Origin of the sequence: Ureibacillus sinduriensis BLB-1 = JCM 15800, from assembly GCF_000772955.1 — a bacterium.
GTDB classification, from domain to species: Bacteria; Bacillota; Bacilli; order Bacillales_A; family Planococcaceae; genus Ureibacillus; species Ureibacillus sinduriensis.
Genome location: NZ_JPVO01000047.1, coordinates 57672 through 115342 on the forward strand (window position 1 = coordinate 57672; position 57671 = coordinate 115342).

The 57671-nt window shown below is 40.0% G+C and carries 54 protein-coding genes, 1 pseudogene and 1 riboswitch (2 of these 56 cut by a window edge); of the genes and pseudogenes, 36 read left to right on the forward strand and 19 right to left on the reverse strand.

Annotation, left to right across the window (positions count from 1 at the left end):
• Both CD33_RS07545 and CD33_RS07550 read right to left on the reverse strand, forming a co-directional pair.
• Positions 1-209, reverse strand: the 5' portion of a protein-coding gene (locus CD33_RS07545) for a hypothetical protein (RefSeq protein WP_036199710.1). 103 nt of this gene lie to the left of the window's left edge; 209 of the gene's 312 nt are visible here — the first part of the coding sequence; it begins with the start codon at positions 207-209; its stop codon lies beyond the left edge, outside the window.
• A gap of 100 nt (positions 210-309) precedes the next feature.
• Positions 310-864: a TVP38/TMEM64 family protein gene (locus CD33_RS07550; protein ID WP_052130091.1), complete on the reverse strand. Its 555-nt coding sequence runs from the start codon at positions 862-864 to the stop codon at positions 310-312.
• A gap of 1041 nt (positions 865-1905) precedes the next feature.
• On the opposite strand from CD33_RS07550, the gene CD33_RS07555 reads away from it, so the two are divergent.
• Both CD33_RS07555 and CD33_RS07560 read left to right on the forward strand, forming a co-directional pair.
• Positions 1906-2493, forward strand: a complete 588-nt coding sequence (locus CD33_RS07555) for a TetR/AcrR family transcriptional regulator (RefSeq protein WP_036199713.1) — start codon at positions 1906-1908, stop codon at positions 2491-2493.
• The gene (locus tag CD33_RS07560; protein ID WP_036199715.1) at positions 2486-3571 is read left to right on the forward strand and encodes a DUF418 domain-containing protein; all 1086 of its coding nucleotides are present in this window, start codon (positions 2486-2488) and stop codon (positions 3569-3571) included. The genes CD33_RS07555 and CD33_RS07560 overlap by 8 nt, the downstream gene beginning before the upstream one ends.
• 332 nt (positions 3572-3903) lie before the next feature.
• On the opposite strand, the gene CD33_RS07565 is transcribed toward CD33_RS07560, so the two are convergent.
• On the reverse strand, positions 3904-4533 hold the full coding sequence (locus tag CD33_RS07565; RefSeq protein WP_036199717.1) for a DUF3885 domain-containing protein: 630 nt from the start codon (positions 4531-4533) through the stop codon (positions 3904-3906).
• Positions 4534-4892: 359 nt separating this feature from the next.
• On the opposite strand from CD33_RS07565, the gene CD33_RS07570 reads away from it, so the two are divergent.
• Positions 4893-5471, forward strand: a complete 579-nt coding sequence (locus tag CD33_RS07570) for a hypothetical protein (RefSeq protein WP_036199719.1) — start codon at positions 4893-4895, stop codon at positions 5469-5471.
• Between the two features lie 477 nt (positions 5472-5948).
• Here CD33_RS07570 and CD33_RS20165 read toward each other — a convergent pair whose 3' ends face one another.
• Positions 5949-6932 carry a BtrH N-terminal domain-containing protein gene (locus tag CD33_RS20165; protein ID WP_036199721.1) on the reverse strand — a complete coding sequence of 328 codons (984 nt, stop codon included), beginning with the start codon at positions 6930-6932 and terminating at the stop codon, positions 5949-5951.
• Positions 6933-7502, reverse strand: a complete 570-nt coding sequence (locus CD33_RS20170; protein ID WP_036199723.1) for a PadR family transcriptional regulator — start codon at positions 7500-7502, stop codon at positions 6933-6935.
• Positions 7503-8488: 986 nt separating this feature from the next.
• Between CD33_RS20170 and CD33_RS07585 the strand changes: the two genes are divergently transcribed.
• Both CD33_RS07585 and CD33_RS07590 read left to right on the forward strand, forming a co-directional pair.
• Positions 8489-9400: a 1,4-dihydroxy-2-naphthoate polyprenyltransferase gene (locus CD33_RS07585; protein WP_036199726.1), complete on the forward strand. Its 912-nt coding sequence runs from the start codon at positions 8489-8491 to the stop codon at positions 9398-9400.
• A gap of 152 nt (positions 9401-9552) precedes the next feature.
• Positions 9553-10494 (forward strand): ring-cleaving dioxygenase, encoded by a 942-nt coding sequence (locus CD33_RS07590; protein WP_036199727.1) that lies wholly within the window; start codon positions 9553-9555, stop codon positions 10492-10494.
• A gap of 135 nt (positions 10495-10629) precedes the next feature.
• On the opposite strand, the gene CD33_RS07595 is transcribed toward CD33_RS07590, so the two are convergent.
• A complete protein-coding gene (locus CD33_RS07595) occupies positions 10630-11565 on the reverse strand; it encodes an aldo/keto reductase (RefSeq protein ID WP_036199729.1) in 936 nt (311 codons plus the stop codon).
• Positions 11566-12557: 992 nt separating this feature from the next.
• Between CD33_RS07595 and CD33_RS07600 the strand changes: the two genes are divergently transcribed.
• A complete protein-coding gene (locus tag CD33_RS07600) occupies positions 12558-13553 on the forward strand; it encodes an LLM class flavin-dependent oxidoreductase (RefSeq protein ID WP_036199731.1) in 996 nt (331 codons plus the stop codon).
• A 761-nt stretch (positions 13554-14314) separates the two neighbouring features.
• Positions 14315-16240, forward strand: coding sequence for a threonine--tRNA ligase (gene thrS / locus CD33_RS07605; protein ID WP_036199733.1), 1926 nt, complete (start codon positions 14315-14317; stop codon positions 16238-16240).
• A 49-nt stretch (positions 16241-16289) separates the two neighbouring features.
• Here the strand turns inward: thrS and CD33_RS07610 are convergent, their stop codons facing one another.
• Both CD33_RS07610 and CD33_RS07615 read right to left on the reverse strand, forming a co-directional pair.
• Positions 16290-17315 (reverse strand): FecCD family ABC transporter permease, encoded by a 1026-nt coding sequence (locus tag CD33_RS07610; protein ID WP_373906685.1) that lies wholly within the window; start codon positions 17313-17315, stop codon positions 16290-16292.
• Positions 17312-18346, reverse strand: coding sequence for a FecCD family ABC transporter permease (locus tag CD33_RS07615; protein WP_036199735.1), 1035 nt, complete (start codon positions 18344-18346; stop codon positions 17312-17314). The genes CD33_RS07610 and CD33_RS07615 overlap by 4 nt, the downstream gene beginning before the upstream one ends.
• Positions 18347-18458: 112 nt before the next feature.
• Here CD33_RS07615 and CD33_RS07620 point away from each other — a divergent pair, with 112 nt between their 5' ends.
• Positions 18459-19448, forward strand: a complete 990-nt coding sequence (locus CD33_RS07620; protein WP_036199737.1) for an ABC transporter substrate-binding protein — start codon at positions 18459-18461, stop codon at positions 19446-19448.
• Positions 19449-19621: 173 nt separating this feature from the next.
• Here the strand turns inward: CD33_RS07620 and CD33_RS07625 are convergent, their stop codons facing one another.
• Positions 19622-20434 carry a S1C family serine protease gene (locus CD33_RS07625; RefSeq protein ID WP_036199738.1) on the reverse strand — a complete coding sequence of 271 codons (813 nt, stop codon included), beginning with the start codon at positions 20432-20434 and terminating at the stop codon, positions 19622-19624.
• A 164-nt stretch (positions 20435-20598) separates the two neighbouring features.
• A riboswitch (guanidine-I (ykkC/yxkD leader) is annotated at positions 20599-20694 on the forward strand.
• 62 nt (positions 20695-20756) lie between these two features.
• Here CD33_RS07625 and CD33_RS07630 point away from each other — a divergent pair.
• Together CD33_RS07630 and CD33_RS07635 are read left to right on the forward strand one after the other, a co-directional pair.
• On the forward strand, positions 20757-21089 hold the full coding sequence (locus CD33_RS07630) for a DMT family transporter (RefSeq protein ID WP_036199740.1): 333 nt from the start codon (positions 20757-20759) through the stop codon (positions 21087-21089).
• The gene (locus CD33_RS07635) at positions 21089-21403 is read left to right on the forward strand and encodes a DMT family transporter (RefSeq protein ID WP_036199742.1); all 315 of its coding nucleotides are present in this window, start codon (positions 21089-21091) and stop codon (positions 21401-21403) included. Before CD33_RS07630 ends, CD33_RS07635 begins: the two co-directional genes overlap by 1 nt.
• 906 nt (positions 21404-22309) lie before the next feature.
• Here CD33_RS07635 and CD33_RS07640 read toward each other — a convergent pair.
• The gene (locus CD33_RS07640; RefSeq protein ID WP_036199744.1) at positions 22310-23278 is read right to left on the reverse strand and encodes a hypothetical protein; all 969 of its coding nucleotides are present in this window, start codon (positions 23276-23278) and stop codon (positions 22310-22312) included.
• A 682-nt stretch (positions 23279-23960) separates the two neighbouring features.
• On the opposite strand from CD33_RS07640, the gene thpR reads away from it, so the two are divergent.
• The 3 genes from thpR to CD33_RS07660 all read left to right on the forward strand — a co-directional run bounded on the left by thpR (position 23961) and on the right by CD33_RS07660 (position 25338).
• The gene (gene thpR / locus CD33_RS07650; RefSeq protein ID WP_036199749.1) at positions 23961-24521 is read left to right on the forward strand and encodes an RNA 2',3'-cyclic phosphodiesterase; all 561 of its coding nucleotides are present in this window, start codon (positions 23961-23963) and stop codon (positions 24519-24521) included.
• Between the two features lie 159 nt (positions 24522-24680).
• Complete coding sequence (locus tag CD33_RS07655; RefSeq protein ID WP_088291757.1) at positions 24681-25040, forward strand: rhodanese-like domain-containing protein; 360 nt, start codon at positions 24681-24683, stop codon at positions 25038-25040.
• A 1-nt stretch (position 25041) separates the two neighbouring features.
• Positions 25042-25338 (forward strand): rhodanese-like domain-containing protein, encoded by a 297-nt coding sequence (locus tag CD33_RS07660; RefSeq protein ID WP_036199751.1) that lies wholly within the window; start codon positions 25042-25044, stop codon positions 25336-25338.
• A gap of 339 nt (positions 25339-25677) precedes the next feature.
• On the opposite strand, the gene helD is transcribed toward CD33_RS07660, so the two are convergent.
• The 4 genes from helD to CD33_RS07680 form a co-directional block, all read right to left on the reverse strand.
• Positions 25678-27936 carry an RNA polymerase recycling motor HelD gene (helD, locus tag CD33_RS07665; protein WP_052130094.1) on the reverse strand — a complete coding sequence of 753 codons (2259 nt, stop codon included), beginning with the start codon at positions 27934-27936 and terminating at the stop codon, positions 25678-25680.
• A gap of 182 nt (positions 27937-28118) precedes the next feature.
• Positions 28119-29204: a CopD family protein gene (locus CD33_RS07670; protein WP_036199753.1), complete on the reverse strand. Its 1086-nt coding sequence runs from the start codon at positions 29202-29204 to the stop codon at positions 28119-28121.
• Positions 29205-29207: 3 nt separating this feature from the next.
• Positions 29208-29771: a copper resistance CopC family protein gene (locus tag CD33_RS07675; protein ID WP_036199754.1), complete on the reverse strand. Its 564-nt coding sequence runs from the start codon at positions 29769-29771 to the stop codon at positions 29208-29210.
• 155 nt (positions 29772-29926) lie between these two features.
• Positions 29927-30457: a hypothetical protein gene (locus CD33_RS07680; protein ID WP_036199756.1), complete on the reverse strand. Its 531-nt coding sequence runs from the start codon at positions 30455-30457 to the stop codon at positions 29927-29929.
• Between the two features lie 104 nt (positions 30458-30561).
• Here CD33_RS07680 and CD33_RS07685 point away from each other — a divergent pair, with 104 nt between their 5' ends.
• Both CD33_RS07685 and CD33_RS07690 read left to right on the forward strand, forming a co-directional pair.
• Positions 30562-31134, forward strand: coding sequence for a TetR/AcrR family transcriptional regulator (locus CD33_RS07685; RefSeq protein WP_036199758.1), 573 nt, complete (start codon positions 30562-30564; stop codon positions 31132-31134).
• A 109-nt stretch (positions 31135-31243) separates the two neighbouring features.
• Positions 31244-31984, forward strand: a complete 741-nt coding sequence (locus CD33_RS07690; protein ID WP_036199760.1) for a glycerophosphodiester phosphodiesterase — start codon at positions 31244-31246, stop codon at positions 31982-31984.
• A gap of 129 nt (positions 31985-32113) precedes the next feature.
• Here the strand turns inward: CD33_RS07690 and CD33_RS07695 are convergent, their stop codons facing one another.
• On the reverse strand, positions 32114-33142 hold the full coding sequence (locus CD33_RS07695) for a DUF2804 domain-containing protein (protein WP_036199761.1): 1029 nt from the start codon (positions 33140-33142) through the stop codon (positions 32114-32116).
• A gap of 308 nt (positions 33143-33450) precedes the next feature.
• Here CD33_RS07695 and CD33_RS07700 point away from each other — a divergent pair, with 308 nt between their 5' ends.
• The 21 genes and pseudogenes from CD33_RS07700 to CD33_RS07790 form a co-directional block, all read left to right on the forward strand.
• Entirely contained in the window at positions 33451-34029 is a 579-nt protein-coding gene (locus tag CD33_RS07700; RefSeq protein WP_235863350.1) for an amidase domain-containing protein, read from the forward strand.
• Between the two features lie 150 nt (positions 34030-34179).
• Complete coding sequence (locus tag CD33_RS07705; RefSeq protein ID WP_036199764.1) at positions 34180-34767, forward strand: nitroreductase family protein; 588 nt, start codon at positions 34180-34182, stop codon at positions 34765-34767.
• Between the two features lie 269 nt (positions 34768-35036).
• Positions 35037-37247 carry an MMPL family transporter gene (locus CD33_RS07710; RefSeq protein WP_036199766.1) on the forward strand — a complete coding sequence of 737 codons (2211 nt, stop codon included), beginning with the start codon at positions 35037-35039 and terminating at the stop codon, positions 37245-37247.
• Between the two features lie 125 nt (positions 37248-37372).
• Entirely contained in the window at positions 37373-37840 is a 468-nt protein-coding gene (locus tag CD33_RS07715) for a GNAT family N-acetyltransferase (protein ID WP_036199768.1), read from the forward strand.
• Between the two features lie 442 nt (positions 37841-38282).
• Positions 38283-38750 carry a GNAT family N-acetyltransferase gene (locus CD33_RS07720; RefSeq protein ID WP_036199770.1) on the forward strand — a complete coding sequence of 156 codons (468 nt, stop codon included), beginning with the start codon at positions 38283-38285 and terminating at the stop codon, positions 38748-38750.
• 36 nt (positions 38751-38786) lie between these two features.
• Entirely contained in the window at positions 38787-39416 is a 630-nt protein-coding gene (locus tag CD33_RS07725; RefSeq protein ID WP_036199771.1) for a hypothetical protein, read from the forward strand.
• Positions 39417-39443: 27 nt separating this feature from the next.
• Positions 39444-40019, forward strand: a complete 576-nt coding sequence (locus tag CD33_RS07730; RefSeq protein WP_036199773.1) for an NUDIX hydrolase — start codon at positions 39444-39446, stop codon at positions 40017-40019.
• A gap of 34 nt (positions 40020-40053) precedes the next feature.
• A complete protein-coding gene (locus CD33_RS07735; RefSeq protein ID WP_373906687.1) occupies positions 40054-40662 on the forward strand; it encodes a chromate transporter in 609 nt (202 codons plus the stop codon).
• Positions 40662-41189: a chromate transporter gene (locus tag CD33_RS07740; RefSeq protein WP_036199776.1), complete on the forward strand. Its 528-nt coding sequence runs from the start codon at positions 40662-40664 to the stop codon at positions 41187-41189. Before CD33_RS07735 ends, CD33_RS07740 begins: the two co-directional genes overlap by 1 nt.
• Before the next feature lie 466 nt (positions 41190-41655).
• Positions 41656-42522, forward strand: coding sequence for a ParA family protein (locus CD33_RS07745; protein WP_036199777.1), 867 nt, complete (start codon positions 41656-41658; stop codon positions 42520-42522).
• 196 nt (positions 42523-42718) lie between these two features.
• A complete protein-coding gene (locus CD33_RS20175; RefSeq protein ID WP_156967305.1) occupies positions 42719-42889 on the forward strand; it encodes a hypothetical protein in 171 nt (56 codons plus the stop codon).
• 139 nt (positions 42890-43028) lie between these two features.
• A complete protein-coding gene (locus CD33_RS07750) occupies positions 43029-44345 on the forward strand; it encodes an ATP-binding protein (protein ID WP_036199779.1) in 1317 nt (438 codons plus the stop codon).
• Between the two features lie 928 nt (positions 44346-45273).
• Positions 45274-45441 carry a hypothetical protein gene (locus CD33_RS20180; RefSeq protein ID WP_156967306.1) on the forward strand — a complete coding sequence of 56 codons (168 nt, stop codon included), beginning with the start codon at positions 45274-45276 and terminating at the stop codon, positions 45439-45441.
• A gap of 643 nt (positions 45442-46084) precedes the next feature.
• Positions 46085-46678, forward strand: coding sequence for a TerD family protein (locus tag CD33_RS07755; protein ID WP_036199926.1), 594 nt, complete (start codon positions 46085-46087; stop codon positions 46676-46678).
• A 51-nt stretch (positions 46679-46729) separates the two neighbouring features.
• On the forward strand, positions 46730-47311 hold the full coding sequence (locus CD33_RS07760) for a TerD family protein (protein ID WP_036199781.1): 582 nt from the start codon (positions 46730-46732) through the stop codon (positions 47309-47311).
• 89 nt (positions 47312-47400) lie between these two features.
• Entirely contained in the window at positions 47401-47979 is a 579-nt protein-coding gene (locus tag CD33_RS07765) for a TerD family protein (protein WP_036199782.1), read from the forward strand.
• Between the two features lie 400 nt (positions 47980-48379).
• The gene (locus CD33_RS07770; protein ID WP_036199784.1) at positions 48380-49567 is read left to right on the forward strand and encodes an HpcH/HpaI aldolase/citrate lyase family protein; all 1188 of its coding nucleotides are present in this window, start codon (positions 48380-48382) and stop codon (positions 49565-49567) included.
• Position 49568: 1 nt separating this feature from the next.
• Entirely contained in the window at positions 49569-50960 is a 1392-nt protein-coding gene (locus tag CD33_RS07775; RefSeq protein ID WP_052130098.1) for a phosphoribosyltransferase family protein, read from the forward strand.
• 41 nt (positions 50961-51001) lie between these two features.
• Positions 51002-52111, forward strand: a complete 1110-nt coding sequence (locus tag CD33_RS07780; protein ID WP_036199787.1) for a cysteine protease StiP family protein — start codon at positions 51002-51004, stop codon at positions 52109-52111.
• Between the two features lie 10 nt (positions 52112-52121).
• Complete coding sequence (locus CD33_RS07785) at positions 52122-52925, forward strand: HAD family hydrolase (protein ID WP_036199788.1); 804 nt, start codon at positions 52122-52124, stop codon at positions 52923-52925.
• A gap of 258 nt (positions 52926-53183) precedes the next feature.
• Positions 53184-53816 (forward strand): annotated as a pseudogene (locus CD33_RS07790) (TerD family protein); the annotation flags it as partial.
• Between the two features lie 44 nt (positions 53817-53860).
• On the opposite strand, the gene CD33_RS07795 reads toward CD33_RS07790, so the two are convergent.
• From CD33_RS07795 to CD33_RS07810, 4 genes are all read right to left on the reverse strand, one after another.
• On the reverse strand, positions 53861-54484 hold the full coding sequence (locus tag CD33_RS07795) for a CAP domain-containing protein (RefSeq protein WP_036199794.1): 624 nt from the start codon (positions 54482-54484) through the stop codon (positions 53861-53863).
• Between the two features lie 293 nt (positions 54485-54777).
• Entirely contained in the window at positions 54778-55695 is a 918-nt protein-coding gene (locus tag CD33_RS19810) for a copper amine oxidase N-terminal domain-containing protein (RefSeq protein ID WP_084591285.1), read from the reverse strand.
• A 159-nt stretch (positions 55696-55854) separates the two neighbouring features.
• Positions 55855-56523 carry a vWA domain-containing protein gene (locus CD33_RS07805; protein WP_036199795.1) on the reverse strand — a complete coding sequence of 223 codons (669 nt, stop codon included), beginning with the start codon at positions 56521-56523 and terminating at the stop codon, positions 55855-55857.
• A 27-nt stretch (positions 56524-56550) separates the two neighbouring features.
• On the reverse strand, positions 56551-57671 hold the 3' portion of the coding sequence (locus CD33_RS07810) for a VWA domain-containing protein (RefSeq protein ID WP_036199797.1). 271 nt of this gene lie beyond the right edge of the window; the window shows 1121 of its 1392 coding nt (coding positions 272-1392); its start codon lies beyond the right edge, outside the window; it ends in the stop codon at positions 56551-56553.

A 57671-nucleotide genomic window follows, 5' to 3' on the forward strand; every position in this document is an offset into this window, starting at 1 on the left:
AAATGTGTAAAACCATGACCAATCCATGAAAAAATATAGTAAAGTGGTGCTGATGAAAGATACGAAATATATTGATTTTTAGTTAAGATAAAAATTATTGTTGAAATACAAGAAGTCACTAATAAAACCTCTAAAATAATTCTAGCAAATTCTAAATCAAAAGCATTCAGCCATGCAAAAAGCACCCACCGAACAACCGCAGCACTCACACTCATGACTTCGATAATTAAGTATAAAATAACGGCTACGGCTTCACAATCATTCTAAAATCAATTCTCTTTAATAAAGATGATCAATATTACTTTTGGATTACTCTATTACCCATTTATTTCTTATTTTCATCCCGAGTAAAAATAGGACTAAAACATATAGCCCTATCATCATGGCAGTTAAGAGCTGGTTCTTTCCAACTTGAGCACCTGCTAGCGTAAAAACCATCATTGTTGGGACCTTTCCAATTGTGGTTGCAAACAGAAAAGAGCTAAAACGAACCTTTGTTACACCCGCTATGGCATTAATGGCGGCAGAAGGTATTATGGGAATTAATCTGCCGATAAGTACTGCTAAAAAGCCATTTCGCTCAAGTAGTTGAAAAAATCCATCTAGCCGTTTCCATTTCTGTACTTGTTTTAACGCAATCCTTTGAAATGCATATCGACAAAGAAAAAACATGCAAATGGAGCCAAAAACTGTTCCACCTAAGCTAATGAATAATGCTACCGGTATTGAGTAGGTCGCTGCTATAATCCCTGCAACTAAAGGAATTGGCACAGCAGGTATAAATGCTAGCATTGCCATAAGAAAAAAACTGCTTATTCTTGTCATCCATGAATCATGTTGAATCCAATTTAATAAATTATCCATTTTCTAAGTCGTCCTTTTTTAGCGTTACTCTCAAATTTTTTATCACCTAAATTTTCTTCGTGTTACATTGTTGAGTCCTTCTAAAATCTATCTGATAGTTATGAGACGACTCGCAAAAAATAACCAGACATATATATATAATGTACTTTTTAAGCTGATTATAACAGATTTCTTGCGCACTACAGTATAAAAGTCATGAAATCGAATATTTGATCCTCATTCCCATACATGTTAGGTTTACAAAACAACAGTTAGTGGAAATTGAATAGAACGTATCAAACCTTCCCAAAGCGATGTTTGGTAGCTTTAAGGACTTAACATTGTAAATCCGCATTTTTATAACGGGACCTCTTATATAAAAATACATCCATTAAATCAATCTTTTTGAGATAATGGATGTATTTTATATATATCATTAAGAACTTTTTTTATGGCAGTTACATATCCTGCCTTATATATCTGAATGCCGTTTTCTTTTACTCTGCCAGGTAATGTGTTATTCCACAATATGGCCCGATTGTTGAAGATCGTTTTTTCAACTACAGTCCCTTAAATTGAAGTATAGGAAAGATAAAAAATGCAGATATACAGGTTTTTATTCAGATAACACACTCTACAAAATCTCGAAAAGTCTTATCGTAGCTATGTTTATATAGCTTTGCTTGAAAAGCAGTATAAACAATAGTCCTCAGCACGAACGTTGATTTAACAACATTTGTGCTTTTCCGTTTGTTACCAATCTTTGATTTGGGAACGATATTAGGTTTATTTATGTATACGTTATAAATCCCTGTTGCAATAAACTAGTTAATAATACAATAAAGAATTTAAACAAACAGTAGTCGATCTTTATTGCTTGATTACACCGTTCACATTGCGCAACAAATAAAAAAACTTGAGTGTGTCTAAAATTTACACAGATCCAATGATTTATATTGAAATTTAATATGGTGGGAAGTTTCTTTTGTACTTGAAATTATAATTTTTTTGTTTTATTATTTACCTAACGATAGGTAAATAAAATAAATAGGAGGTATTTTTATGTCCCAAAATACAAAAGAAAATATTTTAAATGCTACTTATATTTTAATTGCAGAGCAAGGAATTCAAAAAGCAAGTTTTGCACAAATTGCAAAAGCGGTGGGCATCTCAAAGCCATCGATTTACTATTATTTTGAGTCGAAAGATGATCTAATCAGAGAATTATTTGATTACTTCTGTAAAGAAATTCAATTCAATAATTACTTTCGTATAGAAGATTTTACAGCTGAAAACTTTGTAGATAAATTAGTCAACATTGGTGTTCAAATGATTCAGGACCAAAAACAAGATCCTTATTTCGATAATGTAATGAAAGAGTTTTTGTCCCTCGCTGCACGAGATAAATATTATCATGATCACTTACTAGAAATTCAGTCGTTCTATTTAAAAGGATTTGTGGAATTACTCTTAAAGGCCTCATCTCTTTCATTAATTACTGAGGAAGCTATTGAAGAGAAAGCTCATATTTTAGCTTTAGTACTAGATAATATCGGAAATCTAATAATGGAGAATGAAACAATCAACTACAAAGGTATTTGGATAACAGTGGTTAAGCTAGTATTTTCGAAAGGTGACTTAAGTGAGTAAAGTTGCAGAACGAATAATTGGTATTGATGTTGCTAGGTCACTTGCAATGTTTGGAATGCTAATAATAAATTATTCAGTTATTACGGGGGCAGAAGGGAAAGGGCCATCTTGGTTAATTAAGTTGACATCCCTAATTGAAGGTCGTGCTTCTGCTCTATTTGTATTATTAGCAGGTATTGGGATAGCTTTGATGACAAAACGAGCAAGAGAAAGTAGCAAGAAAGAACAACTTCAAAAAGCACGCATATCCATTTGGAAGCGTGCATTATTACTCTTTGTTCTTGGTATGGGGCTATATGTAATTGGGTGGACCGGTGACATTTTACATTATTACGGATTTTACCTTTTCTTTCTAACTTTCTTTATTGGCTTCAAAAAACGAATAAATATAATTATTGCAAGCGTTCTTATTATTGTTGCTCAAGCCATCCAGTTAACCTATGACATGTTTACAGGATGGCAACCGGATGCTCTGTTTATGGAATACGTAGATTTTTGGTCGATAAGTGGTTTTACGCGTAACCTCTTTATCAACGGATATCACCCAATCTTCCCATGGTTTGCTTTTATTCTTATTGGGTTCGTCATTGGTTGCTATTCTTTGAAAGATTGGCGTTTTCAAAGAAATCTTCTTGCCATTGGTTTTGCATCGCTAGTCATTGCAGAGAGCGCTTCTGTTATATTAATAAAACAATTAACACCTGTACTCACGAGTGAAGTTGCACAGTTTCTATTTAAAACGGGACCAATTTTACCGAGTTTGTTGTATATGCTTTCTGCTATAGGTTCTTCAATTATTATTTTAGTAATAATTCTAATGGTTACTGAAAAAGCGCGAAATTTTTTGTTATGGAAGGTTATTATAGCATCTGGACAAATGACTTTAACACACTACATTGGACATATAGTAATTGGGTTATCAATTTTAGATATTCTAGGTCGAATCGAAAATCAGCAACTCCCGTTTATTTATATTTTTAGTGTTGGTTTCTATTTTGGTTCTGTGATATTTAGTGTTCTATGGAAATTAAAATTTGATCGAGGACCGATTGAATGGCTGGTGCGAAAACTTTCCTAAAAGACTTTTAAAAATGGAGTTTTAGTCTACTTCAACTATATATGGATTTTAAAGAAGTTCCTGCAGATGTAGCTTTAGAATAAAGTTTGATTAAAAATCACTATATTGCCCTGAGTTTTTACTGTATATAAAAAGCTATCGTTTTGAATAAAAATTAATCAAAACGATAGCTTTCTTTTCTGAAAATGAAAGTGAAGATTGTTCTTTCATGGGAATTGAATAAAAAAATGCACTTAAAGCGTTTTTTTGGTAACTTTTTTACAAAAGTAGATTGGTATTCAATAATATGGCGCGATTGCTGAAAAAGAATAATAAATAGTTAAACGAAAAGATTAAGATTTTTCCTGCAATTCCCAACCATTAAAAGTTTCAAGTAGTTTGTTATGTAACTCTTTATCAGCGTTTATAATTTCACAACCTCTATCATCATATAAATGGAAAATACAATTAGTATTAACATTTATTAAAAAAACATCGGGTGCATAAAGGCAATGTGCTTTTCTTAATCGAGGTTGTAGAGGATAGAAATCCTCATGAATTAATGTTTTCAAAAGGTGTTCCAACTTCAAATCTGAAACTTTACAGAACAATGTCATTTGCTGAACAAATAAATTATCTTCATCGAACTGCCATTGGTATTCATGTAGGTGCAAGGAATACTTTAATTCTTGTTTTTTTACATAACGTTTGAAAAAGTTAGGATAAACTACTTTGTTTGTTTCATGTGGATATGAATTTACCACAACTAAGACGTCATCCATTTTCTTGAAAAGTATAGGAACAATAGCAGATACCTGTTTATAAATCGTATGAAACCTTTGCATGTTAAGGCGATTATTATCATCAAACTGATAAATGTCATTTCCTAATTCTAGATGTATACCTATATTCCATTGATGATAAAAACCTGGTGTTATAGAAAGTCCATCATAATGTTTTCCCATAATTTCTTTTAGTTTCATAAGTATCCACCTTTAAGCTCCCTTGCTATTTTTGCATTTTTAAATAAATTGATTTGTAATTATCTATGTATTTTAACATTATCAAGTTTACTTATTGAAAATCTTATTCCAGAAAATGGCCTTTAGTTGAAGAAGGCACAATTCCTTTCAAGAAATGCCCTGATTGTGGAGAAAGTATATATTAATTCGTTAAATTGCTAATAACTGATAAATTCATTCATTAGGTTCATTATTTCGATTGTGGTTGGTAAATAAAAGGAATTTATAGTTTATTTAGGAAAATTTGTTATGCTTATATTGAAGGAATGTTTGAGTTCAATTAATTCAAATTAATCTCCCTAACGCAAAGGAGGGGCTATATGCAAGTTTTAAAACAGAAAAAAACGTTGGTATTCGTATTTTTATTCATCGTCATCATAGTTTTTATGATCATCAGAATTTCAGATACAAAAAGTAGCAATATAGAGAACTACTTATCAACTGGTTCAAATCTTGATGAAGAAGCTAAGTATATGATGCCTGCTCTTAAAAATTTGCCGATATATAAAGATATAGACTATAAATATACGAAAAACAGATATTTCATTTTTGTATCTCATTCTGTTGTTCTTTCAGTTCAATATGACGATGAAACCTATAAAAGCGAGAAAGGTAAATTAGAAGAAACGTATGAATTTTTGAATAAAAAGAATATCGGTTTCAAACAAAAAGAAGAACCAGTTCCTCCTTACTACGAATTTTCGATTAACACTTATACCTTCAGGATTGTAAAAGACGAAGAACACAATACTTTGGGTTATCCGAAATCATTTGGAATGATTGGGACATCTGACGAAAAGAATAGGATTGCCTATCTCTATTTTTATGATTTTGATTTAGATGTCGGAAATGACAACATGGAACAATTCGTTAAACAACATTTTGATTATGAATTTTAAGGAAAACTCCATGCTGGATTTGTTCTACTTTCAACATTACAACTTATCACAATATGGCCTTTTAATTGAATAAAGCACCTTCCTTATTCAAGAAAAGCGCCCGTTTGCTGAAAAACGTTGATTACAGTATGAATTCACAGATGTTCTATGAAAACCCTCAGTTATTGAGGGAGTTTCTGTTTATCTAAATCAATTCCTATAGAATAATAACAATGAAATGCTTTTCCTGTTTTCTAGCATACTCTATTTCCTTATTTGCCTATTGGCAAGATAACCATCTACATCAATAACCAAATATTTCATCTAATCTTTCGATTTTCGTACAATCCAAATGCAATAAACGCTATACTTTTAAGTTTCTTTAATTGTGGGTGAGCACCTTTTCACATCTCGGCTACGTTTATTAGAAAACATGCTGTCCTCCAATAAGTATAATGCCACATTTCTCTAAATCAATTGCTTCTGGATACACTACATTTAACTAATTCTTGATAGTTGCTTCATTGCATCATATTCTTTGTTTGATAACTCCAAAAGAAGATCAGAAGCCTGATTTAAGTATAGTATTTCATGAGTTTCTCCAGCCTTTTTGATAAGATTAGATGTTTCCTCCCACATAGGCGCAATTTCGGTAAACAGTTTGTAGGCGTTTTGTAAAAGGGCATTATCTAATATGCTCAAACATTCTTCTAAGAAATCTCTGTAAATATTTCTAAAGAGGGAGCCTCCTGTTCCGCCACGCTCCATTAGAGTAGCTGTTAATACTAAGTCATTTTCAATATTTTTACTTCTCTCAAACCATTTATTAATCTCTACACTTGTTTTCTTAATACCTTTATAGCCTAAATTTTTTATAGGAGGATTAATATAAGCAATAGCGTTATTTTTGATTGCTTTTGTAATCACATCTTTTAAATTTGGTAGAATTTCTTTTTTCTTGATCGTATAAGCTAGATTTTTTGAAGACATAGGTCCTTTTTCGTTTCTTGCTAATGCCAAATTTTCGAGGCTTGTTTTTACTAAACCACCTTGTTGTTTGGTATCAACTAGATAAGCAAAACGATTATCATATCCATACATAGCCACATAATGGCCTGCAAAATGGACCTTATTAGTAAAATAATCTAAGTAATAACTGTCGAGCTTCAATCCTACTATAATTCCTGTATCTATATTCTGTTTAACATATTCCCACGCCTTTTTTGGGGATGAAGTTTCCTTTACATCCATTTGAAGATTTAAATTATTTACAATTCTTTGGGTAAGAAGATCTGGTTTAACCCTTCCCCCAAGGAAGGGAAAATCCATGTTTTTCATGTCCCAATAAATGTAACCTAAACCTTCACCAATGCCAAACAACATCGCTTCAGACATTTCAATTCCTAAACTTTTCAGCAAACTTCCGGTAGCAGTAGTTTCACAGTGTTGGCCTGAAAAAGGTGAGAAATTTTTTATTAACATTCATCTCTTCTCCTTATCGTCACTTTTTTCCAATAATAAATCCTTTATTAAGGTATCCATAAATTCAATTTCATTTTTAATTAATAAATGAGGGTGTTTGAATAATGCTTGTACGTGAAAGGGGAGTCTTTTTCCACCTTGAGAATCAAATTTTTTATTAATGTTTATAGCAACTTCAGAAAGGAATTCTTTTCTTTTTTGAAGTGCTGCCAAAACTTCTTCTGTAGTTAAGAATGGAATGCCCGCAAGAGCTAAATCGAATCTATTATCTCTTTCCCGCGAAGATGATAGAGATTCCAAAGTATTCTGTTTCAGTAATTTTACACCATCATCTGTTACTTCAAATTTTCTTGGCATCGGTCCTTTACCTTGTTTTGTTGTATCTAAATAGGAATTTACAAGTTGCTTTTTACTTAGTTTTTTTAAACCAACATAAATAGATGTAGTACCAATATCTCCCCACTCCCTATATCCTCGTTCTTTTATTAACTGGTTAATTTCATAACCAGAAACCGTCTCCTGTTCGCGGATAATCTGTAATAGCATTAATTCAACATTAGTAATTTCCATAAAATATCCTTTCGCTTTGTTGTACTGTATCGTAATATTACACCAGTGTAATATTATAATCAATGAAAATTAATTTAAATGGCAATCGCTTAAATCAAATTAAGTATAGAAGAAATTTTGGGACCACTTTTCCTTTCGGAATGGTGTTTTTGTACATTTGGAGTATTCAGGTAAATTGAATTTATTGCTCAAAAGATTTTTCTTTATTTCACAATCTGACCCAATTGTAGGGGAACACAATGGTATTGTTCCTAATAATGATACAAGAGATACAAGAGATACAAGAGATACAATGGATACAAGAGGTACAAGTGATGCATATACAAAAAATTAGCTGATATAAGGATGAAACTTGTGACAACGGAGTATACTTTGTTGTCATTTTTTTAAAACGTTTTAAAACAACTATAGATAAGTGACAGCACAGTTGTGCAACCGTGTTTTTCATAATAGAGAAGAAAATACTGGAGCTAAATCGGATCTAATTTTCTGCTTAGAAAGAGGGATGAAGTTATGGGCATTTGGGTTTCTATAATATTCACTGACTTTCTCTAATTTTTTTCCTATCTATTTCAGCGGAATTTCTACAAAACTCAGTATGAATCTTTTTGAATTATCTTTAGAGGAATTAGAAGGAGTAAGAAATTATTGGAGAACTAAGAATGAACATGTTACAGAAATAACAAAGGAAACATTAGCATGAATAAATTTGACCCAGCCGAATTATTTACTCAAGAACAGTTGCAAAGCGTTTGCAAGCTAATACTCAACTATTAAGCTGAATAGAACGGTAAAAAAATCTTGTTGCTCACCTTTTAGAAAGATAACCAGGCGCAGGGTAAAACTTGTTACATCGAATTGTTAAAGATATATAAAGGCAATTCCCTCAAATGTAATTTGTTTGAGCTGTGATTGAGCATTTCCGTGAATTTGATATAATGAATGAATGTGAGAAACTATAAACGAAAGGTTAGTTGAATCAATTCATGGAAAATGAAAACAATATGAGTCCCGCAAAATTAATGTGGAAAATGACTCGCCCACATACATTAACGGCGACGTTTGCCCCAGTTATACTGGGAACGGTCATCGCTTTATTTGATACGAAAATAGACTGGCTTTTATTTACTGCGATGATGGTCGCTTGCTTGGCTCTTCAAATCGCGACAAACTTATTTAATGAATATTATGATTTCAAGCGTGGATTGGATACTGCCGAATCGGTAGGAATCGGCGGAGGGATCGTACGCCATGGATTGAAGCCTAAAAATGTCCTAAGTGTTGCGGTTCTACTTTACGTCCTGGCTGCATTGATTGGTGTCTATATTTGCGCGAGCAGCAGTTGGTGGTTGGTGGTGATCGGTCTATTTGGTATGGCTGTAGGATACTTTTACACGGGTGGTCCCATGCCGATCGCCTATACACCTTTTGGAGAATTATTTGCAGGTGCATTAATGGGCACGGGCTTTGTATTGATTGCTTACTATATACAAACTGGTGATCTGACTTTCACTTCGGTGTTAATTTCCATTCCGGTCGGTATTTTGGTAGGTGGCATCAATATGGCGAATAATATCCGTGATATCGAAGAAGATACAAAAGGTGGAAGAAAAACCCTGGCAATCCTGCTTGGAAGAGAGAAGGCCATCCATTCGTTGACAATTGCTTTTGCCATTTCATATATTTGGATACTTGTTCTTGTTTTCATGGGCACGGTAAGTCCATGGGCATTGGTTGTATTATTAAGTGTGAAAAAGCCGATTTCGGCGATACAAGGATTCAAAAAAGGTGAAAAGGAACCGCAATTTATGCGTGTGGCGATGAAATCAACAGCCATCACGAATACGCTGTTCTCATTCTTATTATCCATTGGGTTATTTATTAGTTATCTGTTTTAATTTGAGCGTCCTCCTACAATTGTGGAGGGCGTTTTTTTTATATAGATAGGAAGGAGGGGGCGTTGGTTATCAAACGATTGCTTTTATCTCGAATTCGAGATAAAATGACTGTAAGATATGGAGCTCGGTACAACGAAAAGGGAGGAAGAGAAATGGCAACAATTTTAGGTCACCATCATATTTCGATGATTACAAAAAATGCTAAGAAAAATGATCAGTTTTATAGAGAAACACTGGGGTTACGCAGGGTGAAGAAATCCGTCAATCAAGATGAGCCATCCATGTATCATCTGTTTTTTGGTGACTTGATAGGTAGTCCCGGGACAGGGTTGACGTTCTTTGAAATCCCGATGGTGGGAAGGACGCACCGTGGTACGAATGCCATCACGATGATCGGACTTCTTGTCCCATCCGCAGAAAGTCTGCAATTTTGGAAAAGCCGTTTTGAAGAACTAGGTGTTAAACATGATGAAATCACGCGTTACGCGGGCAGGGAGGCACTATCCTTTGAGGATCCTGAAGGGCTGCGTTTAATGTTGATGAACAATAATGAAGAAGAGGTGCCAAAGCTTTGGACTGCATGGGAACAGTCGGCTGTACCTACTGAACATCAAATATTAGGGATGGGTACCATTGAAATAATAGTGAAAAATGCTGGTAAACTGGAGAAAACCTTGACGGAAATCTTCGGTTTTACGGTTAAGGAGCGTTCGGGGGAACACATCTTGTTGCAAGCCATCGATGGGCAAGGGTTCGGAGAAATTCTAGTGAAGGAATTGGAAGGACCCAGTGAAAAGCCTGGCCGTGGAAGCATACACCATCTAGCGTTACGCGTAAAAGACGACGAGGAATTAGCCCACTGGAATGAAAGAGTGAAGGAACGTGGATTCCAAACATCGGGCATTGTGGATCGGTTTTATTTTAAGAGTCTCTACTTCCGGGAATCCAATGGAATCCTATTTGAAATAGCAACCGATGACCCAGGATTTACAGTCGATTCAAGCGTCGAAAACTTGGGTGAGGAATTGGCATTGCCTCCATTCCTGGAAAATCGCAGGCAGGAAATAGAAAGTAATTTAGAACCGCTTGATTGACTATATCTAGGAGATTCCAAATGCATATTGAATGAATTATGAATGCGGAAGCTTTGTAAGGGGAATATGGACTGAAATAGTGAAATGGGAAAGGGTGACCGTAATGGAATGGATCATACGGATCACCCTTTTTTATCAAGCTTTAAAGAGAAGGTCGATTGCTAGAATTTCATCATTGGTTAGTTGGACATCTAGAGTTTTCAAGTTGTTCAGCACTTGCTCAGAATTTTTCGCACCTGGTATAACGGCCGTAACTGCTTCTTGCTCCAAATACCAAGCTAATACGATATGGGCCACATCCACGCCTTTTTGATTCGCTATGCTTCTGACCCGCTCCACTTTTTCCAGGTTCTTCGCGAATACTTCTTCCTGGAAGTAGGGTAGCCGATTACGTAAATCGTTGAAAGTGGATGCTGCAGTATATTTTCCTGTAAGCAGACCGGAAGCGAGCGGGAAGTATGGAATGAAAGCAATGTTGTTTTCGATGGTATAAGGGAAATAGTCTGTTTCGGCAGACCTGCTCAGTAAATTATATTCTCCCTGAACAGCATCCACATAGCCATCTTTATTTGCTTCCTTCAATTGTTGGGGTGTGAAATTGGAAACCCCGATTGCTCGGATTTTCCCTTCATCTTTTAATTGTTTTAAAGCTCCGATGGCTTCATCCTTTGGTGTTGATTCATCTGGATAGTGGAGATAGAGTAAATCGATATAATCTGTTTGAAGACGCTTTAAGCTCTTCTCCACCTCGCTGCGTAAAAAGGCGGGAGAATTGTCGATCAACTTCTTGCCATCCACAAACTTTTGAGCAATCTTTGTGGCAACAATCACCTCATGCCGTTTACCGCTTTCCTTCAAAACTTCGGCTATTAATTCCTCAGAACGTGCAGGGCCGTAACTAAAGGCGGTGTCAATGAAGTTCATTCCATTTTCAATGGCTTTGCGGACAAGATCCTTGCCGACCTCCTCGTCCAAATTCGGATATAAATTATGGCCTCCGACTGCATTGGCACCTAAACCAACCGGATTGACAATAAGCCCCGATTTGCCCAAAACGACTCTATTTTCCACGATTTCATCCTTCTTTCTGTATAAATTTAAAATGTCTAGTAAGTCTAGTTAGTAGTTCATTAGATTTCTGATGTTAATTTTATACAATATTGCTGGCTTAATAAAATAATTAGGCTTCATAAACGAGATGTTATTCAGCTATTTAATTGCAGTAGTGTCGAATTTAAAAGGTTTTTGAGAGTAAGTGAAATTGCCTCAAATGAAAGTGGAAATCATGATTCAATGCAAAATGCAGATTCCATCATGGGTGATGTAACAATCCGGAGTGCGCAAATCTTTGTCAACCTTGGTTGACGAATGAGCTGGCAAATCGATAGGAAAATGTCGGTAAGTGTAAACAAAATTGAAGTTATCTAGAGAAAATATCTTGAAAGGATAGTTATTCTTAGTAGCTCGGCCCACGGTTATTTACTTAAAGTTAATGTTCATAATATTTGTCAACTTGGTTTACGATATAGTTATTCCAGAAAAATATCCATGTCGATAAAAGTAGAGCATCCAGAAAATGGTCTGCCAAAGTGACTCGTCAAACAGTTTTCTAGTGATGAGTCCCCAGAGCGTTGATTTTATCAGTTAAGATCCGTGGTTTTTTGTCAACCAAGTTGACTATATTACTATATTGCGAAATGGAATTGTCGAAATAGCGAATGAGTGAAATTATGTTACTGCAATAATACTGCTAGTAATAGGAAATGCGAAGTGTAATCAATATAAGTTGTTGCAATCAAACGAGGGTCTAGAATTTTCGTCAACCTAGTTTACGGAAAAGGTATATTGATGATGATGGGGTGTCGGTTTATGTCAATTGGATTTTGCATAAATGGCGTGAAAATGAAATGCCAGATAAGTATTCGACATAATATCAATGGGAAAGCATGAAATTAGATTTCTGATCCTGAATTCCTTACAATGGTATTAATTCCGATAGTATTGATATGTTTTTTATGAATAGATCAAATTTGGGGATGCTTATATAGAAGGGAGTCTTCAAGATGAAATTAAGTGTATTAGATCAAGCGCCAATTACGAGCGGGAATACTGCACCAGATGCCTTGAAAAAAGCGGTGGAATTAGCGGTTGTGGCGGAGGAACTGGGGTATGAGCGAATTTGGATGGCTGAGCATCACAACACAAAGGGATTTGCAAGCTCAGCACCGGAAATTACTGCTTCGTATATCGCGGCCAAAACGAACCGAATTCGAGTAGGTACCGGTGGAACAATGATTATGCACTATTCGCCATACAAAATAGCCGAAGTGTTTAAAACTTTAAGCGCATTGGCGCCTGGACGGGTGGACTTTGGGGCGGGAAGAGCTCCGGGTGGCGATAATTACTCCATGTATGCCTTGGCTGAGGGGCGGCAGCCGCAAGTAAATAATTTATATGAAAAATTGCAATGGACGTTGGACTTTCTAAATGACCAAGCACCTCAAAATCCATATTATCAACGGGTGACTGCTTCACCAAACGAAGTGGTACTGCCGCAAAGCTGGTTATTAGGTTCAAGTGGCAATAGTGCCGTCCAAGCGGGAAAAATGGGACTAGGTTATTCCTATGCACAATTTTTCAATGGATATATGAACAAAAAGGTATTCGATGCCTATAGAACGAACTTTGTTCCATCGCCTTTTATGGAGAAGCCTGAAATTATGATTTCCTATTTTGTAACGGTTGCAGAAAGCAGGGAAGAAGCTGAGTATCAAGCGAAGCCGGCCGATATCGCGCGACTTTTATTTAATAGAGGGCAAGTTGACTTGCTCCGGATGACTCCGGAAGAAGCAAAGGATTACCCATTGACCGAGATGGACCGTATATGGATCGAGGAGAACCGAAGCCAACATTTTGTTGGAACGGCTAAAGAAGTGGCAGATATCTTGTTGCAGGAACAAGAAGAATACGGGTTTGATGAAGCCATGATTTGTACCATCCCGCATTCACAGGAAGCAAGATTGAACGTATATCGTTTATTGGCGCAGGAGTTAATGTAAAATGACAGAGTCAAACACTTGGATAAATACTTCCAAGTGTTTTTTCTATTCAGTAAAAAAGTACTTATTCTTTAAGGACCAATTTGAAATAATCGCATTTGTAAGGATTAATTGTTATATATAAAGTTAAATTGTCAATCAAGTTGACAGAAGAAATAAGAGGTAGCCTTATAATGCCGGGCTGGATAAACCGTGAAGTGAAATGAAGCTAGTCAAAATTATGTTGTGGAAATAGTAGGATGGAAATTGGCTTGATTTGAAAAAGGCGCAAAGCGAGCGTGACAATTCGCTAGTAAATGTGAAGAAATCACAAGTTAGAGGCACAATCTCTCAAGTGAATAGCTATGCGACCGAAGAAAGCCATACCAAAATGTACGGCTAAAAATGACTACAGACCATCGTTGTCGAACCTATATCCAAAAATTTTAAGAGTTGACAATTTTTAATGGATGTTTTAAATTAAGTACTAATTTCAATTGAAAAGCGATGAAGAGGATACGAATCATTTTAGAGAAGATTAAAAGAGAGGGAAATCACAGGCTGAAAGTTTCCTATTTGGACGAAATGGTTTACTACCTTTGAGCTGTGCCGGGAAACCGGCAACGTTTGCAGGCGTTATCTGCATTTGAATGAGCTACTTATGCATCTGTGTGAGTAGGAATTTGGGTGGAACCACGGGTTATAACACATGCTCGTCCCTTTGTGGACGGGTATGTGTTTTTTTATTTGCCCGTAAAAAAAGATAGAAGAGGAGAATGATTATGTCAAATCAACAAGTATCAATTCAATTTCCAGATGGCAAACAAGCAATGTTTGCGAAAGGCGTATCGCTAACCAAAATTGCAAAAGCAATTAGCCCGGGTTTGGCGAAGAAAGCTGTAGTGGGAAGTGTAAATGGAACCACATATGATTTGACAAGACCGATTCTAACCGATGCTCAAATTGCTATTCATGATGCCGATTCCGCAAAAGGGCTGGAGGTCATTCGTCACTCCACAGCACACCTGTTGGCACAGGCTGTAAAACGATTGTATCCAGATGCCCATTTCGGAGTAGGACCAGTCATCGAAAACGGATTTTATTATGATATCGAAATGGCACATACTTTGGTGCCTGAGGATTTGCTTTTAATTGAACGAGAAATGAGGAAAATCGTAGCTGAGGATCTTGCCATTTATCGCAAAGAAGTATCGAGAGAAGCAGCGACAAAACTTTTCGCACATGATCCATTGAAGCAAGAGCTGCTTGAAGCAATCCCTGAAGATGAGATGGTTACAATTTATGAACAAGGGGACTTTTACGATTTATGCAGGGGGCCTCATGTTCCCTCGACAAGAAAATTGCAGCACTTTAAACTAATGAACATCTCGGGTGCTTATTGGCGGGGGGATAGTAATAATCAAATGCTGCAACGGATTTATGGGGTGGCTTTTGCAAGTATGAAAGAGATGGAAGAGCATTTCGAATTCCTTGAAGAAGCGGAAAAACGCAATCACCGCAAGTTGGGGAAAGAGCTTGAACTGTTTATGTTTTCCGAGGAAGCACCTGGAATGCCGTTTTATCTGGCAAATGGGCAAATCATACGGAATGAACTTGAGTCGTTCCTGAGAAACTTGCAAACAACCTATGACTATAAGGAAGTGCGTACGCCTTTAATGATGAATCAGCGTTTGTGGGAACAATCGGGACACTGGCACCATTATAAAGAAAACATGTATTTTACACAGGTGGATGAACAAAAATTTGCACTAAAACCGATGAACTGTCCTGGTCATATGTTGATTTATAAAAACGATTTGCATTCATACCGCGACTTGCCAATTCGGATGGCGGAATTTGGGCAAGTTCATCGCCATGAATTTAGTGGCGCGTTGAATGGATTATTGCGCGTTCGTACATTTTGCCAAGATGATGCACATATTTTCGTGACACCAAAGCAAATTGAAGATGAAATTACATTGGCATTAAAAATTATTGATCATGTCTACAAAGTATTCGGCTTTGAATATGAAATTGAATTATCGACAAGGCCAGAGGATTATATGGGGGACCTGTCTTTATGGAATGAGGCTGAACGTGCTTTGGAAAACGTGCTGAGCAATCTGGGCTATTTATTTAAGATCAATGAGGGAGATGGGGCGTTCTATGGTCCAAAGATTGATATCCACATTAAAGATGCCATTAAACGAAGTCATCAGTGTGCAACAGTCCAGCTTGATTTCCAACTACCTGAAAAGTTCGATTTGACATATATAAACGAAGAAAATGAAAAGGTGCGACCGGTTGTCATTCACCGTGCCGTTTTTGGCTCGATCGATCGCTTCTTGGGAATCCTGATCGAACATTTCGGTGGGGCTTTCCCGCTTTGGTTGGCTCCAAAACAGGTCGAAGTGATAGGGGTTTCTGAGGTGCATAAACAATATGCGGAGGAAGTTTATCTTCATTTGCAGAAAGCAGGAATTCGCGCTTCAATTGATGGTCGAAACGAAAAGCTGGGAAGGAAAATTCGAGATGCTCAATTAAAGAAGACACCTTACCAGCTTATAATAGGGGACCAAGAGATCCAAGACCAAACTGTAACGGTTCGGGGATATAGAAAAGAACACCAACAAACGATTTCATTAGAAGCGTTCAAACGTGAACTGCTACAAGAAATTGCAGAAAAGCGTTTACCAGAACCTATCTAAACAAACAATCCCGCTCACACTTATAGTGAGCGGGATTGTTTTCGTAGGGTCATCTTCCCTTTATCAATAAGTACATAAAATAAGGTGCCCCGAGTAGTGAGACAATTAAGCCCACAGGTATTTCGGCAGGAGCCATGAATACTCTGCCCAACGTATCTGCGAGCAATAAGAATAATGCACCGGCCAGTGCCGTTAGAGGGATCAGCTTTTTGTGATTGGCACCAATAAGGCGACGGACAATTTGTGTAATGATGAGACCTAAAAAAGTGATACCGCCCCCAACGGCAACACAAGCACCAGCTAAAATAACCGCAATACATAATAACAGCCGGCGCTCACGTTCAAGCTTCATGCCCAGACCGATCGCGATTGAGTCGTTCAGGTTCAAGATATTTAGATAGTTTGCTTTATAAATAGCCAAGGGGATGAAGATGAAAATCCACGGACAAAGTGCCAATACATATGTCCAATTGGTTCCCCAAATGCTGCCGGAAATCCAGACTAGTGCAGCAGTAAAATCGGCAGGTTCCATTTTCATCTGAAAAATAATCAATCCAGCGTTAAATGCTGCGTTTACGCCAATTCCCACCAAAAGTAAACGGGAGACGGTCACAACACGATTCTTCATCGAAAAATAATAGATGAAAATGGCCGCCAAAAACGCCCCGATTAAAGCAGTGATGGGCATGATAAATATCGATAGAGGCCCTGAAAAAAATGCAGATCCTTGCCAAAAGAACATATAGAGCACAACTGCCAATCCTGCCCCGGCATTGATTCCGAGAATTCCGGGGTCGGCGATCGGATTTTTAGTAACCCCCTGCAAAATCGCTCCGGAAACGGCGATTCCAGCACCTACCAATAGGGCGATTACAATTCTGGGCAGCCGGAAACTGAGGATTGTCAGTTCGTTTGCAGCAGTGCCCTTTCCGGTTAAGGCCGCGTACACATCGGAAAGAGGGATATGTATATACCCTGCATTCATGCTATATACCACAAGAATCATGATCAGAATGGAAAAGAATAAAATGTAACCGAAGAATTTACGCGTATTCAACGTCATTTGCGAGTTCAATTTAATGTTCTCCCTTCTTTTCTAGCTAAATAAAGAAAGAAAGGTACACCGACGAGGGCCGTGATCGCGCCTACAGGTGTTTCGAATGGAGGATTGACCATGCGTCCAACGATATCAGCCCCTAATAGCAAAATCCCACCTAAGATGGCAGAACACGGAATGATAAAACGGTAATCCAACCCTACAAAAAAGCGCGTAATATGCGGAATGACCAAACCAACGAATCCAATCATGCCAGCAATGGAAACAGCGGCGCCGGTTAAAATCAAGACCGTAATCGTCCCGAACAGTTGTATTCGTGTTGTATTTTGCCCCAAACCTTTGGCAATATCCTCGCCCAAACTCAACACAGTAATGGATTGGGACAATAAAATTGCAAATACTAAACCGATGGCAATGGCAGGCATGGCGAAACTCAAGTGGTGCAATTGAATGCTGGAAACCCCGCCGGCATAAAAAAAGCTAATATCTTTCGCGATATCAAAGCGAATACTAATAATGGTCGACAGCGAAGTTAGTAGGGATGTAATTGCCGATCCAGCCAATACCAAGCGCAATGGTGTGATGCCCCCCTTGGCCAAGGCAACCATTCCGAATACTAAAAATGCACCTAGTCCAGCACCTAAAAACGAGAAGAGTATAAGGGAATGGTGGGGCAGGGATGGCAAGATCGCCATGGCAAGAGAGAGAACAAAAGATGATCCGGCTGTGACGCCCATGATAGAAGGAGAAGCCAGTGGATTTTTCGTCATGCCTTGCATAATCGCACCCGAGACTGCCAATGCTGCACCTACAGCAATCGCTGCGACCGCCCGTGGAATCCGCAGCTCCCGGATAATCACGTGCTGGCTATTTCCTGCATCGAAATGGAAAACGCTTTGAACAATCGTTGCAACATCGATAGAGGAAGCTCCGTATAGGATGGATAGAGTGCCCAGGAATAATAAAATAAGGATTCCAACACATCCAAGGATCACTGAAACGAAGGGTTTGACATGTAAATGTCGAGTTGTCTTTTTTGGCTGTACCATATAAAAGCCTACTTTCTTATACTTATACAAAAAAGATGAAAGTTGATAAAAATGAAACTTAGCATGTATTAAGTGACAATCATCAAGTATTAACTAAATCAGGAGGGATAAAATGAGCATTTTCCCCAAAATAAATCTATTAACAATAGCATCTTTTGGCGTTTTGGCATTAGGATTGGCAGCATGTGGAAATCAAGCTGAAGATACACCCAAAACAGATAATTCTACCTCTAGTGAAGTATCAACAGGAGAAGAACAACCCGGTACCCGCACATTAACGGATGCATTGGGGAATAAGGTCGCAATTCCCGAGAATCCCAAACGTGTACTTGCATCTTATTTGGAAGATCCATTGGTGGCACTCGGCATCACACCTATTGCACAATGGTCGCTGAATGAAGGGGCAAGTATCCAGGGATATCTACAGGATTACTTAAAAGATGTCGATTTAATCAACTATGATCTTCCTTTTGAAGAAGTACAAAGTTTTGAGCCTGATTTAATCATTATGGATTCGCCAAGTATGGTGGAGGGCGGAAAATATGGCCAATATAGTGCAATCGCTCCTACTTATGTGATTGGGGCCGAGATGAACAATGATTGGAGAGAAGAGCTGCGAACAATAGGCGGCATCTTTGCAAAGGAAGATAAAGCCGAACAAGTCATTGCTGATTATGAAACAAAAGCAGGGGAAGCAAAAGCTCGGATTGAGGAGAAAATAGGCAAGAAATCGGCCGCTGCGATTTGGTTGGTTGGAGGAAGCTTCTTTGTGGTTAATAAAGAATTATCAAGCGGGGATGTTTTATATAATGATTTAGGATTTGAAGTACCTGCAGTGGTGGCAGAGATTTCGGCCAGTGGGGAGAATAACTGGAACGCGGTATCGCTTGAAAAACTAGTGGAACTTGATGCAGATTATCTATTCTTGGTAAACAGCGATGGCAGTGAAAGTGCGGCATTAAGTGATTCATTATGGCAAAGCATCCCCGCGGTGAAAGCAGGAAATGTGTATGAATTTGGGGCGGACACAAGCTGGTTATACACCGGGGCCATTGCAAATGATCAAATGATTGATGACGTTTTGGAAAGCGTAGCGAAATAATTTAAAGAGAAAAGTACTTGCATATAGAGATGATGCAAGTACTTTATATTTTACTGAAAAACCATTTTTGTAAATGTGGTTGACAAAAATTCCGGATTAAGGGCTTAATCCATCAAATCCCACGAGCTATAAAATGAAATCAAGGTGAGGGATATTATTATTTTCAGATTGAACTAAAATGGGTATTGCTCTTGTAATAGGTCGACAGGGACAAATAATCCGACGCGTCCATATGTATCATCATCAAGTGTTGCAAACACAATGCCGATCACTTGTCCTTCACGATTGATCACCGGGCTTCCACTATTCCCGCGATAGACCGGTGCATCCAACATGATCACTTCTTCATCCCAATCGGAAAGCTTCCTATAATCGATCACCTTGCCCTCATTGGCGATCCCGGTAAAATATAGCGGATTTCCAATAAAATAAATCGGCTCATTTTCAGTAGGTGTATAAGAATCAGCGAGCGTCAAATAGGGGAGCTTTTCTTCCCCTTCCACTTTCACGATAGCCAAGTCAATGTCCGGATAGCTCGCTATCACTTCTCCCTTTAATAAAAGGTCATCCGGGAAAATAACAGTGATAGTAAGGGCATCTTCGATTATATGGTCATTCGTTACAATATGGCCATCCTCTGAAATGGCAAATCCCGTTCCTTTACTATCGTTCGTTTGAATTTCTACAACGGCTTGCTTATAGGTTTGAATATCGTCTTGCCCGGAAAGTTTTGCGGATGTTTTTAAAAACTCGATCGCCGGGATGGAGAAGATTTCAAAAATGACAGCGAATGTACTAAATGCGAGCATCAGGGCCATGACCCAGGCAAAAAGGCGGACAGGCTTGGGCTTTTTCTTCGTTTCCTGTACTCCGGATAATCTCTTTTCCCGTTCTTTTTCGAGTGCTTTTCTCTGTTCCTCAAGGACTAATTCAATTAATTCCTCTTCACTGATCGGTTCAAAATCGTTCCCGTTCTCTCTATCCATCTCGCCCCTCCTTGCACGCATCGTTTCTTTTAATCATATCGGAAATCTTTGTTTTTTGAAAACTATTGTTAACCTAACAGAGGGGTTACAAAGGTCGGAATCCTAAAGATGCGAGCTTGAAATTGCCGGGATTATGTGACATAATACAAGACAATTGAATGAAGAGAAACGTTTTCTAGGGTTCCGTATCGTGCTGCGATGGTCTGGTCCGAGAGAAAACTACGCACAGCGTGACACGGAAGGCCAAAATCCTGGGAGATATTATTAAAATATCTTCCGGGATTTTTTTTCGTGAAAAATGAGATGAAGGAGTGGATTTAGCATGAAATCCTGGCTGAAAGTTTTACTGGCTTCACTGCTTGAAGTATTCTGGGTCATTGGTTTGGCGCACGCAGATGAGTTCTGGGAATGGGCAGGGACGATCATCGCGATTGTCATTTGTAACTATTTATTGATCAAGGCAACCTCGACACTTCCTACAGGGACGGTTTATGCCGTATTTGTAGGTCTGGGGACGGCGGGGGCGGTTCTTTCCGAAATCCTGTTCTTCGGGGAACCATTCAATATTATAAAAATCTTATTAATCGTATTGTTATTAGTAGGCGTCATTGGATTGAAGCTAGTAACAGATGATCAAAAGGAGGCGGAGGCATAATGGCATGGGTTGCATTAATCGTAGCGGGGGCATTTGAAACATTTGGTGTGGCCATGATGAATCAATACAGCGTCAGCCGAAATTGGAAGCCTCTTGTTTTTTTAGTGCTAGGCTTTTGTATTAGTTTATTTCTTCTAGACTACTCAATGAACACCATTTCAATGGGGACGGCATATGCAATCTGGACCGGAATCGGGGTCGTCGGGGGCACAATCGTCGGGATGCTGTTTTATGGGGAATCCAAAGAGTGGAAACGAATTTTATGTATTTTCATTATTCTCTGTGCAAGTATCGGGCTGAAGATTGTGTCGTAAATAATAGGGAAGCTCTGAGGTCAAAAATGACGCTCAGAGCTTTTGTTTTGGAGTAGGATTGCGGCTAGTAAACGAATGGAATTTGTCTGCAAATGGACAAATTTTGGTGGTTTCGTAAGAAAGTGTCCATTAGGGCGTTGCTAATGGACAAGTTTTGTTGGTTTCGTAAGGAAGTGTCTAATAGAGAGCTGCTAATGGACGATTTTTGTTAGTTTCGTAAAGAAGTGTCTAATAGAAAGCTGCAAATGGACAAGTTTTGTTGGTTTCGGAAGAAAATGTCCATTAGGGCGTTGCTAATGGACAAGTTTTGTTGGTTTCGTAAAGAAGTGTCTAACAGAGAGCTGCTAATGGACAAGTTTTGTTAGTTTCGTAAAGAAGTGTCTAATAGAGAGCTGCTAATGGACAAGTTTTGTTGGTTTCGTAAAGGAGTGTCTAATAGAGAGCTACTAATGGACAAATTTTCTTGGTTTTGCAAGAAAGTGTCTAATAGGGAGCTGATAATGGACAAGTTTTCTTGGTTTTGCAAGAAAGTGTCTAATAGGGAGCTGATAATGGACAAGTTTTGTAGGTATTGCGAGAAAGTGTCTAATAGGGAGCTGCTAATGGACAAGTTTTGTAGGTATTGCAAGAAGTGTCTTTTAGAGCGTTGCTAATGGACAAGTTTTGTTGGTTTCGTAAAGAAGTGTCTAATAGAGAGCTGCTAATGGACAAGTTATCTTGGTAATGCAGGAAAGTGTCTAATAGAGAGCTGCTAATGGACAAATCTCTTCGGTTTCAACAAAAGGTGGCCAAGAGCATGAAAGTCATAAGAAAACTTCGCTTTGCCCCTTGAAAAGACGGTAATGCCCCAAGACATTCATACTCCATAAAAAAACACATCCACCGAAAAGTGAAAGTGAAGTTTCACTAAGTTTTACTGATTGTCATTCCTTTAGTATTCGTAAAGCTTAGTCTCATCGTAGCATCATTTACCCAAATGATATCATCTTCCGTATTTTCAATATAAACGCCTGTTAGTGTATTGCCGTTTCTATCAATGATGGTGATGCGGTCCCCGAATTGAAAATAATCGTAAGGGCTTTGTTTCTCTATAAGTACCTTTAACTGATTAATAGTGTCTAAAATAGAGTTATAAGTTCCTTCTCGGTGTTCATTTAATTCCTCAAGCAATCCTGATTCCAAATCCTCGAGGCTGTTTTGCAAATCGCCTTGGTTGGATTGCAAGGCGTCAGTCAATTTGTTCAGTTGTTCCATCAATTGGCTTTGCAAAAGCTTTTGACTGGATAACAAGCTATCCTGTGCCCGTTTGACTTGGTCAGGCAATGTTTTCAGTTCTTTGATTTGATTAGGCAAGTTTCCTAGTTCCTTAACTTGACTAGGTAATGTTCTCAATTCTTCAATTTGGTTAGGAAGTGACCTTAATTCTTGCAGCTGACTTGATAATGTAGTCATTTGGCCGGGCAATGTTCCTAAATCCAACAACATCGATTGACTATTCATCATGAGGCTTCGCTGCAGGCGTTGAGCTTCCGTGAGTGAATCCATCTTCATGTTTACGTGCTGCACCTCATGGGTGATCTTTTTTTCCAATGAATGATAGCCGTTCGATAGCATATCCAAGCTGGAGTTTAGACGGCCTTGTTGGAACTGCTGCTGCAAGGAATTTTGCTGAAGGCATTCATTGAGGCATTCAAGCTGTTCTATCATGTGGTCGTGCTGTTCCAATAATTGCTCATGCTGTTCTTGTGTGCTCAGCATAAACTCGCCTAGTCGATCCGACGCAAAATAGCTTTGGTTGTTGGCTTCTATTTGAGAATCATCACTTAACCTATACAAATTATTTGCCATCGGTGAAAAGTAAATGGGGTTATCCATGTGAATTCTCCTGTCTTTTTAAGCACATAGTTATTCATACTATATGGAAGCTTTGGGGGGATGTGACAGGGCAGGAGCCTAAGCTTGAATATAAAGAAAGTCAGACTACGCAGTTCGTAGTCTGACTTGAAGGGCATTATGATAGTTTAGTAATGTGGGCATTTTCTAAAATGGATCGGGTAACAGCAACAGGTCCAAACATATCAGTAATCCAGACTAGTACATTACCCTCCGCACGAAGAAATAGACCTTGACCAGTTCCAAATGTAGATGTTACAGAAATTCTATCGAACGGTCTTAATCCAAGTTCACGCCAACTCGGGCTAGGGTTAGGGTTGTGGTCATGGTCATGATCATGACAGTCATGTTTGTGATTGTCGTTCGGGTTAATAGGAAGATTAAACATTAACAATTTCACCTCCTTCATTCTTTCTAATTACATTAAATGCAGGAGGGGAAATTTAAAAAAGGCAGATGTAATAGTTTTGAAAATATTATTTTCTTTTTTATAGAATTTCGGTAATTTAATTTTGAGATTAGTTCATTCATCATATATTGAACTTTTCACTAGGTTTTTGATAGGGGCAATCTGGGGAAAATAAATAAAATCTCTTCATAATTTCCATCGAGATGAGAACTATAATAATATGTAGTCAGACCGAATCTTGGGGAGTGGAGATAATTGGACAAACATCATTATTTTTTGGCGGCTAAGCTGCCAGGAGAAGTGAAGGGATTTTTAAATGAATGGGTTGAGCACAACCGACAGGAGTTTCCTTTTGCCAGATGGGTGCATTCCGAAGATTATCATATCACGTTGGCATTTTTAGGCTTTGCGGAAGAAAGCATGAAACAGGAAGTCGTTGAAACGATGGGGCAAGTGTTGGCAGATGAACGTCCGTTCCCTTTAAGGCTGCATAAAACCGGAACATTTGGGCCGCATAAAAAGCCGAGGATTTTTTGGGCGGATACTGAAGCATCGGTGGACTTGAACAGCGTACAAAAGAAGGTCCACCGGCAGTGCATCGATATTGGCTTCCAGTTGGATAAAAAACCGTTTCGCCCCCACATTACATTGGCCAGGAAGTGGCAAGGGGAGAGGGACTTCAATATGGACGCATTAAAGGATTTCGAAAACCCGCTTTCTTTTACGGTCAATGAAGTGGTACTTTATGAGACACATCTGGACAAAACACCAAAATATCATGAATATGCCCGTTTTTCCCTGGCGGAAGGGGAATAAGGAAAGTCAAAATTTAATCAAACTAGTTAATATCCCTTGAGCAATTTATCACTATGAGTCAAACATCTCCTGAAGGTTTTATCCTAATTCTCGTGTATAATAGTTTTAAACAAACAATTATGTATATCCGAATAGGCATAAATAGGAGTGAAGGAACCAGTGATAGAGTGGATTTTGATCATTATTCTCGTTGGGTTTCTCGTATATCGCCTGACGCCGGCGAAGGGAATTCAAACGATTGACGCAAAGCAATTAAAAGATGTCTTGCATGACCCGAATAAGGTGTTTATAGACGTTCGGTCTCCGATGGAATACAAAACGCAACATATTCAACAGTTTCAAAACATCCCACTAAAATCGAAATTTAATGATTTGCCGAAAGATAAGGAAATCGTTGTCATTTGCCAAACCGGTATAAGGAGCAACCAAGCTTGCAAAAAACTAAAAAGACGCGGGCATACGAAAATTATCAATGTCCGTGGTGGGTTAAGCAACTGGAATTTCAAGGGGGAGAAATAAGATGAAAGAAATTACGCCTAAAGAAGTGAAACAGCGTTTAGAAAATGGAGAACAACTGAATTTGGTCGATGTACGTGAAGTGGATGAAGTGCAAGCAGGGCATATTCCGGGAATAACACATATTCCGTTGGGGTTACTCGAATTCCGGGCTCATGAACTGGATAAATCCAAACCGTATATCATGGTCTGCCGTTCTGGCGGCCGAAGCGGAAAAGCAACGGAATACTTGGAAAGCCAAGGGTTTGATGTAACAAATATGAGTGGCGGCATGCTTAAGTGGGAAGGCAAAGTAGAATAAATATTTTATGGAAGGTCTAGTTCAATTTTTATTGGGTTCGGCCTTTTTTCTATAATAGAATAATAAAACTTGCGCCAAGTGAATAATATGGAACTTTTTTTAATATATTTAGAATAAAGGAGTGGAGACATATGAGAATTCCTGCCTTACCTCAAACAAGAGAGATAGATTCAAAAAGAAGAAGTATCGTTTTTAGGCTTCTCCGACAAATTCTTCCGAAAAAACATGCCAAGAAACGTTCATTCGTCCGAATTCCCCCTAGGAAATAAAGCTGTTCGTGGTCTTAACAGACTTTGAACAGCTTCCAATCTCCCTGGCTTTCCCTTAAACTATGTGCTATTAAATTGCTTCAAGCAAAAAGAATTCCAATTCCGGTCCTACCAAATACAATTCATGCATGGCGCGGGTCAGGGCTACGTATAAAAGCTTCCGGTCAATGGCTGTATCAAAGTAGGGAATGTCAAATGCCGCGATGATGACAGCGTCAAACTCAAGCCCTTTCGCCAAATGGCTTGGAACAATGAGAAGCTTGTCACCGCCGAGCACGGAGTCGTCGTTCAGCATTTCGGCAGGAACGTCCGCTTCATTTAATAACTTCGTATAATTTGTTGCCTCAGCCGTAGTTTTGCAAATAAGGGCGATGGATTTGTGGCCATTTTGTTTAATGGCTTGATATAACTCGTTCATTTTCTCTGAATCAAAGAGGGCACTTTGCACAAAAGTCGGTTCATTGCCATGACGGACAACGGGTTCAACTAGTGGCAGGCTTTCATCCATTTTCTCCAGGATTTTATTTGCTACTTCCATAATTTCAATCGTCGTTCGGTAACTTTTCTGCAAGGTGAAATAATTTGCGCGAGGGAATAGTTCAAGGACTGAATCCCATTCCGTCAGTGAGCGATAGCTGTGGATGCCTTGAGCCAGGTCCCCAACCATAGTGAACATGTCTGTTTCAAGCCCATCCGAGAGAGCAGCTAACTGGAACAAACTATAGTCCTGTACTTCGTCGATAAACACTACGCGCATTTTCCATTGATCTTGAATGCCCTTGATTTTTGCGTGCATGTAATAGAGTGCCGCTAAATCCTCCAATGCCCATTTTTCTTTCACGTGGGCTTGCAAAAATTTCTCCTGCTCGTCAAATGTCCATTCAGGTGCCAGTTCTTGCAAGAGCTGGCGATCGGTTAAAAGTTTGCGGTACATTTGCTTGATTTTCGCTTTCTCGAAGCGTTTCATATAGACAGTGGCAGTTGATTTTGCCTCGGCTGTGATTTTCGGAATGCGCTCATCCCGTTCATCGATGAATTTCGTTACGGTTTGGCGTCTTTTGTCCGGATCCCGGAGTCCGCTCAATGCTTTTCCGATCATATCTTCATAACGGGTATTCAAGGAAGACAGGACGGCTTTTGATTTGCGTTTCACCTCGGTTTGCACAACCTTCTTAATGCGTTCAATCCGCTTTTCAATTGGCATATAAGCAAACTCTTCCAAAAACAGCTTCTTCAAGTGGCTTCCACGCATGATGCGGTATTTTTCAATAAATACATCTTCATTAAATAAGTTTGCCAACGTTTGTTCATGCATCTTGATGTAACGGTCCAACAGTTTTTTGTAAAATAAGGACCCCTTTATTTGAGCGATATTGAAAGAGGGGAGTGCGTCAAGTCCTTCTTCTACAATTGTTTCAAGCTGCTCATTTGGGTTTTGCAATTTCAGCTTGATCCCTGTCGCATTTTGAACGTATTCGGCGTAGGTTGTTTGGCAAATTTGCTCCACGCCAAGTTCGGGCAAGACGTCACCGATATACTCGATGAATAATTTGTTAGGTGCGAGAATCATAAGCTGCTCAGGATTGAAGTGTTCGCCCATTGTATATAGGAAGTAAGAGATTCGGTGAAGGGCGATGGTTGTTTTTCCGCTTCCTGCTGCTCCTTGCACGAGAATGGGCTGCTTCAGGTGGGCGCGGATAATTTCATTTTGTTCTTTTTGAATGGTAGCGACAATCTCGGTCAATCGTACATCGGCTTTTCCAGAAAGCGCCTCCTGCAAGAGATCGTCATTCGTTGTTAAATCGACATCTTGGAAGCTTAACAGTTCGCCATCTTCAATTTTGTATTGGCGTTTTGAGAATAGGTGCCCTGTAAACACTTCATCACGGACGGGGTAGGAAATTTCGCCAAGCCGGCCGTCATAATAGACGTTGGCCACTGGTGACCGCCAGTCCACGATGATTGGCTCGAAAGTTTCGTTATGGAAGAGGGAGGTCTTACCGATATATAAAAGCTCCTCCAGTTCGCCGGTTCGCTGGAAGTGAATACGCGCAAAATAAGGTTTTTTCTTGATGGCTTCCAAGCTTTCTTTTTGGTTTAACGCTAATTCAAAGAAGCGTGAATTCGTTAAAATATTGATATAGCTATCACTGGAATCGATATATTCGAGGTTTGCCATCGATTCTTTTATTTTGTCCTGGACAGCTTTCAAATCCCGCTGTGACGCCTCAAGCAGTTCACCCATATACTGTTTGGTGTATTCCAGCCGTTCAGCTTCTTTTTGGAACTCCGGCAGCAGACGTTGGCTTCGTTCATTTTGGTCGCCCATTGTTGATCAATCCTCCATTCAATTGGGATAACGTACATAAAAGCTAGATATTTATCTTACTAAATTTTCCTTATGAAGTGAAGTTTTGTCCAATCTTTTTATAGATACACTTGTGTTTTGCCAATGAATTTTTTTCATATGAAAAGCCGCTCCCAATGTTGATGGAAAGCGGCTATTGTTAGTTATTTGATACTCAGCATCACGGACAGGTATCCACCGATCACAAGGAACATACCCATCAGAAAAGTCATGATGGCCGGCATTTTCTTTATGAAGGAAAAAAGCATTAATCCCAAGAATAGAAGGGTGACGACCATAAGCATGATGGCAGTCGCGTTTGGTGCGAATTGAACTTGCATATTCGGTTCGATGTGCCCTTGGTAAACGAGGCGGAAGAAAACCGAAACATTGCTGCTTGAAATGGCGGTGTCTCTTGGCGGTGATTGCTGGCCGAGAGCGGCAGTAGCGGAAAAAATAAGCAGCATGAGGACACCCTCCGCTTTTATCCATGGCAAGGGGTTGAAACGCTCATCCGATTGAACCCTCTTTTTCATCAATAGGCCGTTCACCACAGCAAAAACGACGAGCGGAATAATCAATAAATGTTTCAGCAACAATGTTTGTCCATAAGAAATAGGCAGCGAATTAGCATAGTCATCCACGATGATGTCCATCAAAAGCAGTCCGCTTGCGATGGTAAGTGTAAAGCATACTATGGCAACAGGGGTGAACCATTTTAAAAAGTTCGCCCAGTTGGCATGGCTTTTTGAAAACATGCTGATGGCAATCAATACACCGGCCCAGACGGATACGGCAGTGAAGTGGACAGTATCCCCTATAAAACCTGGCAGCACATTATATGAACTGGCATGGCTTGACCAGCCTAAAGCAAGAATTAAAAGGAAGATAATTGCGATCCCAATGGAATTGATGAATTTATTGTGCTGGTAATCAATCACGCATATAAAAAGGAACAGGAAAATCGATACAATGAATGTGAAAAGCCATGCTTTCCCAACCTCAAACGTCAATAGGACAGATTGCAAAGTTTCGCCCAGTCCCATATTGGGCACCAAATACACCATGAGTTGCAGCACCGGGAAAAATGAAAACAAGGCAATCCCGCTTGAAGTAATAAGCAGAGCACCTTTTGGAATGATGATGGCCGGACGCTTGTCTTCAGGAATTAACGTAAGAATAAAACTGCCCATGATGATGGAAAAACATAGGTAAACGAAAGCCTGACTTAAAAACCCTAGAACAACCATCTTCTATTGCTTCCTTTTGGCAATGAAGAGGAAGCTTCCTACAACAATCAGAATAAGGATACCGATAAATGTCGGCACTAAATAGGATGTTGAAGTATCGTCGGACGTTTCATCATCCGCCGTGTCTTCACTTGCAGGATTTGTTTCCGCCGTTGCCGAATTGTTCGTTTCATCTGTGACTTCCACATCCAAAGATGCATTTTCATTATTTTCAGCCGCGTTCATTGTAAAAGGGATTTCTCCTTCGATTAAATGACCATCGACGCCGATAATATTCCACTTAATGAGGTATTCGCCGTTATCGATAGGTGCCGGGAGCGTGCCGGACAATACATTTTCCGATACAGTGATGTTTTCCACAGAAACTGCTTTACCTTCATCATTTACAAGCGTGAAGGAGCTGCTCTGTTCAATTTTACCTTCATAAGTCAATGTAATTTCATTTAAAGGCTCGGTCAGTACCTCCCCGTTTTGGGGAGAAGAGCTTTCGATATGTGTATGCGCAAATGTGCAATTCCCGAAAGATAACAGGAAGATAAACGAAAGGATAAAGAACTTTTTTGCCATAAGGACCTCCAGAATTATAATTCGGATAAATTGTAGCACATTCGACTGTCAAAAGCCGTTTGGACGTTTGCAAGGGCCTGCCATACTTCATAAATAGGAAACAAAAAAAGGCGCATGTGAGGAAGTGGAATTTCCTGGCATACACCTTTTCAAGCTTATTTCAAATCGGCTTTTTTGGGGAAAAGAAGATACGAGATGCTGATCACGCCATCAACCAGTAAAGCGATGGACCAAATTCTCCAAACATTACGCATTGCCTCGGTAGAATTCGGATCGATATACGTAAGGATTAACCAAAAGATTACGCTGCCGATTGCGAAAGCGAAAACGTGGCGGCCCAACATCTTTAATTCATGCCATCCTTTTTCGATGCCATAGAGAGCCTTTTTTGTTGATTCTTTTTTTAGGAAATAGGTTTGGAATTTATCGTCTGCCCACCCGATCATTGTTTTACCGTAGGCAATCGAGACGCCGATGTAAATAACAGATATGCCGTGTGCGGTTGTCGCCACCGCACCGGATTGCAAATCGACGACTGTCAATGCGATCAAAGCTAGGTCGATCAGGGGGGTCAATAAAAAGAATAAGTAACTTAACTGTTTATGTTTTAGTACATAACGTGTAAAGAGGCCGGCCAAGATTGCAATCCAAAACAATATTTCAGCAGCAATAATCCATTTAATCAATTTATGAAATCTCCTTTTATGGTTTTATTTAATACGAATGTATTAAAATGATAGCATGATGTTTTAAATAATACAACTGTATTAAATAATGTTATAATAAATTTATGCCAAAAATAGTGAATCATGAAGAAAGAAAAGCGTTGATCGCAAAATCAACATGGAATGTTATCGCAAAAGATGGACTGGAGGGGGCTTCTGTACGTTCGATTGCAAAGGAGGCGAATCTTTCCCTTGGGGCAGTTCGACATTACTTTAATACCCAGGAAGAGTTACTTGAGTTTGCGATGCGGTTAGTCGAGGAACAGGTAACTGAACGAATGATGGAACATACGAAGCACCCTTTGCCGCCAAAACAACTCGTATTGAATATGCTGATGGAGTTCATTCCGATTGGAAAACGCAAAATCGAAATGCAAGTATGGCTGGAATATATCTCTTACAAATTACGGAAAAAGGAGCTGCAGGAAGAATCGGTTCATGTGGGGATAGTAACGATGATGAACAAGTTAAATGAAGATGGTCTTTTGAAGAAGGATATCAATTTGGAGGAAGAAACCGTACATCTGCACGCATTGATCGATGGGCTGGCGCTTCATATATTGATGGGATTGGTGGAGTTGGATGAAAAGCGGATCCGGTCATTAATTGAAAGAGAATTGGAAAGGATATTTACATAAATTTAAAATATCCACCATGAATCCTTAATTTTATATTGATAAGATAGTCCATGGATTAACTATTGATGAGATAAACCAAAAAAAATCAAGCTAAAAGGACGGTCCTGTTATGAAAATTTATGCTCACCGAGGCTATTCTGCAAAGTACCCCGAAAATACATTGGCTGCTTTTCAAGCTGCCGCAGATCTGCCTATTGATGGGGTGGAGTTTGATGTGCATCTCACTAAAGATGGGCAAGTCGTCGTCATTCATGATGAATCCATCAATCGTACATCGAACGGGGTCGGCTATGTAAAAGATATGACGCTGCCCGAGTTACGCGAATTTGATTATGGGAGCTGGTTTGATGAGGAGTTTGCCGGCGCGGAAATTCCGACTCTTGCCGAGGCATTGGAAGTTTTCCGAGCTACAAACCTACGAGTGAACATAGAGTTGAAATCCGATATATTTGCTTACCCGGGATTGGAGGAATTGGTGATTCAAGAAGTAGAGGCGCTGGAAATGACGGATCAGGTGGTCATTTCATCGTTTGATCATGAGGCGGTCGCACGTATCGCGCGTCTTGCTCCAAATGTTGAAAATGCCGCACTTTTCGTCAATACAGTTTTAGATGTGGCTTCTTATCAAGAAAAGATTCCTGCGAAGGCGTTACATGTATTCTTGCCTTCAGCCGTTCGCCAGCCGGTGCGGGAAGCCATTGAAAAGGGCTCCATCGTACGTGTATGGACAGTCAATGAGGAGGAGCATGCCGCACTTCTGATTGGTACTGGTGTGGAGGCACTGTTCACGGATGAACCTGAGAAAATGCTGGCATTTATAAAACATACTAGTGTGCAGGTAGAAGGGTAATTCCCCTGGAGTGGGGATGAAACCTGCATACATCATTACGAAACACGATAAATAATCCGTACAAGCAAAGCCTATAAATTCATAATAAAAGAAGGCGACCGTTTATAGGATAAACAATCGCCTTCTTTTTTACCATTTTGCCTGTTGCTCATCTACATACCCAAGCATTTGCTGGATCAAAAGTGTGGAGCCATCTTCGAGCTTGATTTGGCCATTATAATAGCCCATCAATTGCTGCTTGCTGGATTTCACGAACTTTGCATCCATCAGTGAATTGTGTTCAAAGAATGGGTGGAAGGTTAGCATGATAGTATCCGAAAATTTCGATGTAATGTACCAAGGCTTCATGAAATTTGCAGGATCATAGTTAAATACGACATCCTCATGAATTTTGAACATATGTCCATTAACAAAAACGGCATTTTCGGTCATCCCCGTTCCATCTGTCCATTGACCGCCAAAGTTGATGCCGATTCGTTGATTGCGGATACGTTGAGAAGCCATCGCCCAATTCCATCTCGCCTCGCGTGGCCAAACTCCGCGACCGAAATCCAGTACCCCGAAGCAATCTTCCTCGTTGAAATGGTAGTGCCGGTATCCTAACTTTACAAAGCCCGACACTGGTAAGGTATGATGTTTTGCAGTGAACTGGAATGTTTGACGGTTCCAAGGCACAACAACATTCAACGATTCATCTTCTTGTGGATGATGAATCGTCAACTCGGCAAGAAGCGGTTCGCTATCAAAATCATCGGACGTTACTTTTAAAAAGGTCTGGTTTTGAAAGTACGTAATGTTAATTTGAACTTCATCGTCTTTAAATTGAATAGGCTCCAAAACCCTGTTTGGCATTTTTAATTTACTGCCGATGCCAAGTGGGATGATCAATGTTTTTTCAAAGAATCGTTGCGTTTCGTATTCCAGGAAATTCACAGAGCAAATCGCTGCGTAATCAAAATGGAGAATTTTTATCGAAAATAAAATTTCCTCGCCATAAATATACCAATTGTTCCACTTCTTCTTCCTTAAATAGTGACCAGATAAATTGCAATCGATGATCGGTTTCCGAGCAAAACCGATAGCTGCTGGATTTAAGTTTCCCTTTTTATCACAGAGCCTCGTAAGTTCAGTTAATTCTCTTTCAGCGTGCTGGCTCAATTCCAACATCCTCTCACTCAAGTGATCTAATATAAGCAAATGCTCAAGGATAAGGCATCTAAACTTTCTTATCCGTAAAAGTGCATCCAAGGTAATCTGTATGAATAATGATTAGCCGAATTCCCCAATAGTGGATATCCACTACAAGATATTTCTTCCCAGCTGGATTTATGGGTGAAATTATAACCCCTCAGTAAAAACGAATTAGTTTTATTGTAACAAAATAACCGTGCTAATTCTTTAGGTACAGCGAATTATTAAATAATTGTAACAATTCTGCCGAACGCTCCCCGAAAGACGAAAGATGGATGAAAATCCGCATAGAATTAAAGAAAAGGAGGTTTGGCAAAATAGCAATTTATTATAATCGTGTGGCGGCTGTACAGTATGCAAGAGCGTGGTGGAATAAGAAAAATCCCAATTACCCGGCATTTTTGGTGGATTGCACGAATTTTGTTTCGCAATGTCTCCGGGCTGGTGGGGCGCCTATGTCCGGTGCGCCGAATCGGGGAAGAGGATGGTGGATTACGGACGCATGGAAGGGCGGACGAGGTGAGGGGGGGCATTATTCCAAAGAATCGTGGAGCTATAGCTGGTCGGTTGCCCATAGCTTCCGCTGGTATTTGGAAAATGCGAAGACCGGTCTCACTGCAACACGGGTGAGCTCCCCTTCCGAGCTGCAGATCGGGGACGTCATTTGTTACGATTTTCAGGGCAATGGCGTAGTGGACCATACGACATTCGTCACAAGCATGGTGGATGGGGTTCCTTACATCCATGCCCATACAGCAGATAGTGCCGATCGACATTATGACTATTCGAACTCATTGGCCTACACACCAAATATCCGATACTACTTCTATAAAATCGATGATGTGTTTAATTAAAATTTTGCAACAACACTTGCATTGGATGTATCAAAATGGCTGAGCGCTATGTGTATTTTAAATGTCCACAATGTATGTTAAGGTTAGTGATGAGGTTAACGTATAACAATCGTTCTATATTCAGTTAATTTCTTTTAAGGAGAGAAACAAATGAACCAACAATCGTTATCTGTTCGCGAGGCGATCATTGAAAGACGTTCTATTAAAAAATTCAATGGTCAACCAGTTGATCGCGAAGTATTGCTACAAATAGTCAATGATGCTGTTTGGGCACCAAATCATAAAAATAGAGAACCTTGGCGACTAGTTGCTGCATGTGGAAAAGAAATTCTGGAATTGCACAAGCTTTTGCGCGATATTGCGATACCGAAATGGAAAGAGCTTTCTGAGGAAGCGCTGGATAAGCAAATGCAAAAATTCACGCTGCCCGGAGCATATGCCTTTATTATTGTTCCGGAAGATGTTCGTCAAAAGCAGCGTTTGGAGGATTATGCCGCGGCGAGTATGTTTATCCAAAACATCCAATTGCTTGCTTGGGATTATGGCATCGGCTCTTGCTGGAAAACCCCCGACTTCTTGGATGCGCCGGAATTCCGTGAGGCGCTTGGTGTAAAATCAGGGGAAAGAATTATTTCCATGCTGCAAATGGGATACTTTGACGATATACCGAAAGCAGCGGAACGGAAAAAGAGTGACGAAATTGTGACGTTTTTTGGGCAAAACGAAGACAATATTTGATGATAGATTATGGAGAATGTCGAAATCAGTTATATTGATATAATAAAAATGAGCGTGAAATACTCTTTTTGTAATTGAATTTCTAAGTAATTGTTCTGCTGTTTAGACAGCTATTATTCGGATAATAATTTTATTTTCGTTGTATTCCATCTCCAGTTTTCATCGTTTGTAAAACAGGAGATGTGTTACTGAATAGTCTAAAATAAACGCTAGGGAAGCTAAAGCCCTGGCGTTTTTTTAAACTAAAATACTGAAAAGAGGATGCGAGCATGTCTAAACACCCGTTAGAAAAGTGGGGGAATATCGTTGGTAATAAACGCTCACGTTGGGTAACCGTTGCGTTATGGCTACTCATCGTCTTAGTGTTATCGATGACGCTGCCTCAAATCAACAGCGTTGAAAACTACGGTGGAAGTGACTTACCAGAGGATGTTATGAGTGAACAGGCAAGTGCAATCATCGATGAGCAATTTTCCTCTGATTCCGGACTTCCATTATTAATTGTCTGGTATAAACAATCTGGCCTTGTGACGGAGGATCTGCAATCAATCCAGGCCCTTTATAAAGAGTTGGCCGAAAAACCGCTGAAGGATCAAACGACACTTCCGCCATTTGGTGACATCCCGACGGAAGCCCTTTTAGGGAGCGTTTCCGAAAATGGGACGTCCATTGTAACACCGGTGTTTTTTAATGAGAAAGCGAATACAGATACGCTGAAAGAGAACTTGGAGAAAATTACCGACATTACAGAAGAACAATTTGGGGAAAATCCATACGAAACAAATCTCGATGACGATGGGTTGCACGCCCGCTTTTCCGGTCCGGCCGGCATCTCGGTGGACGCGACCAATCTTTTTATGCAAGCGGACGTGAAGTTGATGATTACAACGGTAATCTTGATCTTGGTATTGCTCGTCGTCATTTACCGTTCACCTATTTTAGCGATCACCCCTATACTGGTGGTGGGGATTGCTTATGGTGCGATTAGTCCATTGCTTGGTTGGTTTGCCGAAAATGGATGGATCGATAAAGATGCACAAGCGGTCTCGATCATGCTCGTCTTATTGTTCGGAGCAGGTACCGATTACTGCTTGTTCTTGATTACGCGATACCGTGAAAAATTAGAAGTAGTAGAAAATAAATTTGAGGCTCTCGCTCTTGCCGTAAAAGAATCTGGTGGGGCAATCGTGATGAGTGCGCTGACTGTTTTCATCGGTTTGGCGACATTGGGATTGGCCGATTATGGCGCCTTCCAACGATTTGCTGTGCCGTTCAGTTTTGCGATTCTTATTATGGGAATCGCTGCGTTAACGATTTTACCGGCAATTTTGGCAATTTTGGGCCGTGTGGCGTTTTGGCCATTCTCGCCTCGTACAGAAGAGATGGCAAAAAAATATGCACAAGCAAAAAGTAAACCATATAAATCATCGAAACCGAAGCATCCAGTCATGACAAAAATCGGTGAATTTGTAACAAATAAACCTTGGCTGGTCATCATTGTTACGGCAGTAGTGCTAGGGGGATTAGCCCTGACCTCTACTCAAATTAAATACAATTATGATTTATTGTCTTCTTTCCCGGAGGATATGGATTCACGCGAAGGATTTACGATTATCGCCGAAAACTTCTCGCCTGGGGAATTGGCACCTGTTCAAATCATCGTGGATACAAAAGGGAAGGATATCGATTTGTCGGAACAAATTGCGGCAATTCCCTTCATTGATGTTGTGAGTGAACCGACTGTCGGGGAAAATGACGCAAATATGCAGCTTTATGAGGCGGATTTAAATGAAAATCCGTATTCAAATGAAGCGATGGACCTTATACCGCAACTAAAAGAAGAAATGGAAGCAATCGTCACTGATGCAGGCATTGAAGAAGCCGATGAAAGCTACTGGATCGGTGGGGAAACAAGTGCACAGGTAGATACGAGGACGGTTCAAGATCGTGACGAATCCATCATCCAACCTGTAATGGTGGCCATCATCGCGATTCTACTGCTTGTGTATTTGCGTTCAGTACCTGCAACGATTTACTTGGTGGGGACTGTTTTGGTTTCATTCTTTGCAGCATTGGGGTTGGGCTGGTTGGTATTAACTTCATTTTTCGGAGCAGAATCCATTGCAAGCTCGATTCCATTGTATTCCTTCGTCTTCTTGATCGCACTTGGCGAAGACTACAATATTTTCATGATTTCGGAAGTTTGGCAGAACCGCAAAACACAAAGCATTAAAAATTCGATAAAAAATGGGGTTGCTCAAACCGGTTCGGTCATCACATCCGCCGGGTTAATTTTAGCCGGGACATTTGCCATCCTTGCAACGTTGCCAATCCAGGTGTTGGTTCAATTCGGGGTCATCACGGCAATCGGGGTGCTAATCGATACATTTATCGTCCGACCATTGTTAGTGCCGGCAATCACGATGGTATTGGGCCGCTACTCTTTCTGGCCGGGTAAACTATTCAAAAAACAGGATTAAATGCCAAAAATGCCTACCAATCAATTTGGGCAGGCATTTTTTTAAGATTGAGGGACCATTCAACTCCAATATTTATTGTATTTTTATTGGAGGGTGTGTATATTTATAACAAAAAGGTGATTAATATGCACGTCGAACTTTCGAAAAATGCACTCGTTATTCACAACATCATGTTACAAGCGTTCATTGAGTATGATCAAGCCGGATTGCCCTCCAGTGCGTTAAAAGAAACGATCGAATCAATACAAGAAGGTTTGGATAATGATGAGCAGGCCTTTGTCGGCTATGACGGGAACGGAAAACCGGTAGCTATGGTACGTTTCAAGGTAAATAAGAATTATCTGTACTTTTATCGTTTATCCGTATTGCCGGAGTGCCAAGGCAACGGGTATGCCAAGCAACTATTAAAAGCTCTCGAAATGTATGCAAACCAAAATGCCATCCCGGAAGTGCACTGCAAAGTTCGAAAAAATGTGGAAAGAAATGTTCTCTTATATACAAATCTCGGCTATGTAATTTATGAAGAAGAGGCTGTCAAGCTTATTAGTGGCGATGTGATAGCTGTTGCCTCAATGAAAAAACGGGTTAGTTGAAAGTCTTGAAAAAACAGCGAAAGCAACGTGTAGTGCGAGCGACGTCTAAAAGCATGAGCAGAATGGCTAATCACCATTCTGTTTTTATTTTAGAATTTAGGAAGCTAATCCAAGCGTAACACCTCGGCTTTTAGTGAATAGCAATGGGTAGCGCCAATATATATGAAGGAAATTGTCGATTTATTTCCTGAGAAATGTTCAATTTTGCCAAAAGCATCGATATCAAGTCGAATTATTGAAATTGTTTGTGTGCCTGGCACTCATCGAATTCTGAATTGTTCTGGAATTGTTTGTGTGCCAGGCACTCATTGAATTCTGAATTGTTCCGGAATTGTGTGTGTGCCAGGCACTTTTTTTCTATTCCATGTTTCGATAATTAAAAGGAATGGGATGAAGTATGTCGAATTAAGTAAGATATGCTTTGGTGTGCGGAGGGAGTCTATTGGAGATAAAGTTAGTAAAGGCGATCGCAGGGGATGTCCTTTTGCTTCACAAGGTGCAAACGGAAGCCTTCCAACCCATATTGGAGAAGTATTTGGATTATGAGACGAATCCGGCGAACGAACCTATCAACCGACTATTTGAAAAAATACAATATAGCTCATTTTTTAAAATCATTGCAGACGAAAAGTGCGTGGGCGGGATCCGGATTGTGACGAAGAATAACAGCTACTGGATCAGTCCGATCTTCGTACTCCCACAATATCAGGGGAGGGGCATCGCGCAGCAGGCAATACGCCAAGTTGAACAACTCTTCACGAAATGGGATACTTGGGAGCTTCAAACGATTCAGCAGGAAACGGGAACTTGTTGCCTGTATGAAAAACTTGGGTACGAGCGTACAGAATTTGAACAGGTTGTCAATGACCGGATGACTTTAGTAGGCTATAAAAAAACGAGGAACTCATAAAAAAGTGGAATAGAACGATTTTCAGGGGGATCGAAAATGACCGTTTTAACAAGACTGGCATCTCAACTTGATAGGAAAGACGAACGACCCAATATAGAACTCGCCCGGGAATTGATGGAGTCCAATAATATCGCGGGAATCCAGGAAATTATAGAGAATTTGGCGGGTCGGAATCAAAAGATAAAGTCGGATTGCGTTAAAGTTGCTTATGAAATTGGAAAAGAGAAACCCGAATTGATTTGTGACTATGCGGAAATCTTCATCGATTTGTTAAAGAGTCCAAACAACCGATTAGTTTGGGGAGCGATGCAGGTATTGTCGACGATTGCAGAAATCAGCGCCATCACTTTAATGAAACATGTGCATACCATTAAACACGCTGTCAAAACGGGAACTGTCATTACCACCGATAAGGGGATCCTCACTTTGGCAAAATTGGCCGCGGTAAATGAATATAACCATGACGCTATCTTTCCTTTTCTGCTCGGGCATTTGAATACATGCCGAACAAAAGAAATTCCCCAGCATGCGGAAAGTATTTTGCTGGCAGTTGCGGATGATGAAACGAAAGTCCAGTTTTTAAACGTCTTGAAAGAACGGGAACCATATATGACGAAGCCGCAAGCAAGACGCATTCAAAAAATTTATAGTCAGCTGAAGGTATAAACATAAAGGGATTAAGGAGCATACTCAATGAACATCAGACAACAGCTTGAACAATTCAAACCGTATAACGCGCAAGAAGAGAAAGACCAAGAGATGATCTTGCGTTACATGGACAATTTTAATAATTTATTTACCAGGGAAAATGAATTTGCCCATTTTACGGCTTCGGCGTGGCTTATCAATGAGGAGCATACAAAAGTGCTAATGGCGTATCACAATATTTATAATTCATGGTCTTGGGTCGGTGGACATGCGGACGGGGAAACGGATTTATTGGAGGTGGCTTTGAAAGAAGCAAGAGAAGAGACGGGACTGACTAAGGTGAAGCCTGTTTTAGAAGAAATTTACTCCATCGAGATTCTAGGCGTCCCCGCACATGAGAAGAAGGGAAAACATGTAGCGACACACGTTCACTTGAACGTCACGTACTTATTGCAGGCAAGCGAGAACGAATTGCTGCACATTAAACCCGACGAGAACAGTGCCATTGGCTGGTTTGAATTGAATAAGGCCGTTGAAGCGAGCACGGAACCGGAGATGCAAGTCGTATACCGTAAACTTAACGATAAACTGGTTCTATATCCAGGCGAAAATAAATTATAAGAATAGCAGGCAACAAAACGAAGAGGAGATGGAGTTGGAATTGGTTACGAAGAAAGTGCATGTGCCGTTTGAAGAAAAGGACCTATTAACCAAGCAAAAAGATATTTTCATCGCCTTCTTTCGTTCGGGCATTTTAGGTTTTGGTGGGGGACCTTCCACTATTCCGTTGGTGAAAAAAGAAGTGGTGGAAATCTTTGAAATGATGGATGATGAAGAATTTTCGGATGTACTCTCAATCGGGAATACGTTGCCGGGTCCGATTGCCACAAAAATGGCCGGATATATCGGCTATCGGGTCGGCGGCTGGCTCGGCTTGGTGACGGCATTGATTGCAACAGTATTGCCGACAGTTGTATTGATGATTGTTTTGCTTGCTTCATTAAATGAATTCAAGGATATTGATTTCGTAAAAGGCATGACGAAGGGTGTTGTGCCGATTTTGGCCGTAATGCTCGGGGTAATGACATGGGACTTTTTAAAGAAATCAAAGAAATCGCTCGGCTGGAAAACCGGTTTCCTAATCCTTCTCCCTTCGTTTATTGCAATGATGTTATTGGGCCTTCATCCCGGAATTGTCATAGCGGTATTATTGGTGCTTGCTGTAGCGCTTCCAATTAAAAAGAAGGAGGGGCGAAATAAATAATGGTATATGTGCAAATCTTTCTGGCATTCTTCTATCCTGGCATTCTAGGATATGGTGGAGGGCCTTCTTCCATTCCGTTAATAGAGCATGAGGTTGTCGATAATTATGGCTGGATGACAACAAGCGAGTTTAGCGAGGTGCTGGCATTGGGAAACACATTGCCAGGACCAATCGCAACGAAAATGGCGGGCTTTATAGGCTATGAAGTGGCGGGGATCCCGGGGGCGCTAATTGCCTTACTGGCGACAGTTGGACCGTCACTTGTATTGATGCTGCTCTTATTGAATATTTTGTACCGCAACCGTAATTCGCCAAGAGTGAAGCGCCTATCAAGCTTTGTTTTGCCGGCGATCGCCATTTTACTAGCCGACATGACCCTAGACTTCTTCAACACGTCTTATGACGCAATTGGCTTGTTAGTGACGGTTCTTCTAATGGCAGCTGCTTACTTTGCTTTGGAAAAAATGAAAATCCATCCCGCCTTCGTCATCATGGCAGGGCTGGTGATCGGCGGATTTTTCCTATAATAATTTGTATTTGCGGTCGTTAACTTGTTCTTTAGGAGGAATGGGTTGGCGGCTTTTTTGCGCGTAAAGACGGAAATACGCGAGTGAAAGTAAATCGAAATAAAGTTGCAAATAGATAGCGGAAACTCTTAATAGGTAAATACCCCGCTGCATATTAAAAACCCGCACATATCTAACCGAGACCCGAAGCTTATAGCACTAATCCATTAACCCTTTTATTCCCCTATATTTCTACATATTCCGTACTATCTTGATTTATATTTCCCGAGAAATGTCTTAATTTGCGTTTGAGGAAAAAACTTGTAAAAACCTTAGCCTTTGAATGATTAATGAAATGAAGAGAGATGACATACGTTGTCTTAAGGCATTTTTAACCTTGGCGTACTTAACGGAAGACTAATTGGACTGTGGATGCTTGCAGAGAGAAATGGCTAAAGCGAATAGGATAAGGGAAAGGGGAGATTAAATGGCGATCGTTATACCGACGATTAATTTAAAAGGCGGCGTAGCAAAGACAACAACAACGGTGGGACTGGCGGAGGTGTTGACTTCGGAATTTAAAAAGAAAGTGTTGCTGATTGATCTGGATCCACAAACACATGCCACTATAATGTTAATTGGTGAGCAACGGTGGAAAGAACTGAATGAAAATGGCCATACACTTGCTACGTTATTTGAAGAAGCGTTGGACCCGGATGATACAAAATTTGTCCTGGAAAAAACGCTTCAAAAAAGTGTATCCAATATATCTTCTATAAAAAATCTTGATTTGCTTCCTTCCAGTCTGGATCTGATCAATATTCAAGATGTACTGGCAAAAATGCCGACAGGGCCTTTCTACTCGGATAATCCTATCGAAATTTTGAAAAAAGCTATCCGTCCAATCAAATATAATTATGACTACATCTTAATTGATTGTCCTCCAAATATGGGGATTATCACATTGAACGGTCTTCGCATCGCCAACGGATATATCATCCCCACAATCCCTGATGTCCTTTCTACATATGGCATTCCTTATGTGGTAGATCGCATCCATGAGTTTTCGAAAAATATGGATATTAAAATTGAAGCATTGGGAATCGTTGTGACGAAGTTCCGGGAAGATTCAAAAGTACATAAGGAAACATTAAGGAAGCTGAAAAACGGACTAGCCCCATACGTATTTACTAAAATTTTTAAAGAGAATAACCAGGTGGCAACTGCTGCGAACTTTTATAAGCAATATACTACTTTTAAAGAAAAATGGGATGGAGATGGTCAATATCATGCGTTCTATCATCTAGCAAAAGAAATTGTCGATAGATATGAAGGGTATAACATAAACCAATAGGCAAACCCATTTTTAAAACTTGAACTAATATAAATTACACATTATTGGACAAACTATGGAAGTACAAATAGGACAGGCTTACAAAAAAGAGTGTGCTGTTTGTACCGTCGCTCAAGTGCGAAAAGATAGCCGTTATGCCAGAAGTGGAAGTGAACAACACGAATTGTGATTCCAATATGGAAGGGATGTTTGAAAAATGAGTAAACTGCATCTTCATCGCAACAAACAAACCAAAAACAATGAGGAGTTTGCTTCTGAGATTCATAAAGATGCCAATTTAGAAATCCATGGATCGAAAAACGCGTATGGTACACAAAACGATAAGCGGAGTAAGCGTCCGGTAAGTGAACGAACTGCCTGGAACTAGCTATTTTCCGCCCAGTTTGTGGGGCTATTCTAATACTTGGGAACGTGGGGCTAATTTAGCCCCATATTTATTTGTTTTAAAAAGGTTATTACTATAGTACTATAATACGGAGTGAAATAAATTAAGGAAGTACTTCGTAATGAAAAACAATAAAATAAAATTGATTTTGTTAATATCCGTTGTATTATTGGTTATTTTTAATGTTTTCAGTCTGTATGTAACCGACCGAAATATAGAGACCACTGTTACGGAGGCCATTGCAAATCAAACTTTGGACACGGCGACAGCGGTTTCGGCGAGAATTGATATTGATTCATATAAAAAGTTTCTAAGCAATCCAGAAAAAAATGAACATTACTGGAAAATCAATAATCAGTTAAATGATATTAGGGAAGATATAAATGCGTTATTCGTCTACACATTGAAAATCGACAATCCCAATGTATCGTATGTGATGATCAATGGGTTGCCTGAAGGTCAGCAAAATTTGATCGGCATCGGCTCTATTTGTACTCTTCCGGAGGAGCAAGTAAGCCATGCCTTTTATAAAGGGTCACCTTATACTTCGGGGATAATAGATGATCCCGAGCATGGTAAGTATTTATCAGTAGGAACCCCGATTCTGGATGAGAATAATAATGTAATAGGTTTTCTTGGCATTGACATCAGTACGGAGAAGATAAACGGGATTAACGAGATTGTGCAAGAGAACAATGTCATTATCTTCTTAATCAATTCATTATTCCTTCTCATTGTCATTATCTCGTCCTATTTAATTCAGAGCTGGTATCAGAGGGAAGTGGCGAAGGAAGTAGAGAATACGGAAGATACGTACCAGGGAGAAATACAAAATCTACTAAGCTCGGTTTCATCTTTGCGTCATGATTATTCGAACCATATTCAAGTGATTCACGGGCTGTTGACAATCGGTGAAACAGAGAAAGCACTCCAATATATGAACTCGTTATCCAACGAAGTGCAGATGATCGAGTCGATTAATTCAACCATTGAACATCCCGGTCTGGCAATTCTATTAAAATCGAAAAAACTTGCCGCCCAAAATCACCAAATAGCAATGGAAACGAACGTGACGCATGATACATTCCAACGCATTAAAACGACGGATATGATTAAAATACTATCAAATTTAATCGATAATGCCATCGATGCCACGAGGGAGTTGCCTGAGCAATCGCGGAGAATTTCCATTTCCTGTGATGTAAATGATGAGGGAACGCATTATCTTTTTGAAGTGATAAACACCGGACCAAAAATCCCATCGGAAATTGAGATTTTTAAAAGAGGGTTTTCAACAAAACAAGCCGAAGATGGGAAAGTTCGCGGACAAGGCTTGTTTATAGTGAAAGAAGTTATAAAAAAATACAACGGAAAAATTTCAATACATTCCACAAATGATAACGTGACAACGGTAACGGTTGTCATTCCGATTAAATAGTAAACGATGGCCTCCCAAAATAGTTTGGGAGGCTTTTAGTTTTGCGTCTAACTATTGCCAAAATAAATCTTTGAAATGGTTAGTAATGAAATGTTAAATTTCAAACGGAAAAAATAGGGGACATACGAAATGTGGATACTTTTGTAAATGAAATAAGGCGTTTTGGGTTGTTTGACATTGGAAATTGGGAAATTAAAATGAAGATAACTCATCGACATTACGCCATGCAAATCCCTATGTTTCCAGAACGTTTAAGGATAGCAAATTGAAGCTACGGAATAAGAAATTCGTATCTAATAAAGCGGAAAAATATTTTTTATTAAAGTATTTAAAAGGATAGATGGGATAATTAAATCATAACGGGCATACGTTAAAATCAATCAATCGCCACTCAAGACCAATCTTGTTAGAAAAGTGGAACATCTGTTATACTAAGACTAAGAATTCCGTCATTGGAAATGACTGCCTGATGCTGCAACATCAAGCAATCAAGTGTAATAGCCGCCCCTTGGCAGGGAGATTGGCATTTCAAAGCATTAACCCATCTTGTCGCTTTTGCGCATAAGGTGGGTTATTTTTTATGGTTAAAAGATAAAATCGAAACCACTAGAGCTGAAAAACCGACGGCAAACATGAGCGTTTCAGCAACTGTCAAAGGCATCACCACCTCTCATCGGAAAGTGTGGTCCAACTTCTTCCTGCCAGGATTACACTATTACAACTAAATTATAGCACATACGTTCGCTTTTTAAAGGGTATAAGGTTCGATTTTATAGAATATTCAAGAATGGAAATGGGCGAAAATAAATATTTCAAACGAAAAAGCTTCTAAATGAAATTTTTTTAACTACTATAAAAAATAATATAATTCGCATATTTTAACACCTATTGCAAAAAATAAACGAAATGACAAAAGCGAGGGTGAATTATGCGAAAACTGTTTTTTATCATCATGGGTTTAATGTGTACGATGGCATTCACGGCAGCGTGTACCGATAATGGGGACGAAACGCCGGTGGAGGCAAAAAGTGAAGTGACAGAAAAGAAAACGACCGATTCCTCCGACAAAATCAATTCTCTGTTAAGAGCGGTGTAATTTTTCCAAAAGGCAATGAGGGTCATCAAAAGAACGGTGCAAAAAAGAGAAGAAGTTTTATAGAACAAGTGATGAGAAGTAAAATGCAATACAAAAAGTGTCGTGGAAAGAAAACAATGACACAAAAAATAGAAGGCACAAATGGTGTGAATATATAAGAGGTTGGCAAACAATTAATAACAAGAACATAAGAACCTGGTGTTAGGAAGTCTCCTAGACGCCAGTTTTTTTTATCAATAAAATCATCGTCAAAATCGAGAACCCAATACTTGCAAGGATTTGGGTGGGTGTATTAATTGTAAAAATATGCTTGATATGGTAGCATTAAAGATGTGTTAATTATCAGAAAAAAGCGTTTAATATAGCATTTTTGCAGAAAAACAAAGCTATATTCCGCTACTTGATAATTAAAGGTCTACATTTATTACCCGAATTTAGTTAGATTAAGCATAAAATCAAAAATGAATAGTAAATTGTTAAATGTATGTTAAAAAAAGGAAATATCATTTACTTACTAATTTTTTCATACTAAACTAGTATCGGGTATTTTAATTTATTGTTTTGAATAAGTAGATATTGTACATACTGAATTAGCGAACTTAAAAATTACATTTATTGGTATTTTAAGGAGGGAACTTTGCTCGTGACAATTAACTTGCAAAAAGGTCAACGCATCGATTTAACAAAAGGGAAGGCTGATTTAAGCCGTATCATGGTCGGATTGGGATGGGATCCTGTCGGAAAAACTGGTGGATTCAGTTTCTTTAAATCTTCCGGGCAAGATATTGACTGTGATGCGTCTGTCATCATGCTCCAAAATGACCATTTTAAAGATAAAAAAGATCTCATTTACTTCGGCAACAAAAGCAGCAGTAACGGATCTGTTGCTCACTCCGGCGATAATTTGACAGGAGAAGGCGACGGGGACGACGAAGTAATCATGGTGGACTTGAAAAATGTCCCAACCCAGTATAACAAGCTTGTTTTCGTCGTAAATATTTATGACTGCGAAAGAAGAAAGCAAGATTTTGGCATGATTAAAAATGCTTATATCCGAGTGGTCAATCCACAAACGAATGAAGAAATTGTACGATATAACTTATCTGATAACTACTCAGGTCAGACAACATTAATAACAGGTGAAATTTATCGCCATAACGATGAGTGGAAGTTTGCTGCTGTTGGAACTGGGACGACAGATCCTGGTCTGTCGGCGATCTGTAACCGTTATACATGATGTTGAAATAAAGTAAAATTAAATTATTCAATTACTAGGAGGATTTCAAAAATGGTAGTTTCTCTTGCAAAAGGTCAAAAAGTTGATTTAACAAAAACAAATCCGGGGTTAGCTAAACTGATTGTCGGGCTTGGATGGGATACAAATAAGTATGACGGCGGGCACGACTTCGACTTGGATTCATCCGTATTTTTGTTGGAAGCATCGAATAAAGTTTCTGGTCCTCAAGATTTTATCTTCTATAATAACACAACAGGCGGAAATGGTTCGGTAGTCCATTCCGGCGATAACTTAACTGGTGATGGCGATGGGGATGACGAACAAGTAACAATCTCGATCCAAGATGTGCCATCCAACATCCAAAAAATTACGTTTACAGTAACTATCCATGATGCGGAGAGCAGAACGCAAAACTTCGGCATGGTTTCAAATGCATTTATCCGTGTAGTAAATGCAGATACAAATGAAGAGCTAATTCGCTACGATCTAGGTGAAGACTTCAGTATCGAAACAGCGGTAGTTGTTGGAGAGCTATATCGTCATAATGGCGAATGGAAGTTCAGTGCTATCGGTTCAGGCTACCAAGGCGGACTGGCTGCATTATGTAACGACTTCGGATTGCAAGTAGGTTAATTTCTTCGTGGCACAGTAACTTGGATAATGAGTTACTGTGTTGCTTTTAGTTGTATCATTCATTATTGTGTTAGGAGGAATTTGGGAATATGGCAATTCAATTAAGTAAAGGTCAACGTATTGATTTAACCAAGAATGATCCATCCCTGCAGCGAATCATCATCGGTTTAGGCTGGGATATTAAACAATTTGATGGTGGTCAAGATTTCGACTTGGATGCTTCTGCCTTTCTTTTAAATGCGAGTGGGAAATGTAGAAATGATTTAGACTTTATTTTCTACAACAACCTTCGCAGTGTTGAAGGTTCAGTTACTCATACAGGGGATAACCGGACTGGAGAAGGGGATGGGGATGACGAACAAATTAAAATTGACCTATCGAAAGTTCCTCATGACGTACAAAAGATTGCGATTACGGTAACAATTCATGATGGGGAAATGCGCCATCAAAACTTTGGACAAGTATCGAATGCATTTGTCCGTTTAGTAAACGAAGACACAGGTGCCGAAGTATTGCGCTATGATTTAGGTGAGGACTTCAGTATTGAAACTGCCGTTGTTTTCTGTGAGGTCTACAAGCACGGGAATGATTGGAAATTCAATGCTGTTGGTTCAGGCTACCAAGGTGGATTGCAAGCGTTAGTGAATGCATATGGGTTGAGTGTGTAAAAGGCTAAGGAAATTAGGGGTACAAGGCTGCTGAGGAGAAATGAAATTAGCAGTTTCTGAAGGGCCTCCATTTTTTGTATGACACGAACGTATAGAATGGTTTGTATTGGATGTACCTAAGACACTCGATTTCTTCATTGTCATCATATTGCCAATTGCATTACAACTGTGCTTCCTTTTTGAAATAAGGGAAATTTAGCGGATACTAGGGATTTCCAGGCGGGTATTCTATTGTTTAAAAATCTATAGGTGGGCTACTGTTGGATAAACAGTAGCTTTTCTTTAGAGGATAGATAGAAAAGAATATACTTTCAGATGATATCTTGCATAAGAACACACTAACTCGGCCAACTTGGGTCGAGTTGTATTTTTATTATGCGCAAAAGTCGGGGGGAATGGGATGAAACATTTTAGTTTTGAAACTCCAGAGAGATTGGAGAAAATCTTTTATAAACAACCAGAGTCCTTTACTAAGTATTCAGAGAGAGAAGTCCTTTCATACATGCTCGGTGCCACGCTATATATGCCGGCAACAAAGGATAGTATTGCCAAGGATGTGATAACGAAAAAATTCAAAGATCTCGTTTCCATGGTGATCGATTTGGAGGACGCGGTAGGGGATAACCAACTGGAAGAGGCGGAAGAGCTTTTGGTAAAGCATTTGGAAACCATCTATACTGCGTTGGAAAACGAAGAGATTTTAATCGAGGATTTGCCGTTGATTTTTGTAAGGGTACGCACTCCTGAACAACTAAAAAGAATGAATGCCCAATTTGGCGTATTAAATAAAGTACTGACTGGTTATGTTTTCCCAAAATTCTCCTACAAGAACGGTAGAGAGTTTATGGAAACAATCGCCGGCATGAACTCGGAAGAAACGGTTCTTTATGCAATGCCAATCCTTGAGTCTTCCGAATTTATCTATAAAGAGGAGCGGATGGAATCGCTCCTGAAGACGAAGGAAATACTGGATGCCTATAAGGAGTATGTATTGAATGTCCGGGTAGGCTGCACAGACTTTTGTGGTTTATACGGAATTAGAAGAAATGTCGATACGACAATCTATGACGTTTCAGTGATTCGCGATTGTTTGGCCGATATCCTGAATGTATTCAATCGGCGGGAAGAGAGCTATATTATTTCCGGTCCGGTTTGGGAGTACTTTTCGAAGGACGAGCGCATTTTAAAACCACAACTTCGTGTCAGCCCATTTGAAGAAAGGCACGGGAATACGGGCGTGAGGAAACGCAAAGAGTTGATTGGCGAATTTTTGGACGGTCTTATCAATGAAGTCATTTTAGATAAGCTAAATGGCATTATCGGAAAAACCATTATCCACCCGACTCATATCAAACCTGTGCATGCTTTATATACCGTTACGCATGAGGAATATATGGACGCGTTAAGTATAGTCAATAATGCCGAAGGAAGCGTGGGCGTTCTGAAAAGCCAGTACCAGAATAAAATGAATGAAGTGAAACCTCATTATTACTGGGCGAACCGCATCTTACTCAGAGCAAAAGCCTTTGGTGTATTCAATGAAGACCAGGATTATACGAGTCTTATTATAGAAGATGATGAAGAGTAGCATGAAGGAGAGAGAAATTCTGAAACCTGTCGAGAAAAGGGAAGTCTATCACGTATTACAAGATTTAACTGTCGAAGTGGAAGTGATGCAAAATCCATACAATTTCCGGTTGGAACAGTTATTTCAAATGGCAGCACGAATCAATAAAAACCGAAGCTTCCTATTTGTAAGCAAGGTTTTGGGGAAGCATCTTGCAGTCAATCCCAAGATTCCATTGCTTGCAGGGAGCTTGTTGGCACTTCGCTATTTGGAGGTGGTGCATGGGGAAAGTGATCCGCGTGCCGAAAAAATCGCCACAGCCATCCAGACACAGGAAGGTTTGGACGAGATATGGAACTCGCTTCAAAAGGATCCAATCCCCCTTCAAAGGGCGGCTAGCTTTATTGGCTTTGCGGAAACCGCAACGGCATTGGGGCACGCAGTATTTAGTACATTCCGCAATAATGCAAAATATATCCATACAACAAGGGAACAAATCGACCAGCTTACATCCATCATCAATTTTGAAGAAGAGCACTCCCATGCAACAAGCCATCGGGTATATGCTCTTGATACGGAATTTTTCCAAGATGATAGTGAAGTGGTACTGGTGGACGATGAAGTGACAACGGGAAAAACCGCAATCAACATCATTCGGAAAATTAAGGAAGAGTATCCTTCGAAAAATAAATTTACCGTCGTTTCCATCTTGGATTGGCGTACTGAGGAGTATCGAGAAAGGTACCGCCAATTGGAGGAAGAACTGAACGTTCAAATCCATACCGTTTCCTTAATAGACGGGGTCGTTTCGATTGCCGGGAAGCCATCTATAGAAAAGAATATAGAGCAAACAGAAAACAATTTCCAACCGGAAGTGAATTATTTATCGGTTGCGCATCTGCTGCCTGCCGAAACCGTTCAACAAAGCTCTTCCACTAGTGTTGGCGGCATTGAAACGAAAGCAGGTTACCTTAAAGCAACAGGGAGATTCGGCCTGTCGATTGAAAAGGAAAAAGAGTTTTCGAATCAAATCCAGGCGATTGCCGACTTCGTGAAAGCGCACAGAAACGGGAACAAAACTTTGGTCATCGGAACGGGGGAATTTATGTATTTGCCTATGCACATTGCTTCCCGGATGGGGGAGGGTGTTTATTTCCACTCCACGACACGCAGTCCCATCTATCATTCGAACTCAAATGATTATACAATAAAGCGAAAATTTGAATTCGATAGCCCCGAAAATCAAGGAGTGACCAATTATCTGTACAATATCGAAGTGAATCAATATGATGAAGTGTTCCTCATTTTTGAACGAATGTCTTCCTTGAACGCCACAAGCTCACTAATTAAGGCGTTAAGTAAATCAAATATACCAACAATTCATATTGTAAATATGACCGAAATCATCGAGTAAAGCTGCAAACGCCAAGCTGGAAGAGCGTGGAGGGTGAATTTATGAATAAACCGATTTTGAAGCCGGATAAAATGGGAAGCTATCGCCCGGAAGATGTCATTTTTTTATTGCGGGATATAAGCCATTACCAGATTGAGATTGATTCAGAAGAGAAGGAAAAACGAATTCAATCGGGTACACACTATTCGGAAATGCTGCCTGTCGAATACCAACCGACAGAAGAATATTTATCGCTATTTTATAACACGTTGGAGCAGTATTCAAAACGAGTGGCCATCGCCGCAGGGGTCGTGGCCGAACAAATCAAGGAGCGGAATGGCCTTGAGAATCTCGTGCTTGTTAGTTTGGCCAGGGCCGGCACACCCATTGGAATCCTTATTAAAAGATATTTGGCCTTCAAGTATGAAGTGGATATTCCGCATTATTCCATTTCCATCATTCGCGGCCGAGGATTTGATGCAACGGCCATTGACTATATCTTTGACCAGCATGCACAAGCAAAAATCCAATTCATCGATGGCTGGACAGGAAAAGGGGCCATTACTTCCGAGTTGGATCAATCATGTATGGCGTATAAAGAGAGTCGCGGCAAAGAACTGGATTCTTCTTTAAGCGTTCTGGCGGACCCAGGCCATTGTGCGAGTATTTACGGGACGCGTGATGATTTTCTAATTCCATCGGCTTGCCTCAACTCAACCGTATCAGGCTTAGTAAGCCGTACTGTGCTGAACTATGACATCCTGGCGGAAAATGATTTCCATGGCGCAAAGTATTATAAGGAACTGGAAGGCGCAGATGTATCTAATCTCTACGTGGATACGATCACAAAAGAATTCGGGCATGTGCACAATGAAATCATTGAAGAGCTGGAAAGGTTGAGGAAAGAGGATCCAACCCCTTCATGGGAAGGAATGAAATCGGTTGAGCTGATACAGGAGCGATTCGGGATCCACAACACGAATTTCATCAAGCCCGGAGTGGGGGAGACGACGAGGGTCTTATTGCGTCGTGTTCCGTGGAAAATACTCGTGAATCCAGAAAAATCGAGTGATTTAACCCATATCCTAATGCTTGCCCAAGAGCGCAATGTGCCGATTGAAGAATATGAAGACATGTCCTACTCTTGTTGTGGAATAATTAAGGAATTATAGGGGGATTACTTTGATACTGTTCACATCCGATTTAGATCGTACTTTAATTTATTCAAATACGATGATGCAGACATATCCGATAGCTGGTGACATCATTCCAGTGGAACATAAAGAAGAGCGCATCATGTCTTATATGTCCCAGGATTCCATCGAGTTATTAAAGCAGTTTAGTAAAGAACATCTTTTCGTTCCGGTTACGACAAGGGCCGTGCATGAGTATGAAAGGATACATGCCATCGCGCAGGATATCAAGCCGAAATATGCGGTTACAACCAATGGCGGTAATGTTTTGATCGATGGAAGGCCCGATTTAGAATGGAACAAAATTGTGCAAAATCGTTTGGCAGAGCAATCTCAGCCAAAGGAAGACATGATCAGGGCCTTTGCAAAAATCCGTCATGAATCCTGGGTGGTAGGGGAATTTTATATAGATGATTTATTCTTTATGTTCCGCGTCAACCGGGAGCTTGTCCCTCGGGGGGAACTGGCGGAATTTCAGGCCGAGCTTTTGCCGATGGGCTGGAGCATTTTCCTTCATGGGAGAAAATTGTATGTGTTGCCGACTTGCTTGAATAAAGCATTGGCTGTTCGATACGTGCAAAATTTTGTGGAGTATGATCTTCATGTGGCAGCGGGTGATTCCATGATGGACTACGACATGATTGTGGAAGCCGACCATGGCTATAGCCCCATGCATGGCGAGCTCTATGAAAAACAGCCGGATGACGAAAAGGTCATCTTTTTGAATGGGATGGGCGCAACTTCGACGGAAGAACTTCTGCGCAATATTTTGGAGTTGAATGTGGTGAAGTAGCGCCTCTTTGTTTATGGCTTGATGATTGGGATAGTCTAAAGGAGGAGCCGGGTAACCCCTTGAATCCTGCACGAAATAACTTACCCGGAAACTGCACAAGTTAAAACGATTGTGGTCACCTCTTCCACAAAGCAGCTCACAAAAGTATGTCATAAATCAAGGCCCACACCGTTAACCGTTAAGCAAGACATGAAGAAGCTTGATCCGAGTAAGATACTGAATGAAAGTACCTAGAAGAACGGGAGGCTACATGATATGGTGAACTTAGACAAAATCGAGTTAAAGAAAAAAGGCCAATCCATTAACCTGGCAAAAAATAATCAAGTGATTGGTGAAATTTTGGTCAATTTGAATTGGAACCAGCAAAACAGCGAAAAAAAATCGGGCGGCTTTCTTTCTTCATTATTAGGTAAAACAAATACCAATAATAAAGTCGATCTTGATTTGGGTTGCTTATATGAATTGAAAAATGGGCAAAAGGGCTCCGTGCAAGCATTGGGCAATGCCTTTGGCTCCTATGAAAGCCATCCGTATGTTCAATTGGATGCAGATGATCGGACCGGTTCAGCTACTGGCGGGGAAAATCTGCGCATCAATGGGAATAAGATTTCCGAGATTAAACGCGTTTTGGTTTATGCCTTTATTTATGAAGGGGTGGCCAACTGGTCGCAAGCGGACGGCGTTGTCACATTGAAATACCCGGCGGGACCGGATATCGAAGTGAAGCTGGATGAACATAAAAATGGGCAAATTATGTGTGCCATCGCCATGATCGAAAATGTCAACGACGAGACTTTCAGGGTGGAACGTCTTGTCGAGTACTTCAATGGCCACAAAAATATGGACCGGACCTATGATTGGGGCATGAATTGGGTGGCAGGAAAAAAATAATATTAGCATAAAAAGTAGCCGCCTTGTGGGACGGCTACTTTTTATTAAGACTGGATAAACATCTGCACCCATGCGCCGTTATAATAACCGACACCAATCGCATTGTATTGGCCGTTTAATATGTTGGCTCTATGCCCGGAAGAGTTCATCCAGGAATTCATAACCTCTTGTGGAGACTTTTGTCCTTTTGCGATGTTTTCACCTGCAGCTCTGTAAGAAATGCCGAAAGTTTTCAACATATCAAAAGGACTTCCATAGTTCGGGCTCGTATGGCTGAAATAGTTGCTGTTGATCATATCCATCGCTTTCTTTTCCGCAACGTTTTTCACATCGGCACGATGGACAACGGCACCGAGACCATTTTTCTGTCTTTCGATATTCACCAAGCGAACGACTTCTTCTTCGAAGCTTGCGACCGATTTACCCGTTTCTTTTAATCGGATACTTGACCCGACTTGCATATTCAACGGATCGACGGTTGGGTTCAGCCTCATCAATTCCTTATAATCCAGCCCATATCTTTTGGCGATGAACCAGAAAGAATCCCCTTTGGAAACCTTGTAATACTCGAAAGGCGGCTCCTTGTACATGGTGATACCATGGGCGGGATCACTGAATGAAAACAGGAAAAGACCACAGAATAGAAGTAAGCTCGCTAATTTTTTCATTCTTCACACCTCCTTTGATAGTTCTTATTTTGATTTTGAATCGGATTTTTATACGGCCAATAATTGTTAGATGTTAGGTGAAAAGCCATAAAATAATGAAAAGGATATATTCTCAATAGGAACAAAATAGAGCATTGTAACGTGTAGTGGGGAAACAAAGCAACCATCACACTGCGTTAATCGCCACTTTTTGACAATTATGCAAATAAAAAATGAGAGCAGGAACGCTCTCATTTTAGGTGGTAAATTTATACTATTTTATAAGTTGATTCCGATATTTCGGAACGGCCCATTCATTTTAACACTTTGAAACTGTCGATCATTTCATCCATCAATTCTTTATTCTTCTGGTAGAAGGTCTTCGTCACATCGGCTGCAAAAACATATTGAACGCCATTATAAGTAACATCAAATGCATAAAATACGCGCCCGTTTTTTTCATCTGTTGTTAAATAAGCTGGTGTCCCATCTTTCAGTTTAATGGCTTGTGAGTTGGAACGATCAATTTTGTTCCCTGATTTCGATCCGTAGACAATGATTGAATTGTTTTTATCCTCGTATAAAACCATACCATCTTCATTTGTCGGCCCGGCTCCGACTGGCCAACCAAGAGGGAACTTCACTTTGAATCCAAATCGTTCATTTTCGTATTGACTCCAGTTAACACCATAATCTTTTTTGACATTGCCATACTCTAACTGTCCTCCACCAATGACGAAGCTCTCGATGTATCTCTTTAAATCCTCTTTCGTGTAATATTTCTCCCAATCGTCAGCAATTCCAGGGTTAGGGAAGGCGACAACAAGAAGCACTTTATCGGTTGATTCGATGATTGCAGTTCCATATTGCTTATTCCAGCTAACAGTTGCTCCCAACGACTCGCTGATAAATCTTAATGGGACAAACATTTTTCCTTTGATCACTTGTGCAGGGACATCAATACTCAAAGTTTTCCCGTTGACTTTTGTACTTTTCGAACCAATTTTTAACGATACAGTTGTTGTTCCCTTTGTGGCTGTAACAGTTTTTGAATTTTGGTCAAATTTGACTGTCGCCCCTAATTCTTCAAATATGGAACGTAGTGGAACCAAAGTCCGATTGTTTACTACCTTTCCATCATCCATCACAACCGCAGTTTTTGCACTCGATACTTCTGCAGTAAAGCCGCCCAGCAACAATATTGCAAAGATAGAAAACACTAATTTTTTCATTCAAATTCTCTCCTTATCCAAAATTCGAAACACCTTACAATTCTTAAAATACTCACGATTTAATTTCCATCATTCTCCAGAATGCGATTGAGCTAAAGCAAGTCACCATACAAGGAAACTCTTTTAAGATGAATCTTCCGAAGGTTCACACAGCTGCTCTTATTTCAAAATTCTCTTTTCCTTTGCTTCGTGAAGCCAGGAGGGAAATTCGTCCAGTAAGTTTTCGTATAGCTGTTCATCGGTAATCTTCTCGATATCCGCAAAGTGGAAGAAATTCGCGTTATCAATGAGGCGACCTTCCATTGTATCCAATTTGCGCAGTACATCGAAATTGGAATCGCCAATTCCTACAAACTGCCAAAAAATTGGTTTTATTGAAGATTCCACAATGAACTTTTTAATTCCAGGTTTACAACCGCCGTCATTGATAAAGATTAAGAAAACGGGTTCGCCGGATGCTTCCTCAATCGTGTATTTTTTTATGACATCCGCCATAACGAGCGGTTCATCGTTGCGGCCGAATTTATGAATGGCTTCATTATTGAGGATGTTCTTTTCTACATAGCCGAAAAGGTTATGTTCAGTAACTTCGGGCAGCCGTGCGAATTCATTGTCATATACCCAAATATCCAAAGAACCATCATCATCGAACTGGGAAGCGACAGCGGCGATCCGCTCGACCGCCTCCTGCACCTCGCCGATTTTGTACAAACGGCGCATCGAACCGGAAATATCGAGAACAAGGCCGACTTTTGCCCGGACACCGGTTAGTTTTTTCTTTTCAAGAACGACTTTCACTTTATCTTTTCTTAAAGAAATCGTGGACATTTGGTTCCTCCATATTTGCTGAAATTTTTATTGTTGAATTAATGCCTTTTGTGAAGCGTTTTTGACCCAGCCTGGATATTCGATCATCAATAAATCATAAAGTTCCGTGTCCGATAGCTCCAGCGGATCTTCCACACTAAAGAAGTTGGCATTATCGAGATAGCGGCCGCTTAAATGATCTAATTGTTCCAAGAAGGCAAAATCGGATTGGAAAATGCTGTTGAAGAAGCCACTCTTCTTTTTGGCGCTCTTATTGGATTTGCCAATCGCCATGAATTGCCAGAAAACCGGCTCGTAGGATGAATGCTGGATATGGGCCTTTGCATCATCTTTGTCGAAAGGGGCGCCATCTGTAACAAACATGACGTAAACCGGGTGATCCTGGGAATAGGGCTTGTCGCGTTTGCCACTATGGCCGAAATAATGTTTGCGGATAACTTTCATCGCCTTTCCGTAGTACGTATTGCTCTCCAACGGGTATCGATGGATCAAGCGGTCAACGGAACCATTAAAGTTATCAATGGTGATTTCTCCAGCGTCATGGGCATTTTTACCGAATAAAAACACATCGATGGAACCATCATCGTCAAAGCGCGTGCCCAAAGCTAAAATGCGCTCAACGAATTCCTGGATTTTGCCGGAACGGTACATTTTCGACATGGATCCGGAAATATCCAAACAAAGGGCAACCTTGGCGGTGTGATTTTGCAGCCCTACTTTTTCCAATGAAATTTTGGCTTTCTTGGAAAGGTCGAGCAGCTTTGGTGCCGTTTGTTCCATCTTCTTCTCGAGCAGTACTTTTTTATCCAGCACTGGAGCAGCAGGTGGAATCGGGGCCGACGTGGTCTGCGGCACAGTTGAGGTTTCTGGTGCCGTGGCATTATTTTGGGATTGCGTTTCCGCAGCGGTACCACCGAAGCTCGCCAATAAAGCATCCAGGCCTCCGTCGAATCCACTTCCGACTGATGAAACTTTCCAAAGAGACTTATAATTGTATATTTCCGTTATGATCACGGCTTTTTCATTTTTGAAATCATTGCCGTTGAAGGAATAGTCCAATAATGTTTGATTGCTCGCTTTTACTTTAAGGAAACCGCTTTGGATCGTCCCCATTGTTCCATTGCCATCGATTGTTGCTGTAAAAACGA

Excerpts from the sequence above, each read along its gene's own strand:
- CD33_RS07740 (WP_036199776.1), top strand. The coding sequence starts at position 40,662 with ATGGTATATGTGCAAATCTTTCTGGCATTCTTCTATCCTGGCATTCTA.
- CD33_RS07670 (WP_036199753.1), bottom strand. The coding sequence starts at position 29,204 with ATGGTTGTTCTAGGGTTTTTAAGTCAGGCTTTCGTTTACCTATGTTTT.
- CD33_RS07725 (WP_036199771.1), top strand. The coding sequence starts at position 38,787 with ATGACCGTTTTAACAAGACTGGCATCTCAACTTGATAGGAAAGACGAA.
- CD33_RS07620 (WP_036199737.1), top strand. The coding sequence starts at position 18,459 with ATGAGCATTTTCCCCAAAATAAATCTATTAACAATAGCATCTTTTGGC.
- CD33_RS07770 (WP_036199784.1), top strand. The coding sequence starts at position 48,380 with ATGAAACATTTTAGTTTTGAAACTCCAGAGAGATTGGAGAAAATCTTT.
- CD33_RS07590 (WP_036199727.1), top strand. The coding sequence starts at position 9,553 with ATGGCAACAATTTTAGGTCACCATCATATTTCGATGATTACAAAAAAT.
- CD33_RS07780 (WP_036199787.1), top strand. The coding sequence starts at position 51,002 with ATGAATAAACCGATTTTGAAGCCGGATAAAATGGGAAGCTATCGCCCG.
- helD (WP_052130094.1), bottom strand. The coding sequence starts at position 27,936 with ATGGGCGACCAAAATGAACGAAGCCAACGTCTGCTGCCGGAGTTCCAA.
- CD33_RS07570 (WP_036199719.1), top strand. The coding sequence starts at position 4,893 with ATGCAAGTTTTAAAACAGAAAAAAACGTTGGTATTCGTATTTTTATTC.
- CD33_RS07600 (WP_036199731.1), top strand. The coding sequence starts at position 12,558 with ATGAAATTAAGTGTATTAGATCAAGCGCCAATTACGAGCGGGAATACT.
- CD33_RS07700 (WP_235863350.1), top strand. The coding sequence starts at position 33,451 with ATGAAAATCCGCATAGAATTAAAGAAAAGGAGGTTTGGCAAAATAGCA.
- CD33_RS19810 (WP_084591285.1), bottom strand. The coding sequence starts at position 55,695 with ATGAAAAAATTAGTGTTTTCTATCTTTGCAATATTGTTGCTGGGCGGC.
- CD33_RS07730 (WP_036199773.1), top strand. The coding sequence starts at position 39,444 with ATGAACATCAGACAACAGCTTGAACAATTCAAACCGTATAACGCGCAA.
- CD33_RS07630 (WP_036199740.1), top strand. The coding sequence starts at position 20,757 with ATGAAATCCTGGCTGAAAGTTTTACTGGCTTCACTGCTTGAAGTATTC.
- CD33_RS07565 (WP_036199717.1), bottom strand. The coding sequence starts at position 4,533 with ATGAAACTAAAAGAAATTATGGGAAAACATTATGATGGACTTTCTATA.
- CD33_RS07710 (WP_036199766.1), top strand. The coding sequence starts at position 35,037 with ATGTCTAAACACCCGTTAGAAAAGTGGGGGAATATCGTTGGTAATAAA.
- thrS (WP_036199733.1), top strand. The coding sequence starts at position 14,315 with ATGTCAAATCAACAAGTATCAATTCAATTTCCAGATGGCAAACAAGCA.
- CD33_RS07550 (WP_052130091.1), bottom strand. The coding sequence starts at position 864 with ATGGATAATTTATTAAATTGGATTCAACATGATTCATGGATGACAAGA.
- CD33_RS07765 (WP_036199782.1), top strand. The coding sequence starts at position 47,401 with ATGGCAATTCAATTAAGTAAAGGTCAACGTATTGATTTAACCAAGAAT.
- CD33_RS07675 (WP_036199754.1), bottom strand. The coding sequence starts at position 29,771 with ATGGCAAAAAAGTTCTTTATCCTTTCGTTTATCTTCCTGTTATCTTTC.
- CD33_RS07750 (WP_036199779.1), top strand. The coding sequence starts at position 43,029 with ATGAAAAACAATAAAATAAAATTGATTTTGTTAATATCCGTTGTATTA.
- CD33_RS07795 (WP_036199794.1), bottom strand. The coding sequence starts at position 54,484 with ATGAAAAAATTAGCGAGCTTACTTCTATTCTGTGGTCTTTTCCTGTTT.
- CD33_RS07615 (WP_036199735.1), bottom strand. The coding sequence starts at position 18,346 with ATGGTACAGCCAAAAAAGACAACTCGACATTTACATGTCAAACCCTTC.
- CD33_RS20175 (WP_156967305.1), top strand. The coding sequence starts at position 42,719 with ATGAGTAAACTGCATCTTCATCGCAACAAACAAACCAAAAACAATGAG.
- CD33_RS07625 (WP_036199738.1), bottom strand. The coding sequence starts at position 20,434 with ATGGATAGAGAGAACGGGAACGATTTTGAACCGATCAGTGAAGAGGAA.
- CD33_RS07685 (WP_036199758.1), top strand. The coding sequence starts at position 30,562 with ATGCCAAAAATAGTGAATCATGAAGAAAGAAAAGCGTTGATCGCAAAA.
- CD33_RS07640 (WP_036199744.1), bottom strand. The coding sequence starts at position 23,278 with ATGGATAACCCCATTTACTTTTCACCGATGGCAAATAATTTGTATAGG.
- CD33_RS07555 (WP_036199713.1), top strand. The coding sequence starts at position 1,906 with ATGTCCCAAAATACAAAAGAAAATATTTTAAATGCTACTTATATTTTA.
- CD33_RS07805 (WP_036199795.1), bottom strand. The coding sequence starts at position 56,523 with ATGTCCACGATTTCTTTAAGAAAAGATAAAGTGAAAGTCGTTCTTGAA.
- CD33_RS07760 (WP_036199781.1), top strand. The coding sequence starts at position 46,730 with ATGGTAGTTTCTCTTGCAAAAGGTCAAAAAGTTGATTTAACAAAAACA.
- CD33_RS07660 (WP_036199751.1), top strand. The coding sequence starts at position 25,042 with ATGAAAGAAATTACGCCTAAAGAAGTGAAACAGCGTTTAGAAAATGGA.
- CD33_RS20165 (WP_036199721.1), bottom strand. The coding sequence starts at position 6,932 with ATGTTAATAAAAAATTTCTCACCTTTTTCAGGCCAACACTGTGAAACT.
- CD33_RS07705 (WP_036199764.1), top strand. The coding sequence starts at position 34,180 with ATGAACCAACAATCGTTATCTGTTCGCGAGGCGATCATTGAAAGACGT.
- CD33_RS20170 (WP_036199723.1), bottom strand. The coding sequence starts at position 7,502 with ATGGAAATTACTAATGTTGAATTAATGCTATTACAGATTATCCGCGAA.
- CD33_RS07690 (WP_036199760.1), top strand. The coding sequence starts at position 31,244 with ATGAAAATTTATGCTCACCGAGGCTATTCTGCAAAGTACCCCGAAAAT.
- CD33_RS07745 (WP_036199777.1), top strand. The coding sequence starts at position 41,656 with ATGGCGATCGTTATACCGACGATTAATTTAAAAGGCGGCGTAGCAAAG.
- CD33_RS07775 (WP_052130098.1), top strand. The coding sequence starts at position 49,569 with ATGAAGGAGAGAGAAATTCTGAAACCTGTCGAGAAAAGGGAAGTCTAT.
- CD33_RS07715 (WP_036199768.1), top strand. The coding sequence starts at position 37,373 with ATGCACGTCGAACTTTCGAAAAATGCACTCGTTATTCACAACATCATG.
- CD33_RS20180 (WP_156967306.1), top strand. The coding sequence starts at position 45,274 with ATGCGAAAACTGTTTTTTATCATCATGGGTTTAATGTGTACGATGGCA.
- CD33_RS07635 (WP_036199742.1), top strand. The coding sequence starts at position 21,089 with ATGGCATGGGTTGCATTAATCGTAGCGGGGGCATTTGAAACATTTGGT.
- CD33_RS07585 (WP_036199726.1), top strand. The coding sequence starts at position 8,489 with ATGGAAAATGAAAACAATATGAGTCCCGCAAAATTAATGTGGAAAATG.